A 57,671-nucleotide genomic window follows, 5' to 3' on the forward strand; every position below is an offset into this window, starting at 1 on the left:
TAGGCCAGCTTATCAAAGAAGGCAAGAAGGATAAGGCACTCGCCGCACTCGACTACGCCGAAAAGATGATTCCGTCATACAACGTACCGTACGACTGGGCAAACGGCGCCTTCCAAATGGCAGAATCTTATTACCAACTGGGACAGAACGAGAAAGCTAACAAGATCATCGACGAGCTTGCCAACAAATCGCTCGAATACATGATCTGGTATCTTAGCCTGAACGATAACCAGCTTGCCATCGCCGGCGAAAACTTCGTGTACAACGCCAGCTTGCTTGACGCCGAAGTCCGCTTAATGGAAAAATACAAATCAGAAGAACTCGCGAAACATTACTCCACGCAGCTCGACCAACTTTATAACGAGTACGTGACAAGAATGAAAGGGAAATAAATAGTAAGTATTAAGTATCAGGTATTAAGTATTACCATAGCTTCCGATATGTTTTCCGCATGGATAATATTTAATACTTATTACTTAATACTTGTTTAACACAGACTCTCATGTTTATAGAACAACCACCTTGGCTTTTCCGGGCGTTGTATCCACAAGCTATCTTCCGGATGGATCCGAATGAACGGGCAGTCTATCTGACTTTTGACGACGGTCCCATCCCTGAAGTAACTCCCTGGGTACTGGAAGTATTGGAAAAGCATCATATTAAAGCTACCTTCTTTATGGTAGGCGACAATATACGCAAGCACCCGGATGAATACCGGATGGTGGTAGAACACGGACACCGCATCGGTAACCATACCTTCAACCACATCCGTGGATTTGAATATTCTAATCCGGATTACCTCGCAAACGCCAGAAAGGTAGACGAAATTATTCATTCCGATCTCTTCCGTCCGCCACACGGACACATGGGGTTCCGGCAGTATTATACCTTGCGCTATCATTACCGCATTATCATGTGGGATCTCGTGACTCGTGATTATAGTAAACGGATGCGCCCGGAACAGGTATTGAACAATGTGAAGCGCTATGCACGCAACGGTTCCATCATCACTTTCCATGATTCGCTGAAGTCTTGGAATAATGGTAACCTGCAATATGCACTTCCTCGTGCCATTGAATTCCTGAAAGAGGAAGGGTATGAATTCAAGGTGTTATAGAAAGTCTCCAATGAGCCAAAAAGCTCCCTGATAAGAAGATAAAAATATAAGCCGAGGTCTTGCGCCCCGGCTTTTGTAGTTTAAGGCCTGTTTCGTGCCCGAAATTGGGAGATCGCTCCTCTTTCTTATAAGATGTCAGTATAAGCGCATTTCGCCCGGCAAAGGGAAAAAAGAGGGCAAAATAACCGATATTCAAAAAGTTTCTGATTCACATTACCCTTTCCATCCGTATTTTTTTATACATTTGCAACGGTCTCTTCCGCAGAAAGCCTCCGGGTGGCGAGGGAGAGATGTTTATATTGAGAAGACGTTTACAAGCGTTTGTCATTTATGTTCAAAACTTCGCAAACTTTGACCTATCGGAATGACTAACAGCAACAAAGACGTCCTCCTGATGTGTATTTATATACATCCGTGCCTCACTTTGATAAACAAAGGGAGGCTACGGGTGTTGTACATATCGGCGTGGGCTTTCTGCGTTGTTCGTTCCCGATAATTGGCATTGCGAAGGCCTTGAACATGGAACGGACGAAGGTGAGAGATTCCCACGCCATTTCTATATATTCCTGTCAATAATAGATTGAATTGTCCGCCCAACGGGAGTCCGGGGGACACACATAAGCAGAATAGGCACATGATTCATGCAGGACAACTTATTGAACGCACGCTTCACGAACAGGGACGCACCGTCACCTGGTTCGCTACCCAACTATGCTGCACACGCCCCAATGTTTACAAGATATTCCGGAAAGAGAATATCGACATCCACCTGCTCTGGCGCATCTCCTACATCCTCGGCCACGATTTCTTCCGTGATCTGTCCGACAGCATCAACACCGGAAGCTTCCCCAGTGTATCCAAATAGGATACAATTTCGTATCGTTCTTGGAACTATGTTTTCACCCGGTAGTATACTCCTTTCGCATACCTTTGCAGGCATATTAACATATAATCACAAAAGGACATGAAAACGAAAAAACTATTTCTGATTATTGCTCTGGTTGTCGGTTGTGCCGTCGGAGCCCATGCGCAAAAGACGGTCTTCAAGTTTCGCGACGCACAGGCACGTGCAGGCGATGCAGTTACTGAAGTTTGTGTCAAACCTACAGTTGTCGAGGTGAAAATACTGGAAGATAAGGGACGGATCAAGGATGAATGGACACTAAGCAAAGAGGAAGTGGAAATCGCCATGAAAGGAGAACTTGACAACATCCGTGCATGGGGGACGTATCTGTCCACCATCAAATACAACTGCGATGTCATCATGGGAGCCACTTTTAAAGTGGAAGATAATGAAAAAACAGGGGGATACACAGTTACAGTAGTAGGTTATCCCGGCATCTTCGTCAACTGGCATCCGGCCACAAAAGAGGATTATGAATGGATACATCTGCAAAAGTTATCACCCACAGATGGAAAAAGCCAGATAGCGCCCGTCGTTAAGAATAAGAATTAATCACTAAAATATCAATAACAATGAAAAAAGTACTATCAATGGTTGCCGCACTTTTATTGTGCGTAGGAACTCAAGCGCAAATCGTATCATCCAGAAGCGCAATCGTCAAAACAGAGAAGCAAGCCAGCAGCACACAATGGTTCTTGCGTGCAGGTTTGAATATCATGAATTTCTCCGGTGACGGGGCCGAAGGAGCTGATTCAAACATCGGATATAACGCAACATTTGGTTATCAGAAGCCTTTAGGCAGTACAGGAGGATACTGGGGGATGGAGTTTGGACTTGGCTCCCGTGGTTTCAAAGTGGACGACACGAAATGTATGGCTCACAACATACAATATTCTCCGTTCACATTCGGATGGAAATTTGCTGTGGCGGACAACGTCCGTATCGACCCGCATGTAGGAGTCTTCGCTAGTTACGATTACACAAGCAAAATGAAAGAAGATGGAGAAAGCATCAGTTGGGGTGATTATGCAGATTATATGGAGGTTGACTACAATCATTTTGATGCCGGTATGAATATCGGCGTAGGAGTCTGGTATGACCGTTTCAATCTGGATCTCACCTATCAACGCGGATTTATAGATGCATTCAGCGATGCCGACGGATTCAAAACCAGTAACTTTATGATTCGTCTGGGTATTGCCTTCTAAGGACAACCAAACCTCAATAAACCATATTATTTATTCAGCGTCCACGATCTTTTCTTTTCACAAAAAGGGCCGTGGATGCTGTTTTCTTAAAAAGAACGGAATATGATGACCAAACGACAATTTCTGGTAATCTTGTATCTACTGGTAGGAATTATCCCACTAACAGCACAGACTTTCACCGAACAGAAAAAGAACTATCCTGTCAGTGCAGACGGCAATAAATATGTGGTCAGCGGATTTACCCCTTTCAGCGATATGCAAGACGAAAACATCTACGCTAATGCACTGCTATGGATTGTCAAGAATGTCTGTCCACAGTTACGGGAAGGAATAGCGGAGGTCAACGTACCGGCTAAAAACTTCAGTTGCGATCTGATACTTGCCTCGCAGGCAGACTCAAGCCAAAAGAATACTTACTATTGCAAAGCCCTGTTTCAAGTAAAGGACGGTAAACTGGTTTATTATCTTTCCAATATACGGATAGAGTCATCAGCAGTGATAATGAAAAAAATCACTCCGATGGAGAAGCTACAACCGGACAAGAAAGCATCTCACAAAGGAATCATGGATGATTTCGTACAGGTTGAATCGCAAGTATTGAACAAAATGTTCGACTTCATCATAACGAACCAGCTTTCACCGATTACTCACTGGAATGAAATCAACATCAACAAGCCGGTGAAAGGCATGACGGAAGATGAATGTCTACTGGCTTTCGGCAAACCGCAGACTATTCAAGAATCAAATGGAGAAGTACAATGGATGTATTCCAGCTCGTTCTACCTGTTCTTCAAGGACGGACATGTGGAAACTATTATCAAATAGAGTCTAAAAAACGAATCATCTCAAAATCAAACAATTAAAACAATTTATTATGAAAACAATCTGGAAAGCAACTGTTTGCATAGTTGCAGTATTACTGTCGTTCAGCATTTATTCCTGTGGCGACGACGATGACGACGCTGTCGGTTCACGCGATTTATTGTTAGGAACATGGAATGGAGTGTATTATCTTTCACAAGAATGGGAAGATGGTGAAAAGGTAAGTGACTCTAAAGAAGATTTTGTAAATGGAACCAACCGTTATTCCATAGAGTTCAAGGAAGACGGTACGTATGTAGAAAAAGATGTCTACAACTCCTCCGGAAGTACTAATTATTATCATGGTACATGGAGCTACTCCGGTAATAAGCTGACTCTCATCGACACTGAAGAGGATAATTACACAGAAGTGTGGACAGTGACCACAATGACAGAGAATGAATTAGTCTATGAACTTCGTGAAAAAGAGAAAGAAGACGGAACAACATACGAATATTACGAACAACACGCTTTTACGAGATAATTCAAAGGCGTTATAACATAAAAACTTTCTTTCTTTTTCAGGAAGATAAAATTAAGCAAAGGTTTCTTTGGTGAAAAGAAACCTTTGCTTAATCTATTGGAAAAGCAATTCAACACATCAATATGCCACTGTCAGCGGTGTGCGCAACTTCTGCGCATATTCAGCCATATATTTATTCCAGGCATCCGGAGTCTTGATAGCAGCCTTATCCCAGGCAGAACCCCAGTAATAAGTATATTCAGAACCCGGCTCATATTCGCTGATAGCTAAAACATGACCGTCGGCCCCGCCACGTTCTTTCTTTTCCTTTTCAGAAAAAAGAACCACTTTCGCTTCTTTCACCTGTGCAGGAAATGCAGCACCGACAAATATCTTGCCGTTTGCACCGCTACGATCTGTTGTAGGATCCACGTAAGTGATATAGCCATTGGCAGCATCTGCCACAGTCGCACCGTCCGGTTCACGCAGAACCAGTCCGGTAGTCACCGGCATTGCTTCTTTCAGATTGGTATATGAAACAATCGTTTTGTTGAGATAAGAACCTGCATCCAGTGAGATTACACGTGTCTCCACTACATTAGAGTCTCCACGAACTACCAGCGGATTAAATTCCAGCTTCACCGTGAAACGCAGCGGGCCATTATCAAGAATTTCCTGTGTACGATAGCAGTAAGGATAGATAATAGTGTCACCTGCCATCAGAGCAGCAACACCGGCACCCAACGTAGGTCCTACGGCATAGCAATCCATGCCATATCCATGATCGATATGGTAAGAGATGGCTTTTTGTAGTTCGGAGGCAGCTTTAGGATCTGTCTTTTTCAATTCAGCTATCTTGGCACGCTTTTCAGGATTCAGTTCTTCCGCATAGAGAGATTCCAGAATCGGTTCCGTTGTGTTGTACTTCGTGAAAAGGTCGTAGCCGAAACCACGCTCCCCGCGTGCTTGCAAGGCAGGGCCATACGCACGGAATCCGCCAAGATCATTCTCCCAGGCAACGTCGTCCAGACGTTCGGGATAATATTTACCGCAAGCAACGACATCGAAAGGTGCCGGTGTACCCGGTTGAATAGTGTAAATAGACGTTCCGTTCGCTGCTACCATAGTGGGGAAAACAACCTTTTCGTCATACGTCACCTGGTAAGGCACTTGCTGACCGTCAACATCAAGCACTACAATCTGCGCTGTATCTGCCAGTTTCAACTTGGCAACAACATCGCTCATCGGCACTTCAACCATCTCTCCCACCCGTTCAAGAGCCAACGGATTGGTCACTGTGATTGTCATTGACTGTTTACTGTCGGCACAGGAAGCAAACCCTATCAAGACTACAGCAAACAGAATTAATATCTTTTTCATAATTAGTCTACATTGAATGAATAATATATACTTTGCAAATAGAGGCTATTATATCAGCATCTGTTGGACATATATGCCCAATAAGTCGGTCCTATTGCTCCTGCAAAGGGAATGATAAAAAATAAGGTGACAGATGAAAAGAGGATGCTCTTTGCCATTCTATCACCTTATCGGAATCTCTTCTATCTTACATTATTTCGGCTGTTTTCCGATATAAGCAAGGATACCACCATCTACATAAAGAACGTGGCCGTTGACAGCGTTAGAAGCTTCAGAAGCAAGGAACACAGCAGGACCTGTCAGTTCTTCAGGATCCAACCAACGACCGGCAGGAGTCTTGGCGCAGATGAATGAATCGAATGGGTGGCGGCTTCCGTCTGCTTGTTTCTCACGAAGAGGAGCAGTTTGCGGAGTAGCGATGTAACCCGGGCCGATACCGTTACACTGAATGTTGTATTCACCATATTCAGAGCAGATATTGCGAGTCAGCATCTTCAGACCACCCTTAGCGGCAGCGTAAGCAGATACAGTTTCACGACCCAGTTCGGACATCATAGAGCAGATGTTGATGATCTTACCAGCACGTTTTTCCATCATAGCAGGAAGAACAGCCTTAGCAACGATGAACGGAGCATTCAAGTCGATGTCGATTACACGACGGAAATCAGCAGCATCCATCTCGTGCATAGGAACACGACGGATAATACCTGCATTATTTACAAGGATATCAATTGTACCTACTTCTTTGGCAATCGTAGCAACCATAGCCTGAACAGCCGGTTCGTCTGTCACGTCGCATACATAACCGTGAGCTTTGATACCTTTTGCAGCGTATGCAGCCATTCCTTTGTCTACCAACTCTTGATTGATGTCGTTAAAACAAACTTTAGCGCCTTGTTCTGCGAATGCAGAAGCAATAGCAAAACCGATACCATAAGAAGCACCTGTAACGAGCGCTACTTTACCTTCCAAAGAAAAATTCAAATACTGATTCATAATTCTTTTTATTATTAAATTAGGAAAACTATTGGATTTGTTATTTCAAATCTGTAATCAACGAGAAGTCCTGATCGCCATAGTCGAGGTTCTCACCACCCATTCCCCAGATAAAGGTATAGTTGTGGGTAGCAGCAGCCGAGTGGATAGACCATTCGGGCGAAAGAACAGCCTGATCGCCTTTCATCCATACGTGGCGTGTTTCGCCTACCTCACCCATAAAGTGGCAGATAGCATGATCTTCGGGAATCTCGAAATAGAAGTAAGCTTCCATACGACGGCTGTGTACGTGGGCCGGCATCGTGTTCCATACACTTCCCGGAGCCAGTTCCGTCATACCCATCTGCAACTGGCAGGTGGGCAACACCTGATTCACCAGCATCTTATTGATATTACGGTGGTTGGAGCCTTCCAAAGAACCCATTTCAGCTACTATGGCATCGGCTTTCGTCACCTTACGGTCGGGATAGTTACGATGTGCAGTCAGTGAGTTGAAGTAGAATTTGGCAGGATGAGCAGCGTCTTTGCTTTCGAAAGTCACTATGCGATCGCCCGAACCCAGATAAAGAGCTTCTTTATAATCCAGTTCGAAGGTTGCGTCGCCCGCTTTCACAATACCGGGACCGCCGACATTGTAGATACCCATTTCGCGACGGGTGAGGAAGAACGGAGCTTTCAGCGGATCGATTGCTTCAAGCGTCAGCACCTCTCCTACCGGCAGCGCACCACCTACCACCATACGGTCGTACATGGAATATACCATATTTACTTCATTGGGGACAAATATCTTTTCAATTAAGAAATCTCTGCGGATTCTTGTAGTATCATAACTTTTTGCATCCTCAGGATGCGCAGCATAGCGAATTTCATAGTTCGTTTTCATACCTTATTTATTTATAGTTATTGAATAAGTTCTCTTTCTACGTGCACTTCGTTTACGTACACGATGCAAAAATAGCAAAAGAAAACGGGTTTACCTTGCAATTTTGTTCCAATTATCCACCAAAAATGTCCAGAATCTGTGCAATGTACACTTTTTTAACGAACTATAATACGATTTGGGAGAGATTTCTACCTAATACAGTTTGAACCTTCTATAATAAAATACAAGCTATTCAACGACCAACACGATAAGCATTAAAATAGTCAATATAACGAATAAAATAAGATTAATGAATTTTATATACGCTGATCCCCTATATACTTCAATTTTATAAGGATATACAAAAACGACGACTTCAGAGTCACGAAAGAAAAAGCCCCGAAAGATGTCTCTTTCGGGGCTTTTCTTCGTTGGACTACCAAGATTCGAACTTGGACAAACAGAACCAAAACCTGTTGTGCTACCATTACACCATAGTCCAAACTTATGTGCTTTCTGTTAAAAAGCGGTGCAAAGATAGAGGTTTGCAAGCAAACCTCCAAATATTTCGTTCACTTTTTTATATTCTATCGAATGAATCGTGCATTATTACTTTGCAATCAGCAGATAATAGTTCTTTTTGCCGCGCTGAACAAGCAGATATTTCTCGTCGAGCAGGTCAGCAGTCGTAACTACCTGATCAAAGGCTGCCAGCTTCTCCTTATTCAGCGAAACGCCACCGCCCTGAACCAATTTACGCATTTCACCTTTCGACGCAAATACGGCCGCATTATCAACGAATAGATCAACAGCCTTTACTCCTTCTGCCAATACATCACGGGAAATCTCAAATTGAGGCACTCCTTCGAATACAGCAAGTAGCGTATCTTCATCCAGTTTGCGCAGAGCTTCCGAAGTCGCATTACCAAATAAAATGTTCGATGCGTCTACTGCTGCGTTATAATCATCTTCAGAATGAACCATCACAGTCACTTCCTTAGCCAGACGTTTCTGGAGGAGACGCAAATGCGGAGCTTCCTGATGTTCGGCAATCAATGCTTCAATTTCTTCTTTCTCGATAGAAGTGAAGATTTTAATATAACGTTCGGCATCGGAGTCGCTTACATTCAGCCAGAATTGATAGAACTTGTAAGGTGAAGTATAGCGAGCGTCCAGCCAGATATTTCCGGATTCTGTCTTGCCAAACTTACCGCCGTCAGCTTTTGTAATCAGCGGGCAAGTCAATGCGAATACCTCCCCCCCATTGGTACGGCGAATCAATTCGGCACCGGTAGTGATGTTTCCCCATTGGTCGGAACCACCCATCTGAAGCTTACAACCTTTCGTTTCATACAAATGAAGGAAATCATATCCCTGAAGCAACTGATAAGTGAACTCGGTAAATGACAACCCATCACGCGCTTCACCATTCAGACGACGTTTCACAGAGTCTTTCGCCATCATATAGTTTACAGTGATGTGCTTACCTACTTCGCGAACAAAATCGAGGAAAGTGAAGTCTTTCATCCAGTCGTAATTGTTCACCAGCTCGGCACGGTTAGGTACATCCGACTCGAAGTCGAGGAACTTGGCAAGCTGATTCTTGATACATGCCTGATTGTGACGCAATGTCTCTTCGTCCAGCAGGTTACGTTCTGCCGATTTACCGGAAGGGTCACCAATCATACCTGTAGCGCCACCGATCAGTGCCAACGGCTTATGACCGCAGCGTTGGAAATGACGAAGGATCATCACTCCACAAAGGTGACCAATGTGTAGCGAATCGGCAGTCGGGTCGATACCCAAGTAGGCAGTCACCTGCTCTTTGCTTAACAACTCTTCTGTTCCCGGCATGATGTCCTGCAACATGCCACGCCATCTCAATTCTTCTACAAAATTCATCGTATTACTCTTTAATTATTTGGTTTTTATTGTATTTCAATTCCATGTGCGACAAAAGTACGACTCTTTCTCGGAAGATACAACTCTTACGCCTTAAAAAAGACATTTTGGATATTCCGGCGAATCACCTCACACAACGCTTCCACTTCTACCCCACGCACCCTGGCTGCCTGACACAGGATATCTTCAATATCAAGCAAGCTGTCATCCGTTTCCAAAAATAGGCGTTCATCGGGGACTATCTGCATCGTTTCATCGGGATAATATTCCCCAAAAGAAAGATAAAACCCTTTCTTCAACAACTGTACCGCCTGCTCCGGTTTTCCACGAAAGCCATGCCATATCCAAGGTTGTTGGGGGCGAGATTCTTTTTTCACACCCAGCAGTTCTTCCATTGCTTTCACGCAGTGAATAATCAACGGCAAACCGAGCTTTTCCGACAACTTTACCTGTTCCTTAAACACCGCTAACTGAAGCTCCATCGGAGCTTTTGCCAATTTATCCAGCCCCGCCTCTCCTACAGCTACAAACTGCTTTCTCTGTAGCTGCTGTTGAAGAAAGCTCAATTGCTGACTGACATTACTCTCTCTCACCTCCCAAGGATGAATACCAATAGAATAATAAGATCCTCTACCCACAGCCACTTCTACATTCTCTGCCAGAGGCATATACAATGGAGAGTCTGCCAATAACGGATAATTGATGATGGATTTTCCTTGGGTATCAACTTCCTGTTTATGAGTATGGATATCTAAAATATCAGTCACATTCTTTTTCATTTTCTATTTCTCGTTTCAGTTGTCTCAAGGCACGGGATCATAACCGGAACCACCCCAGGGATGGCATCGCAGAATACGCCGCACAGCAAGATAAAGCCCCTTTATAGGACCATGTTTCTTAATTGCTTCGAGCGCATACGCTGAACAAGTAGGCGTGAACCGACAAGAGGGAGGAGTAAGGGGTGAAATACAAATCCGGTAAAAATAGATGGGAGCAAGCAGGAAGAAGGAAAATACCTTTCTCAAAATTCCCGTAACGAATACCCACGCGGTAGATATCCGGGAGTTATGAGGTTTCATGAGAATAGTTTTTCGGAGATGCGCGCAAGCGCTATTTTCATTTTCTCTTCCAGCTCGGCAGTAGCAACAAGCTCGTCCGACAGATAGATAAAGGCAACGGCTAACCGTTGCTCCCGGCGTTGCAGTTCATCCACCAGAAGAGACTTGTTCTTCCGGTAGGCTTCACGTATCTGGCGTTTCACCCGGTTGCGTTTCACCGCCCGTTTAAAACGACGTTTCGATACACTGATTAATATGGAAGCAGGAGCCTCGCCCTGCTCGACAGGCATATATACAACGCGTATCGGAAAGATGGAAAACGATTTAGAAACACCGCCTTCAAACATCTTTCCGATCAAAATTTTACTATTCAGCCTTTCGGCTTTACACAAAGTATATATACCCACTCTGTTTATTTATTGTTTTCCTTGATAAACATGTCAAGTGCGGCAGTCATTGACGGAGCCTGCACCGTAGGAGCCTCAAGGTCCAGACGGAGACCTGCGTCACGTACAGCCTGTGCGGTAGTAGATCCGAACGTTCCGATCTTAATCTCTTTCTGATTAAAATCCGGGAAGTTCTTCTTCAAAGAAGTCACTCCGGCAGGGCTGAAGAACACTAACATATCATAATCAAACTCCTCGTCCGGTGTAAAGTCGTTGCTCACCGTGCGATACATCACAGCTTCCGTATGCTGAATGCTGTTCTTGTCGAGCAGGTTTTTCACATCGTCATTATGTACGTCTGACATCGGAACGAGATACTTCTCCGTTTTATGCTTCACGATGGAAGGAATCAGGTCTTCAATCTTTCCAGTAGCTCCAAAGAAGATCTTACGCTTACGATATTGCACATATTTTTGAATATACAATGCAACAGCTTCCGTCACACAGAAATACTTCATAGTTTCGGGAATTGTCACGCGCAATTCAGTACACAAAGTGAAAAAATGGTCAATAGCATGGCGCGAAGTGAATATTACGGCAGTGTGGTCGAGAATCGAAATTTTCTGTTGCCGAAATTCTTTCGCCGAAAGACTTTCAACCTTAATAAAGGGCCGGAAATCTATTTTAACGCCATACTTTTCAGCTATGTCGTAATAGGGAGATTTCTCTGACGCAGGCTTAGGCTGCGACACTAGTACTTTTTTAATTTTCAACGTCCTAAAATTTTATTAGCAAAATATTGTTCATTTGAATCATACCCTGATACAGTAAAAGACAAGGTACTATTTCAAGAGCGCAAAAGTACAAAATTAATAGGAAAAGCCCGCTAAATTGATGAAAAAAAAGCTTTATCCACTTATAAAACATCAATATTTTAGTGAAAATTAAAATAATAGACCCAATTATAACCAAATTCGTTAGACTCAAATCAAAATAAACCAGGAAAAGAACGAACGGAAAAAGGGCAAATCCGACATAATATATGAGCGCAGAATACGATTCCAGCCATATATTTGTCTTATTTTTATCAAAAAACGTCCACCCCAGAAACATATAAAGCAACCATTTTAGTAAGAAATAAGCGAGGCAAAAACCAACGTAAATACCCAGCAAAAGGAGGGAGGATACATGGTCCATCAGAGCAGGACATGTATCATGAAAATAATTGAGAAATGTGATGCCCGACAAGACACAGGTCTGCAATACAAGCACAAGGAGATAACGCACATCAGCCGCCGTAGAGCTATCAAAAATACTCGTCCGTTCGCGATGTAACACAAAGTCTTTCACCTGTTGGGAGAGAAATTTCTTTCCGCGTGCCAAGGCAATAGAGGAAAGAAAGAAGCAAGCCAGTAATGTCAGTGCGATAGCATCGTCCGTACGGGGAGAGTAGGAGATAGGGGTTCCTTCAAAGCCAGAATCAACCTCTTGTACAGCATGAAGATCGGCCAACTGCAGGCTATCACTGTCTGCCTTTGCCGGACTAATCTGTTTCTGCTGGAGAAGAGACAAGGTATCCGTGTTCTGGGAACTTAGTGTATCACCTATCATATCGCTGCAAATTTACGAATGGAAATATCCCATACAGGAGTCTCATAAAGCAGCTGAACTGCTTCTTCCGGTGTCTGCGCCACTTTCCATATATCACCGTGTTGGCGTCGCATAAAGTTTTCATCGATTGCTTTTTCAAGCATTTCGAGCAATGGATCGAAAAATCTGTTTGTATTGAGAATTATAATCGGATTGAGATACAACCCCAATTGTTTCCAAGTGATAATTTCCAGCAATTCTTCAAGGGTACCGCATCCACCCGGCAAAGCGATGATACCATCACTCAAATTGGCCATCTTCTGTTTGCGTTCGTGCATGGATTCTACCTCGATCAGCTCTGTCAGTCCAGTATGATGCCAGTTTTGTTCCACCATGAAGCGGGGAATCACTCCGGTCACTTCACCGCCATTTTTCAACACAGCATCTGCCACAGAGCACATCAGGCCGATACTTCCAGCTCCGTTTATCAAACGGATATGGTGTTCGGCAAACAGACGGCCGAGAGTCTCGGCTGCTTGAAAGTAAACAGCATCTATCTTGGTACTGGAAGCGCTATATACGCATACGGAATTTATCTGGTTCATCACTCTTTACGGGGTTTATGGTTGTAACGAGTGCAAAAGTACAAAAAAACATAGAATAACAGACTATAGTTCAAACTAACTAAAATGTAAATTGATAAGAGATAGATGGCAGTGCACCATACAAATACATTTTATGCATGCCAATATCAGAGAAATCATAGTCATCTCTACTCGTATAGATAGTAAACACATTTTTTCTGTTATATACATTCATCACAGAAAGAATCAATCGACCTCTTTTGCCAGTTTTACAAGTCATGGATAAATTCAATTCATGAAAGGCAGGAGCACGATAACCATTTCTTGTAGAATAGATATAGAAAGCTGTACCGTTCACCCGGTAATGAGCAATAGGCAATGTCAGATTCATCCCTGAATTGTACGAGAAGGTAGCTGCAAAAGCACACCTCCGCTTACGTCCGGCCTCATAATTCAGAAATATCTTCAAGCTATGTGGACGATCATAGACAGGCGGATATTCCTTATCTTCGAGAGCAGCAATATAATTTCGGGCATGTGAAAGAGTATAGCTAATCCAGCCGGTTAGCCGCCCTCTGTTTTTAGATACATAGAATTCCGCTCCATAGGCCTTTGAATAACCTGTGTTCAACTGTGTTTCTATCTGATTATTTAAAAAGATATTTGCATTATCTACAAAATCAACGATATGATCCGTCTTTCTATAATAAGTCTCCAGAGAAAATGTATACATTCCTTTTTCCAGACTTTTCTCATACCCTAAAGCCACTTGTTTCATCACTGCAGGTTTCAGTTGTCTATTAGCAGGTACCCACATATCTGAAGGAATACCGACAGAGGAATTAGACAACATATGCAGGTTTTGTGAAGACTGCGTGAAAGCTGCATGCAAACGGTTCCCGGTTCCGGGAGAGTAGGACAACTCAGCTCTCGGTTCAGGCATTATGTAACCCTTTTGCTTGAGTTCTCCCACTTTAGGAGTATAAAAAACGGGGAAACGAATTCCTCCACTCAGCCGCCATACTGATGAAATCTTATAGGTTGCTTCTCCATAGGCTGCCATATCCAACAGGAACCGCCTATCCATTCGATAAGGAACCACATTACTAAAGTCTCCCCAGCTACTAATACTCCCAGGCATTGTGGTAAATACATGCGCAGAGAGACCACTCCTGATATGCAGTACATTGTTAACAGCATAATCTGCATCATATTTCAATTGATAAGATTGGATATTCGATTTCCATAAGAACTTCATTCCATCTGTTATTGATTTATAGCGATAATAATAATTGCTAAAAATAGCACTGAAGTTTCCCGACAACCGATCTGTCCAAACATGATTCCATCGGAATGTAGCAGTAGTATTTCCCCAATTCATACCATAACTGCGTACCAGTTGATTAAAAAAAGTATGATCGCCGCCATTATATACTGAAAAGAAAATCCGGTTCCGGTCATTTAATGTAGAATTAATTTTGGCGTTCACATCATAAAAGCTCATTTTAGTACCACGAAACTGTTTCAGTACGTTAAGTACAGCTCCCGGATAAGCAAACCTACCAGCTACCAGGTAAGATGTTTTCCCTTTCTTTATCGGACCTTCCAACTGGATTTTGGAGGCGACAACTCCAATTGTAGCACTCCGGTGTTTCTCCTGATTGTTTCCTTCGCGCATTTTGACATCAATAACAGACGAAGTTCTTCCACCATACTTCAATGGAAAATAAGATTTATAAAGACTCACTTGCTGTATAGCGTCATTATTGAACACAGAAAAGAAAGACAATGCATGATTCGGGTTATAAACCATTGCCTCATCCAGCAATATCAAGTTACCCCATTGATTACTCCCTCGAACAGATATATTATTGGAACCTTCATTGCCACTAATGACTCCCGGAAGATATTGTAATGACTTCAATACATCAGGTTCACTCCCTAAAGTGGGAAGTGCCTGAATATCTTTCTGGTTCAATGTCAACTGTCCTCCTGCTTTCTGATTTCCCATTACCTCTACATCACTTAGTTGATAGTTATCGGGCATCAAAGCAAAATTATGAACCGAATTTGCAGTCAGAGTCAACGTATCCATTTGGGTTACATAGCCCAGCATCGAACATCTTAAGACACAACGTCCACCTTTAATACGAATGGAATATAGCCCATACGTATTGGCAGCTACTCCTGTTCTCGACATCAGGTCTCCAATGTTAGCATCCGAGAGCACTTCTCCGGTTTTTCTGTCGGTCACACGACCTCTGACAGTAATCGTCTGAGCATTACATATGGTGAAATTTCCACAGCAGGATAATATAAATAATAACAGGTATTTTTCCATCAAATCCTATGTTTCTTATAAAAATAGATTTCAGAGATAGCACTGACACGGAATATTCCATAAGCACCATTATCAATGTTACTTTTTACAGAGGTCGGACGCGGAGAGAAAGTTCCACCATCCGAACGTATTTGCTTAATCATTTGATCAAACACCTGATAGCAATTTTCAGATATGGACTGCATTTTTATCCAAATGGAATCACTTACAGGATAGCTAAACCCCGGACGATTAGGGAGTACAAACTGCTCTCCCTCGCTCACAACATAGTCTATCACATTTTCTGCCAAATATTCATCATCCAAAATAGAATATGGCCAACCGGCACTATTCGTTGTTCCATAATATAGATTATAAACAGATGCGACACGAAGCACTTTTGAAGAACAAAAATCTGTTTTAAGCAAATAATAGTTATGCTCTTCAGGAGGATTATAAAAACTGATACATGGAGTTTCATTAGGTTCACCTTCTCCAGTATCAATACGTTTCATTACTATTTTGTCTATTGGAGTTTTAGGCACCATCCGCTCACATGCTGTATATTCCTTTCCTTTGTATTTGATATGAAGTTCGTAGGTATGATTTTCAACTCCATAAATCTTATTAGTAACATAAAGTCCACCAGGCGTTTCACCAGGAAGCCATTTCATATAAACAGTAACATCTTTATCTCTATAGTGATCATAAAATCGAAAATCCTGATAACCAGTCAATTTGGCATTCTGTAATGTATCTCTTATACCTGTTGTCAAATCAACAATAACAATTTCTGCATCATTAATCCTATCAAAACTACGATTTTCAGGGTATTTCAGTTTAGTTGACGGTTTACTTAATACAAAATAATAGGGTGGGGGTTCATCGGTTATCACTCCATCAAATACTATGGCATCTTCCGGGATCGGCATACCTACATCAAACGGCTCCTCACAAGCAATACAAAGATATAAAGCCTGCATTAGAAACAGATAAGTTATCTTATTCAGATTAAAGTAAAGTCTCATCTTTTATCTTTTGTGTTATAGTTCATACTCCAATAGTCTGGACAATTCTTCATAGCTGTTTGTGACGTACACCAAACGATCATTAATTATGATGGTAGGAGTAGCCATCAGCCCCCTTTCTACTAACTGATTGATGACCTTATCCATCTCCTTATATTTGTCAGAAGAATGTAAGTAGGCATCAAATTCTGTCATATTCAATCTTTTAGACTTTGCTAAGTTATATATAAAAGCGGAATCTGCTACTCCTGAATAGTTAAATATAGTATCATGAAAAGTCCAGAATTGTTTTTGCTCACCAGCAGCCTCACATGCCAAAGCTGCTAACGAAGGAGCATCTGCAAAATGCACAAAACCAAATTTAACCCGCTCTTTATAATTATCATAGAGCTTGGACAATGTCTTTTCAAATTGTACACAGCGCTCACAATTATAATCAGAGGCAACAATAAAAGAAACAGGAGAGTCTAAATTCCCCCTATAATATACACACAAATCCCTCACAACACATTCCGGCTGTTTTGGAGGATATAAAAATCTTTTAATATCCGCCTTTTGATATAAAGAATCAACCAATGCCTGAACAATCCGACTCCGAAGTTTCTGTTGATAAGATAGTTTCTCCTCCAAAGAACCTTTCACTAACGGGATTAATTCACCTTTTACATAAAAGCTTTGTGTATTAAATCCATATCGTTTTTTCAAACTATCCTGCCCTACACATATTTTCTGCTGAACAAACCAATCGATAAACTCTTCCAAAGACATGTTTTCTTTTTTGGCTGCATCTTCTAACAGTTTCTGTTTGATCAGACCTGCAAGTACCCGACTTTTGATTTCATACGCTGTATTCAATATATCAAAAATCTCTTGTTTACTTTGAGACGCCAATTCTGAAAGAAGAATCTGTTCTCCATTCACTTCTGCAACAACATCATTCTTATTTATAACAGGAGTATTGCAAGCAATAAAAAGAAAAGAGAAGAGAAAGAAATACAATATTTTCATGTCTATGTGCTAATTAAATCAATTCTTATTGGTAAGTTTTACCAATAAGAATTGATTATAAACAAATTAATAATTAGATAGCTGATCGCACCAATTTTGTGAAATTGGTTTTATCCGTATTAAGGCATACGTGATATCTTGTATTTCGATCCAGCTGGACTCCATAATATGTACCATGCGGTTCATATTGGTTTTGGGGTCCTAACCAAACTTGTGCCCAATTCTTATTATTATGATCTTCATCATCAAAATACAAATTACCTGAAGCCATTTCAGCAGGAGCAATGACCCCATAATTAATACCTGCAGGTCCCACTGGAATATCGCCCCATTTAGTCATATTCCTATTTATATTCCATGCCAATGTAGCATTAGAATCTAATTTAGACATTCCAGAAATATGCATTACATCATAATAATTAGGATCATCAGACCACACGCCATTATGACCACCATCTTCCGTATCATGATAACGGACCAATGTCATGGTCTCTAAAGGTACATCCTCAAACAAAAAGACTCCCCCCGGATAACGAAATCCCGCATCCACCATACAAAATTCGAGACGCATATTATCTCCACCATCAACATACGTATCTCCAACATTACCACTTACGCTAGTTTTACTATTTCCGTTTTCACAATCAATTTTTATTGATAAATACTTGTAATTACCACAAGAACCAACCCTGAAAACTCCGACCCTAGGCGATGTTGCACCATAAGCCGTACGCATTACCTTCTCTTTAGCAACTTCCATACGTCCCATAATTTCCGCGATATAATTGTCCTTCAAAACCTGAATGGAATCTTCATCACCCGAAGTTTCGCATTTTAGACCATTATCACCCGCTTCTAACGTACCTAGCTCATACTCATTGTTCAAGCCATTTAATTCGGATTCTGTATCCAGTAATACAGAACTTCCTGCACAAGAGCAACATAAAGCTACCATTGTTCCCAAAACCAATAGTTTTTCTTTCATCTTGGTTAAATTTAAATTTGTTTTTATTTAAGAGAAAATCTCTGAAAGGTATTCTTCATCCAAATACATTATGGCAATATCTATTTAACAGGATAAATTATTTATTCATCCCATTCCATATTTTTAGAATAGCCATAGTAGATTAAAATAGATGTCGATTAAACAACATCTACGAACTCCCCAAAAAGTTATTAGGAAAAACAAAAATTGAATGCGAACGCATTTGAGTAACATCCTTCAAAGCTACCCAACCTCTCTTAATTTGTTCCATCGCATAAATACTTATACTTGATTGGAATAAGATAGCTGATAATAAAAAGAATAGAAGTTTCATTTCCATGATGTCTGTGTGTTAGGTTCTGTGTGCCAAAAGTACGTAAGCATAATGAAAGAAACGAATTTCACTTGGTAACATAAGTAACAGTAGCGCATAAAATAGGAAACAAGAGGTTACACACACAAATTATCTAACAGATAATCCTAATAATATATTCAAATAGCTTAGCAGTCATCCCATTTACCTCATCATACCCCATCAAAAAAAATCTTGGACTTCTTATTCAGAAGTCCAAGAGCTTTTCTCACAGAGAATACATCTATCACAGATTTCTCATCTACTAACAGGTGTATCACATTGTTGCTGAATGAACTTCATTATCCGAACTATAAAATCGTTCGAACACCCTACCAGTAGTATTTCAGCACACAATTAAAAAAAGTGATTTTAATTTTACGTTTCAATATACCTTAATGGGCCTTTCACAAGGCTTATTAAGCCCACGAATAAAAGTTAACCGATTCTTTCCCCTTTCGGTCATCTAAATCGTCATTTCAGCAATGCGCCATATATTTCAACAGCGGGGCTTCATCAGTTAATGATTTAGGTATATCATCATTATGTTAGTTGCAAATAATATATATTTCAAAGATTTATTCTAATTCAAAATCTCCAGTAAAAGCCTCCTTTGGAAGTTGTATCTCCAAAGTATATTTACCTTTCTCCTCACCTGTAAGATCAATATAAACCTTATCTACATTTAAATCAGTAGATGTATAAACAACTTCATCTGTTTCTGCATTCTTTATAATTACAGTTACAGTAGGAACAGTAGAAAGAAGGTCAATAGACAACAATGAGTTTTCAATACAAGCATCAGGAGTAACAGGGATAGACCGATGTTGTACCTCAGTTTTATTTTTTAGTCTGATTCGACGCGCAGATGTCATTTCATTCGCAAAAGAGAACATACTTACTTGAAGTAAAATAGCCAACAATAAAAGAGGTAAAAATTTAGCTTTCATAATAAATGGGTTTAAAATTTAGCTCCAAAAATACACAGATGCAGCAAAAGAAACGATTTTTACGTGGTAACAATGGTAACAAGACCCTATTTAAAAAAAAGATAAGCAGAGATTAAGCATTACATATCACTGATTATCAGCTCCAAATACACGTTCGAAAAGTTGAGCATCGACTTTATTCTTTATGCGATTTTTACGTGTTTTAAGAGCATCTGAAGTTGCATCCATCAACTCCATCATGACAGTTTTTGAACAATAAAGCAATGAAAGGACACAATAAAAGACATCATCACCAGTCAATGTTGGGTAGCGCTCTTTCAAATTTACCATCACATCAACAAATGCATTAGAAATAGTAGAACGTATATCCTTCCTTAAACTACGCATCGCCAACAACTGTTTAGGAGTTGCCTTTTCCAATGTCTCTAATTGATCGTAGCAATCGGTAGTTTTCAGTACCGATACACACAATTGGATTTGTTGTTCTGTCAACTCTGACCTTTTCTTATCTATATGCTCTTTATTAGATTCTGAAACCTCTTCGTCTTTCAACAGCATAGTATCGACTCTCTTTTGAGTTAATTCATGTTGCAAAGCTATATAATACTTCTTTCTTTTTCTATCATTCCACATAAAACAAAAGACACATATAATCATCAAAAAGAAAAATACAGCAACTAAAGTAAAAACCAACGTTTTAGCATGTTCTGACAATAACCTTTTATGCTCTTCTAATTGATGTTTATCCATAAGCCGATTAAGTTCCTCATTATCGGTCATTATCTGAATTGAATCATAAAGAACTTTGTATATATCCATATTCTCTGTTGCAACTTTCCACTCCCCTTTTTTCTTTGCTATTTGATACATTCCATCATAACAAACGGCTTTTCCATAAATATCAAGTTGGCTCATATTCTTATTATAAAAATAGCTGGCAGAATCAAGCTGATTCAAGTTCAACATAATTTGGGCTTTTGACAAACAAGCATTAACAGCACCCTCCCCTTGTATCATAATTGCCTTCGATACATATTGATTTGCCAGAATATAATCTTTTTTTTCATTATAAACCATAGCAAAATCATGATAAAGAGCCCCTATCAAGCTAGAGTCTTTATCCGCCAATGCACAATCAAGCGCTTGCTGATAATAAAACAATGCGCTATCCTTCCTATTTTGCAACAAAAACATACGCGCAATACCTCGCATTGGATATATTTGTCCACTTTTTCCTTTTAATATCTGATAAGCAGCGCGATAAGCTTCCATTGCTACATTATCTAATTCATCTTTTTCATAACAGTCCGCAAGATTATCATAAATCATTGCTAAGAATTCATCCCTAACAGGCATCAACCGAATTGCCGTCAGATACTCGTCTACAGCAAATGAAGTATACCCCTTCTCACCATAAGTAGCTCCCCAATAATAATGAGCTTTTGCAGCACGTACACTTTTCTTCTTATCACCATAGTATTCAACAGCCGTTTTTATCAGCGAGTCATCTCCTAAAGCAATATAATTTTTATGCCTTGCTTGCGTAAGCAATAGCGCATAAAGTGCTCTGTCAGCACGTGGTAATTTCTGTGGGGAGGAAATTGATTCCAAAATGGATAATGCACTATCAGGATATATTTCCATCAATGAGTCAGCAGATAGTAGCAATGGACTCTTCACCGAAGAAGAGCAGGAAGATAGAGAGACAGACATCAGAATGCTACCTACGCTGACAAGTAAACTAAAGAACAACAATAAATAGCGTTTAGGATAACAACATCTTGTTTTCATTAGGCAGTCCGTTTATTTACAGGCCAAAAGTAGCAAATTCCGGCAAAAGAAGTTTAATATCCAAAAGATATTTATTTAAATATAACTTATTTAAAATCAAGAGCCACAACCTCATATCCTACTAGAAGGAGTTGAGATTGTGGCTCTTATCGAATGAGCTAAGCTCGCTTTCAGACTGTTTTACAGACCAAAAGCAGCTTTAATTTTATCTACGTAGTCGAGTTTCTCCCATGTAAAGAGTTCCACTTCCACTGTTTTATCTCCTTCGTAACGAGAAGAAAACTTCTTCGTTATCACTTGCGGTTCACGTCCCATGTGACCATAAGCGGCTGTTTCCTGATAAATAGGATTACGAAGTTTCAGACGTTCTTCGATTGCTTTCGGGCGAAGATCGAACAACTGATCGATAACGCGGGCAATCTCACCATCCGTCATGTTAACGTGGGAACGGCCATAAGTATCTACAAAAATATTGATCGGACGAGCCACACCGATAGCATAGCTCACCTGTACAAGCATTTCATCTGCTACACCTGCCGCAACCATATTCTTTGCGATATGGCGTGCTGCATAAGCTGCACTACGGTCTACCTTGCTAGGATCTTTTCCGGAGAAAGCACCACCACCGTGAGCACCTTTACCACCATAAGTATCAACGATAATCTTACGACCTGTCAAACCGGTATCTCCGTGAGGACCACCAATTACGAACTTGCCCGTAGGATTCACATGATAAATGATTTTATCATTAAACAGTGCCAACACTTTATCGTGATGGATAGAAGCAATGACACGAGGCATCAGAATTTCAATCACATCACGGCGGATGATAGACAGCATTTCTTCGTCAGCTTTCAGCTGGGCAGCTTGAGAATCATCTTCCGGTTGGATAAAGTCATCATGTTGCGTAGAAACAACGATTGTATCGATGCGAACAGGAGCTCCGTTGTCATCATATTCGATAGTAACCTGGCTTTTGGCATCGGGGCGGAGATAAGTCATCACCTTTCCTTCACGACGAATGTCCGCCAGCACTTGCAGAATGCGGTGTGCCAGATCAAGAGAAAGCGGCATGTAATTTTCCGTTTCATTGGTAGCATAACCAAACATCATACCCTGGTCGCCTGCACCCTGTTCCATCGGGTCCTGACGCTCTACACCACGGTTGATATCGGGGCTTTGCTCATGAATAGCAGAAAGCACACCACAAGAGTTACTTTCGAACATGTACTCTCCTTTGGTATAACCGATTTTCTTAATCACTTCACGTGCGATGAGTTGGAGATCAACGTACGCTTTTGTTTTCACTTCACCCGCTAGCACCACTTGTCCGGTAGTCACTAGTGTTTCGCAAGCTACTTTCGAACTGGGGTCGTAAGCCAACAGTTTATCAAGCACAGCATCCGATATTTGATCGGCTACCTTGTCGGGGTGTCCTTCTGACACCGATTCGGATGTAAATAAGTATCCCATCTTTTTAAATTAAGAATTAAGAATTAAGAATTGAAAATTAAAAAATGAGAGAGAGTAGGAGAGGCGAGTGCTGCAAAGGATAAACCGAAAGGCGTCAATCAGACGTGTTTTAGCATTTTTTTCCGTGGTTGCAAGCTACTCAAATCTGTCCACACTTTCATTTCGGTTGCAAAGATAAAGAGATTTCGGAGATAATGAGTATCTTTGCCACGTATTTAACACATAAATAGATTTATAATGATTCTAAATAAGAAATTAAAAACGCTTTTGGTGCTGGCTCTTTATATAGGCTTCACGATTGCCATCTATGCCATTGTCTGCCATTTCATCGATAAGCCGTTTCAGGAGATTCATTTGCTGTATGCAGTATTGATAGGATGCATTGCCTATTTACCGGTATTTATTGCGGAGAAAAAGAAGAAGTAAGCTCCTTCATCGTTTTTCCAAGTACCGGATGCACTAATCCGGGAGCAATTTCCGCCAGTGGTTTCATGACGAAGTCACGTTCTGCCATCAACGGATGGGGGAGGATCAACTTTGCTCCTGAAGGAGAAGTGGTGGAAAGTATCAAATCACCATAAAGCAACAGATCAATATCAATCAGGCGGTCGCTATATATGCCGTTGACGGATTTCTTCGTACGTCCCAATTCCTGTTCAATCGCCTGCGTTCTCTGTAAAACGTCTATGGGAGCCAATTCGGTATCTACACAAACCGCCGCATTCAGGAAACTGTTATCGGAAGAAAATCCCCAAGGAGCAGTAACGTAAAAAGCAGACAGGGAAACTATTTTCCCTACCTGCTCTTCTATTTTTTGCACGGCATCCCGAAGATTTTGTTCTTTATCCCCAAGATTAGTGCCGAGTCCCAGATAAACTTTTGCCATTATTTGTCCAAAATCAGCATTGCATCTCCATACGTGCCGAAACGGTAACCTTCTTTCAATGCTACATGATAAGCATCCATCACCTGGTCATAACCACCAAAAGCAGCTACAATCATCAGTAAGGTAGAAAGCGGCATGTGGAAATTGGAAATCATTGAATTGGCTACGGTAAATTCATACGGAGGGAAGATAAACTTGTTCGTCCATCCTTCAAATTCCTTGAGATGTCCGTCAGTGCTGACTGCGCTTTCAATAGCACGCATCACTGTCGTACCTACCGCACATACATTTCTACCGTTATCTTTGGCACGATTCACGGTTTTCACCGCCATTTCGTTTACAAACATCTGTTCCGAATCCATCTTATGCTTCGTCAAGTCCTCTACGTCGATGTCGCGGAAGTTACCCAGACCAGCGTGCAAAGTGATATATGCGAAGTCTACACCTTTGATTTCCAGACGTTTCATCAACTCACGGCTGAAGTGTAAGCTAGCAGTCGGAGCAGTCACCGCACCTTCGTTCTTTGCAAAAATAGACTGGAAGCGTTCAGCATCTTCCGGTTCTACGGGACGGTTGATAATGGAGTGGGGGAGTGGAGTTTCACCCAGAGAATACAGTGCCTTTTTGAACTCGTCATGAGGTCCGTCGTAAAGGAAACGGAGCGTACGTCCGCGAGAAGTGGTATTATCAATCACTTCAGCCACCATTGAATCGTCCGGACCGAAATATAGCTTGTTACCGATACGTATCTTACGTGCCGGATCAACCAATACGTCCCACAAACGAAGTTCTTCATTCAACTCACGCAACAAGAATACCTCGATACGAGCACCTGTCTTCTCCTTGTTACCATACAAGCGGGCAGGAAACACTTTCGTATCATTGAATATAAACACATCTTTATCATCAAAGTAGTCCAACACATCTTTGAACATCTTGTGCTCAATCTTACCTGTATTACGATGCAATACCATCAAACGCGACTCATCTCTATATTTCATAGGATGTAGAGCGATCTTATCCTCGGGTAACTTAAATTTGAATTGTGATAATTTCATATCTATTCCTTATTACGTTAATTATTCTCTTCCTCATTTTCTATCTCCTGTCCGTCGATCCACTCTTTAAAGTGTTCGGGGTTCAGGCAGTCTTCCAACCGGACATCACCTACACGGGTGCGGATCAATCCTGTCAGGTGAGCTCCGCTATGGAGTGCTTCGCCGATGTCGCGGGCCAGGGCACGGATATAGGTTCCTTTGCTGCATACGACACGGATTTGAATCATCGGTTCCGGATCATCCAGTCGACATTCCAGCAATTCAATCTCGTCGATAACAAGCTGTTTTGCTTTTAGTTCGACTTCCTCTCCTTTCCGGGCCAGTTCGTAAGCACGCTTACCGTCTACCATACAGGCAGAGAAGGCAGGAGGTACCTGATCGATGGCACCGATAAAGTGCGTCAGTACTTCTTCCACCAGTTCCCTCGTGATATGTTCGGTAGGGTAGGTGGCATCTATTTCATGTTCCAAATCGTATGACGGAGTAGTAGCACCCAAACGCAACGTTGCGACGTACTCCTTCGTATGATATTGAAACTCTTCTATTCGTTTGGTTGCCTTGCCTGTGCATACAATCATCACCCCCGTTGCAAGAGGATCCAACGTTCCGGCATGACCGACTTTTAGTTTTTTCACTCCAATCCGACGGCAAATATGATAGCGGGCGTGCCCTACTACCTTAAATGAAGTCCAGCCAAGAGGTTTATTGAAAAACAGTACTTCTCCTTTTTTAAAATTCATCAGCCAATTTCTAAGTTGTATCCAAGCAACAGCATTACCAAAATGGTTCCGCCAACAATAATTCTGTACCAGCCAAATGCCTTAAAGCCATATTTCGTAACGAAGCTAATAAAGAACTTGATAGCCAGCAAAGCGACAATAAAAGCTACTACATTACCTATAATAAGTGCCGGCATATTGTTGAGAAGAATCTCCGTACCACCATCTAAGAATAGTTTCAACACCTTGTAACCGGTTGCCGCAAACATGGTTGGCACGGCAAGGAAGAATGAAAACTCGGCAGCATCTTTGCGAGTCAGCTTCTGGGCCATACCTCCAACGATGGTAGCCATCGAACGGGATACTCCCGGTATCATGGCAATGCACTGAAACAAACCGATATTGAATGCCTTTCTTTCTGTCAGCACTGTATCTTCGCTTCCTTTCGAAAAGATCTTATCGCAGAACAACATGAATATACCGCCGATCACCAACATCACTGCCACTATTGCTACACTCTCCAGCATCTCGTCTATCTTATCGCTGAACAGGAATCCCAAAATGGCGGCAGGAATAAAAGCTACCAGCAGTTTCCAGTAAAAATCGAATTTATGCAGAAAACACTTCAAAGCGGAAGCACCCGCAGGAGCCGGTGTATGGTTCAACCGGAAAAAACGTTTCCAATAAAGACAAACCACTGAAAGAATCGCGCCAAACTGGATAATAACAGTAAACGCTTTTACAAATTCAGTACTTTCTACTCCTAAAATGTTTTGCGTAATAATCATGTGTCCCGTAGAAGAAACCGGAAGAAACTCTGTCAATCCTTCTACAATAGCAATAATAATCGTCTCAAATGTCGTTAAATCCCCCATCTTTATTCTTCTGTTTTTTGTGTTTTAGGTTTGCGTAATACAGCGTAAATCATAGACAAGAAGCCAAACAGGCAAACGACTGGCGCTACCTTGATTCTGCGTACACTGAAAATATCGGGTTCAAAAGAGGTTTCGGACGATGTAGGTCCCGTCATCAATAGAAAGCCGATAATAACAATCGCCATCCCTATCGCGAGCAAGATAAAGTTCACTTTATCAAAGGCAAATTTCTGCTTGTCAGACATAGTTTATTTAATTACAAATTACTAATTTCAATCATTCCCTTAATCTATCAGTCGGTTGTTACGGATGCTAATCACACGCAAACACAGGTTTGCCGTCAGCCATTCGCCATCCGCTAAATATAGTACAGGCTGTTTGCTTTCATTCTCAAGTATTTATTCATGGAGAAATAGGCGCATAGCCACGTTATTACAATTCCAAACGCCAATACGCTTGCACAGACTATCAACATGACTTCAGGCGTGATGACCTGAAGCAATTCCTGTTCGTACGTCACGGCCCAATAAGCGGTCCCCATCAATATGGAATCGGCAACGATGGCTGCCAATATCCCGCTCCATACATTCTTTCGAAGGAATGGCCCCCGGATGAATCCCCAACTCGCTCCTACCAACTTCATGGTGTGAATGAGGAAGCGTTTGGAGTAAATAGCCAGTCTTATGGTATTGTTTATCAGGGCAAAAGAGATAAAAGTAAGCACTACCGCCAGAGCGAGTAGCACCAGGCTGATATTTCGTATATTATCATTCACAGCGTCAATCAGTTCCTTTCGATAGAGCACGTCTTGAATATTGGTGTTCTTTTTAATCATTTTCTCTATCCTCGCGATGCTGTCGGAGTTGGCATAGTCGGAATGGAGCTTGATTTCGATAGAAGCGGTAAAGGGGTTATAGCCCAGGAATTCTTCCGGGTCGGTTCCCATTGCCTCCGTCTGCTCTTTCAATGCTTGTTTTTTAGAGATGTATTCGGATTGTTTCACGAAAGGTTCCTGATTCAGTTTTTTCTGAAGTTTCAGTATATCCGCTTCTTTCATATCGTCACTGATAAGAACGGAGAAACTGATATTCTCGCGGACGTATACGGAAAGATTGTGCGCCGTCAATACGAAAAAGACAACCAGTCCTAACAACAGCAACACCAGTGTCGTACTGATACTCGACGTGATGAACTGCATGTCGAAGATTGAACCTGACTTATATTTGTTTTGATCTCCCATGCGTTATCTCTTTTTTCGGAATACATAAATCATGGAACTACTACGTTCTTTCCGTCCTAAAGCATTAAACCATGCTAACGTTCCGGCAAACATCCCTTTCAGGAAACTGCACGAACTGCCACGATGTTTTTCGCTCAACATGGATACGTAGAACGCATCGAACGGCATCGGATGACGCGCCGCCATAATAAAGCCATGACGGGAAGCCAATTGTTGTATAGTGCCCGGAGTAAAATGCCAGAGATGACGGGGAACGTCGTATGCCGCCCAATACTCGCCATAACGTTGAGCATCATAAGAAGAGCAGTTGGGTACAGCTACAATCAAGACTCCTTTTTCTGTCAGCAACTCATGAAGTCGCTGCCACACCTCATCAAGGTGTTCCAAATGTTCCATCACATGCCAAAGAGTGATAACATCAAAGCTGCCGGGAGCAAACTCTTTCAAAGCCGATTCGGGCTTTACGTCCAGATCGAAATGCAACTTCGCAAACTCACGTGCCTGCGGACTTTTCTCCACCGCCTCCACTTTCCATCCCCGGCGAACCATCGCATCAGAAAAGTAACCGGTTCCCGTACCTATATCGAGCAAACGCCCTGTTTTACGATGCGCTTCCTTAGCTACCAGGCGCGCTTTGCGGCCCAGCATATAGGAACGTACATAATGGTAGATATTATTCATCGCGCCTTTGCGCGTATCAGTGTGAGAGATATAGTCGGGAGTCTCATAATACTTGCCTATCTCTGCTTCCACGGGGACTCCTTGTGTGAATGTAAATCCACAGTCCTCACACGAATACAGTTCAAACTGTTCGCCCGAAGCATAAAAATCCGTACAAGTCATGACGCGTTTCAAGTGCGCACCGCCACACACCGGACAAGCATTTATACTGAGTTTCTCCATTAACTATCTAAGCAAAATTAAGTGCTGCCTCGAATGACAAGACAACACTATACCCGAATTTGGTGCAAAGAAACAAATAAAAAGTGATGGATTGGGGTTTTGTTAAGGACTTTTAATAGAAGAGTTGTCCCGGTATGAGGTGGGAGTAGTTTTTACAGCTCATATCGGGACAAGATATCTTTTTGAAGAAAGATCAAAAAGTCAGGTTAACGGAAAAAAACATGTTTCTGTAACTAGGTTGACGGAAAATGTTAACACCTTGATACTAGATTCCGGTGCTTGCCGTAGATTCCAGATCAAACGGAGCTTTATTATACATCATAAACAAGTTTCGTCCCACTAATGCCACCTGTACATCTTGTATCCACTTCACCCTTCAGCTATTATGTGTATTGTTCGGAATGTTGTTCCTTTGGCATCATAATAGAGAATACAAAATACCCTGATATAAATTGATTTTAGTCGATTCATATCAGGGTAGCAGCTAGACTAAGGATCCTATTCTTTTTTCTCCTTAGGTAGTTTTAATGCATTTATAAATGGAAATCTTTTAAGATATATAACATCAACTGTATCACCTAAATGAAATAATGAATCATTAGGTTGAATACCCGAGTTACCCCTATACAGTTTATCTCTAATATAAAAAGTATAATAAAAGTCAGGTTCATTATAATAATACCTACCAGCCCATATTCCGGGTCCTCTTATCTCGGTTAAAGCAGCTTTAGACTTTTCACCAAATATTGGCAAAATCATATTACGAATAATTCCTACATATAGCCAAAAAGGAGAAGACACAATTACAAAAAAGATTATTAAAGCAATACGACCTTGCTTCTTTTCTCTTTCTTTTTTCAGAATCCGTTTGTTTTTAGGCGGCTTTCCTAGTTTTCTATGATTCTCTTTATTTCTCATTTTCTTTTTTTATTATCTTTAAACCGAATTTTGTCACATTTTCCGGGACTTTCTGCAACGTATTACTTACTGTTTTGCTGGCCTCAACCAATCCATTTTCAGATGTTGCGATTGCACGTGCTGCTTTTGTATTAGAAACTCCGGGCAATTTCTTAGCTAAATCTGTGGCTTTATTATTACTAAGAATTAATTTATTGGCCTTTTGCGAAATAGCTTTATCAATTCCTGGTGCAACCGATTTGATGCCTTTTCCTACTATATTTCCAGCTTTTCCTATTATTCTATCAGAAACAACTTCTGTTATTGAACTTTTAGCAACATCCAATATGTCGTTAGTATTATTAAGTTTACCATCCATTATTGCTTTGGTAGTATTTCCTGCAAGAGCAACAGAAGCCTTCACAGCTAAAGTTCTTCCAGCACTTAATCCAGAAGTTAATCCTCCTTCTAAAGCGGATGCCCCAACACTAACCCAATTGATATCCTCAAAAGCAGTCTTCCCCTGTATTAGATTGCTCGCGACTTGAACTCCGAGATCCGCAGCTCCGCCAATAACAGCTCCAATAATATTATTGATAAACTTCCCTTCTTCATCCCTATGACAAATTGGATTTCCTCCACAGTAACTGTATGGACTGAACTGATAGTAGCTATCCCCCGACACAAGTTGAACATATTTGGTCAATTCGTATCAGGGTAAGACATTTACCTGATTCACGTTTCTTTGAAATCTCTCATCTGCATCATCTGATAACCTCTGCTTATCAGCATTATTCATAGCACCCCATTTATCAGACCAAAATCTGAATCTCGACATTTCCCCATACTTCTTATCATATATACCATGGTTTAATATCTGAAATTGAATACTAGGAGACGTCATAGAAACATTAAATCCATAATTATCAATATCATGAAACATCACTTTTGTTTGAGATTTTTTTCCATTTACATTTATAAAGCTGTATGTTGATCTGCAAAATAGATTATAGAAATATTCCCAGGGATCTTCTTTCAACGTAAGATTTCTAAAGAACTCATCTTGACGAGGCAGACTTTTATATTCTAAAATTTTTTTTTCATTCGGTCCCAAAATAATGGGCAAAGAATCACTAAGTGACAAATAAAGGCTATCCTGACCATCTACAACAGCATAATGTTTTTTAGTACTTGATGACAGGTAAACAACGGAATCTGTATTGTTTTTCAGATACATTTGTCCATATACGTTCTTTATCATTGTAGTATTCTGGTTCTCATTCCAAAGCAAATTCCGTTTTATACTATCCACATTACAACTTAAATAGGAATCGCTCAACTCAACATCATGAGACATAACCCCCATCTGTACTGGGCATCCTTTCACATATCCCGAAAAATATGGCCACAATTCGGTAATATTAAAATATGTGCCCCATCCCCTAAGCAATGAAGTATCTATTAATATTTTCTTCTCTCCAAGTTTGGAAACAACCAAAAGCCAACTCTTTCCCCCGTCTCCTTCTACCACAAGATTGCCCGAATAACTAGACGCCTCTATCATTTCCTTTGCAGACATCGGTGCCTCATCCAATTCTATAAAACAGAGATACTTATCCTTGTACTTAATGATCTTTGAAGGATATTCAAATTTTAAATCTGCCGGACAATCAGCTGCTTGAATACTGTATATATGGTTGGAATCATTAATAGCCAACTCATATAATACTACATATTCATTAGCAATCAAGCCACTATCCACAAGCAATTTGGCTTGCGCTTCCACCGCTTGCTGAACTTTGTTTATAGTAGGCTGTTTACAGCCTACTATAACAAATAATAATATCAAATTTAGAAACGTAGTTCTCATTACTTCATAAATTTATCATTCAACTTATCTAACAACGTTTTACTCGTATCTATTTTATATTCATTATTCCCAATACGTGAATTTTCACTATTGTAGAAAAATAATACTTTACTATCCCTGTGATAGACAGTACCTGTCTTTATTTTCAAATTTTTCATATCTTGGTCAGAAGCTTGGGCATTATATGGATGTGAATGCATATCTATCACTTTATCTCCTTTTACATTCAATTCACTCTGTTTATCAGCAAACACACTATCTTCTCTACCCGAAGTTCCGATAATAGCCGTTTTATCTCCCTTATCATTATATATATCCAATTTCCATTCAACAGAAGTGTTGTCAGCTCCAAATTTGAAAACTGCGGCTGCATCCTCAAGGCTTGATGTTGAATTATAAGTTTCAAGACCTCCTGATTTACCATCTTGCATATTATACATTCCAGAAAGTATTTTTTTATCATTCACAGTTATCGACTCAACACCTGATCTAATGCTCATCAATCTATCATTAGTAGAACCCTCTACAACAGTTTTGAAAAGCCTACCTGCACTGTTTACTGTATAATCATCTTTTCCATCAACATCTACTCTCAACACTGGATTATTCTTACAGTAGCTATATGGGCTCCAATTGTAATGCTTCTCACTTGATGGATCCACCGCATTCCACCTTCCAATCGCTACGTCATACTGCCTTGCACCATAATCATACCAATTCAATCCATTCTTTGTATCAAGCTCCTTACCATTATACTTATAAGGCTGAATACTCTTCTCCGCTGAAGCAAACGTGCCACCAAAGGGATAGTAATGGTTTACCTCTTCCTTTTGCCCCGTCTGATCTACAACTACGCGATTGTTTCCCTGATGATCCTGCAAGTAGTAGTGATACTTCTTATCGGACAACGTAACATGTCCGGCATCAGTGAGCAACAATTTCTGTACACCATTTTCATAGATCACATTTCCGCAATAATCCGTTGTACTGGTAGTGTTGCCTATCGTATGCACCGTGCGCAGCTTCGTGCCATTCACTGCATACGTATAAGTAATGGTACTGCCGTCCTGGAACGTGACTTTACTTGGCGAATTTAAACAATTATATTGAATATCAGTAATATTCTTGTTTAAATCTTTGGTCATGTTGCCATTCTTGTCATAGGTGTATTCATTGTCCTGTTTCACAGCATCCTTGAATTCGAATCCGTCGTTGTAAGCCGACGCTGTAGCGGCATCATCCACACGTGTCAGCCAGTTGCCATCAAGGGTGAGTGTCAGGTCATCAATCAAACCGTAGGATGAAGCGCCTGTGCGTCCGTTACGACGGAGTGAAGTGAGGTTGCTCTGCCTGTTATACGTGTAGGAGGTGTCATAGTTTGCACTGGGAGATCCGTTCCACAAATACCCTGCAGCAGTCAACCGTGACATTTCGTCGTAGCTGAAGCGGTATCCATGCACTCCTGTGTCGCCTGCGGCTTTCCAGCTCATGGCAGATATGTTACCATTGTAGCAAACTCTGCTTCCGCCGTATGAGTCGTTGTAATGCAAGGTCTGGTTGAACAGCGTATCGGTAGTCAGTGTCTTTATCCATGAGCGGACATTATAGGTATAGTCTGTTGTAAGAGCAGAGTTGCCATGGCGTTTACTGCTCTTGATTCGACCCAAGTCATCATAGGTGTTTTCAACGAGAGTCACTTCCTCATTCGTATTCAGCTTATGCTTTGTCGTTAAAAGACGTCCTGCGTGGTCATACTCGTACGTACATACTTCCGTTTGTGTGCTCTTTCCTGTGGCGATATGGACATGTTGCCGCTTCAGGGGTTCTCCCGTAAAGCTGTAAGCTACGTATTCTTCCTATCCCGTTGGAATATTTAAATCTGGTTGTCTTCATAAAACAAAAACCCTGATATATATTGTTTTTTTAATCAATATATATCAGGGTAAGGCACAAAGTTTATAACTTACACCCGAACAAAACCTTTTTACTCGTCAGGCAAATAGTTGTTCCTTTCTTCCGGATGATCTTTAAGATAGTCTTTTATAACTTCAGGCAACCATTGGTACGGGGTAAGAGCATCATATAATTCTTCCTGAATGAACTTCTGAAGCTCTTCATGATCGCCTTTCATCAAGACATCATTTAGTAGAACTCGCCGACCATAGTTTCCAATGCAAACTTTTATATCAGGCCTCTTTTCACCATTGATTGGCTTTAGTCTCACTAGCGAACTCACTCTCAGATCATAATTTGATTTAGGGTTAATCGGTTTTGAACGATTAATTACAGATACAAAACGTTCGATAATTCTTCTATCACGCATAATCGTATCATGACTCTCTTGCATAAATACAACATCTTCACAATTTTCGAGAGCATGATTCGTATCTATATCTCCAACGAACCAAAAGTGGACATACTCCACCTCGTTGCTGTCAATCAAGAATTGATTGGTTTTACATGATGTCATAAAAAACAGCAACAAAAACAATAGCCCGCAATAACAATGTTTCTTATGGTTCCGAAGTCCATACAGGTTTCTTTCTTTTCTCATATTCCTTTGTTTTTTGTATATCAATTACATTTGAAGTAACTCCTTTTGTTACTACAGTTCTTCCTTTGTGATTTCTCCTTGTCATTTGTCCCGGACGCGTTTCTCCATTAGCTCGTGCAGTTCTCTGTTCAGGGCCGGTTATCACCCTTCTTTCTTCTTTAGAATCGTATTGCGAATCGTTGCCTCGTACCCTGTTTACTTCATACTCTTGAGCATTTGTTTTATGTTCTAAAGCATGGGCTGCTTCATGGTCGAAATCAGTAGCGGGAGAAGTTACTGTTCCATTTTCATTTTGCAATCCCCAGTCACTTTTCCAATAGATACATCCGGCTCCACGGGCGGCATATGGATTATACGTAACTTCCAATGGAGTTTCCATTACATTCACTTTTATATCAGCATTCTCCACAATTTTCACTGTGGAAGCTCCGCCACCATTACCTACTTTAACACCATTCGCTTTATTATATTGGTACGCTGTAATAACAGACTGTACAAAAGGGTTGGGATGGGCTACATTACCACCACTATATGAATATGATACAGTCTGTCCACTATCATTCTTATACCAGATAACAACGGTCTGTCCACTTGGATCAATATATTTTATAGGATTACTCATGCAATAACTATAGGGACTCCAATTATAGTATTTTTCTGCCATCGGATCCACCGCATTCCACCTTCCAATCGCTACATCATACTGTCTTGCCCCATAATCGTACCAATTCAATCCATTCTTTGTATCAAGCTCTTTACCATTATACTTATAAGGCTGAATACTATTATCTGCTGAAGCAAACGTGCCTCCGAACGGATAGTAATGGTTTACCTCTTCCTTTTGCCCCGTCTGATCTACAACTACGCGATTGTTTCCCTGATGATCCTGCAAGTAGTAGTGATACTTCTTATCGGACAACGTAACATGTCCGGCATCAGTGAGCAACAATTTCTGTACACCATTTTCATAGATCACATTTCCGCAATAATCCGTTGTACTGGTAGTGTTGCCTATCGTGTGCACAGTGCGCAGCTTCGTGCCGTTCACTGCATACGTATAAGTAATGGTACTGCCGTCCTTGAACGTGACTTTACTTGGCGAATTTAAACAATTATATTGAATATCAATAATATTCTTGTTTAAATCTTTGGTCATGTTGCCATTCTTGTCATAGGTGTATTCATTGTCCTGCTTCACAGCATCCTTGAATTCGAACCCGTTGTTGTAAGCCGACGCTGTAGCGGCATCATCCACACGTGTCAGCCAGTTGCCATCAAGGGTGAGCGTCAGGTCGTCAATCAAGCCGTAGGATGAAGCGCCTATGCGTCCGTTACGACGGAGTGAAGTGAGGTTGCTTTGCCTGTTATACGTGTAGGAGGTGTCATAGTTTGCATTGGGGGATCCGTTCCATGAATACCCCGCAGCGGTCAACCGTGACATTTCGTCGTAGCTGAAGCGGTATCCATGCACTCCTGTGTCGCCTGCGGCTTTCCAGCTCATGGCAGATATGTTACCATTGTAGCAAACTCTGCTTCCGCCGTATGAGTCGTTGTAATGCAAGGTCTGGTTGAACAGCGTATCGGTAGTCAGTGTCTTTATCCATGAGCGGACATTATAGGTATAGTCTGTTGTAAGAGCAGAGTTGCCATGGCGTTTACTGCTCTTGATTCGACCCAAGTCATCATAGGTGTTTTCAACGAGAGTCACTTCCTCATTCGTATTCAGCTTATGCTTTGTCGTTAAAAGACGTCCTGCGTGGTCATACTCGTACGTACATACTTCCGTTTGTGTGCTCTTTCCTGTGGCGGTATGGACATGTTGCCGCTTCAGGGGTTCTCCCGTAAAGCTGTAAGCTACGTATTCTTCCTCTATGCCTCCCATGTGGTTCGTCGCCCGGCTTTGGATGATGCGTCCGCGTTCGTCGTAATAGAAAGCGGCATAATCATATCCGGTCACACCGGTAGCATCCAGACGGGCTGTAACTGTTCCTGTCAACAATCCTTTGCTGCTTTCCGTATAGCAGATACCATAACCCGATGGAGGTGTGACATAGTTAAGAGACGTGGGTACTCCGTGCTTGCCGATGAAAGAGTAGTCATCATAGTAATTCACTGTATACACTACAGGATTCGTCATCGGGATATTTTCGAGAATATAGCCATGAAAGGCAGTGCCTGTATCATCCCGTCGCGCTTTCACATCGATTTCACACAAAGGGAAGTCATCGTAATAATAAGAATTGTGGCAAATGCCCGTGAGTACCGGACGATTCAATTCATCGCTAAGAGAGAAAGCCCATTCTCCACGAACACGTTGCTCGCCATCCTGCGAAAGCACCTGGTGGTCGCCATGATCGTAAATGTAATAGATGGCGTCACGCTCCGGAAGTTTCTTGTAAACACAGCGGTGCAGGAAGTCATAGTGGTAGGAATAACTACTCTGTGTAGCATAAGGTCCTTCGGGCTCATTCATTTGGTAGTAAGTTACAAAGGGCGGATAAACATTCACCAAATCATCGTGGTTGTCATATTCATAATAAGCGAAACAAGGATCAGAACCGTCCATGCGTCCCGCCAGAATTGTACGTCCGAATCCATCTTTAAACTCATAAGCCTGATTCCCGTCTTCATCGGTAGTACAGACTCCCAAGAAATTGCCGGAGGGAGTCATATAATAAGACGAGGGAAAGGATCGGGGATTACGTGTGATATATTGGTAGCTTACAGGGTGCTCTGCCCATGTCTCGCCCGCCCCATGCTGCGCAACCGGCCTGTTCAAGGGAGAGGCTTCATACGTGGTCTGTAGGTACGGACGTGCATCACCGCCTGCTAATGAGCTTGCACCACTTTGTAAGGAAGAGAGGGTCATGTAATTGCCATTTCCCGCCGACTTGGCAGGAAGCCAGGTGCGTAACTTGCGTCCCTGATCATCATACTCTTGTAATGAGACAAGATCTTTCCCGTCGGGCGTAATGCCGCAATCTACCGTTTGTGAGGGACGGCCCAGACCGTCAAAGTATACCACCTGTTCACGGCAACCGCTATGGTCGGGCGAGGTGTAAGTACGTGTGCTGATATAGTTCTGTGAAGTGCTCACCTGCGACATGCATAAAAGAGAGCACAATAAGAGCGAAAGAAGTAAATATATTCGTTTCATAAGTTTGTACATATTTTGTTTATTGGTTACGGTAATGATAATCATATTCCTGCACGACACGTTTCTTGCTTTCATCCACGACGTTGCCTTCGTAATAGTAATTCGCCTTCAGGCGTCCCAGTCCGTCGTAGTCGTAATACGAAGTCTTCCCTGTAGGATCGGAGATCGAGGTAACACCTACCAACGGAAGATGGGTAAAAGTGGTAACATGTGCTTCCGAGAGAGACGTATGGTTGCGCAATGCCTTTAACTTGGCGACATCAGGAGTAGTGCTCTTTGCCAATGCGGAAGATGTCATGCCAAAGACGGAGGACATGGCGGTTTCCACCTGCTCTAGAGTGGCATTCTTGATTTCGGCAATAAGATAGCGATCACCATATCCCCATAAATAGACCATATGTAACTTATCCTTAGAAACTACTTCGCGGGGATTTCCGTTGGAAGAGTAAGCAAGAACTTCGCTGTAGTGCGAACTCGAATCGTAAATTGTCTGATAAAATCGGGCAGGCAATATCAGCATATCCCCACTTTCTGTAGGAAACTCTCCGAATTCACGTCTATTGCCTTCATAATTATAAGAGTTTTGATTCTGTATCTCTTTCAACACGGGGTTAAGTATGTGCTTTTCCACCATTTTGCGAACAATAGCCGGGGTTGTACCAGTTCGCGCGATAGCCGGATATTCCCAATTGGTCTCCCGATGCAGGCCTCCTGCATTCCGTTCTTTCCATTGCATCCGGTTGCCGGAGAGATAGGTGTAGTGTTCTGTATCTGTAATACCAGTTTCCGATTCGTCATAAGTGGTTACTTTACGTTCGTATAGAAGTGAGTGTCCAAGCATCTGACAGGTAGAAGTATAGAAATTACCAAGAACAGCGGTTGCAGGGACGAATGATGGGGTTCCGTATGAATTGAAATATTCCCAATCTATCACCGACGAGCCACCGTAACGCCAAATCAGTGATTCGCGCCGCTTCAGTTTATATTCACGCCCGTTGCTCATGTAGTCAGTCTGTTCTTTTAATAGATTATAACGATATTTCTCTCCTTCATACCAGAGCACATTGCCATAGTACTGCGGTTTCTCGAAAAAGGCGGTGTCATTCTGCATTGCTTCATAGATGTCATATTGATAGACAGTCTTTCCATTGCAATTTTCAGGACTAAATTGGGTTGCACCATCCTTTAAATAATAGACTGTAACTTCGGGATAGACCACTGCGGGACGGCCGTTCAGAAGCCGCTGGAAGTTGAATGCACTGAACGTACATTCCCACTCCCAGGTGTAAACAGGATATCCTCCTGACGGACTATAACTCATGAAGGGATTGGATTTGAAGGATCGATATTGTCCATTCGGATCAAGTCCCAGAACCATGTTCAGTACCGACATTGGAAGGTCGGTCGATTGATAGTTCATATAAGTCTGAATGGTAGGATCGAGGGTCGGTTCGCCTGCGCCTGTATGGTAGTAGCGTCCGATTTCCCAGCCGTTTTCTTCGTATTCGGTTTTCCCGTAACAGTAGTGTTTGGAATCGCTTCGTACACCTTCTGCCGTATAGTTGACGATTTCACGAATCCTGAAACCTGTAGCCTCGGTCTTCACGCGCTTTTTTTTATCGTGAATATAGTCTCCATCATCATCTGTGAATGAGAAGAACTTGTGGTTCTCAAAGTCAAACTCTGTGTAGCCTCCTGTCGGATAGGTCAATTTGCGGAGTACACAATGGCTTTCAGGGCCGGCAGGTTTACGTGTGTTGTAGGGCACATTAGAGAGTCTCACTTTATCCAAAGGAGACAAATCATTTTCGTCTTTTGGTACGTCTGTTACAAAAGAGCTACTGGCTCTGGACACATCAAAGCCCACGAACAGATTCATATAGGCCACGTCATAATTGTTGCTGCGAAAATTCAGGTTACCCCAATGGTCTGTTCCACCAAAGTTGGCATACGAAGATGTATATCCACACCGATAAGTCTCGGATGATGCATCATTACCACCAAGCAGAGTGACGCAGTCAAGCATGCTGAAAGGCGACTTTGATAAACTGCTAGATTGCAAAGTGCCCTGATGCTGTTCCAGGTTGATGGTCCGCACAAGTCTGTCTCCGTCTTTTATACTGATACTTTGGGCATAATTATAATATTCACTGTTTGTACCATCCTTATAATTGATGCGGATGGTGGTGGTACCATAAGTGACGGAAGTCAGAAGCTTCATCTGATATGCATGCTGCCGTGTATAAGTATGTACAGTGACGTCAAATACGTCCGGACTACACCCTAACTCATAAAAATGATGGAAACGTAGTGCCGGTTCTGCCTGCTGATACCCAAAGTTAGAATGAATACTCTTGTCATAATCAAAAGTAATAAGTTCCGAAGAATGGGGCAGACGGATAGAGGTTAGTTGCCAGGACACATAAGTGGTGTTGTAGGGAGTAATCGTACACCCCGTTCCTCTAAAGGTGGTATCGGCACCAGTGAAAGCATACTCAACACCCTGTTCGTCCACCACTTTAAAAGATATAATCTTTCTATCCATAGTAGCATGGGTTATCTTCACATCACGTCCACCTGAAACTACATATTCGATTTTGCCGTCATAGTTTTTTCTGATAACGAATTCGAAGGAACTACCATCAGGAAGGATAGCGGTAAATAGGTCGGACTTTAGTTCCAACGTGTTCAGGTATTCTTCCGATAAGTTCCGATATGACTTTCCAAACTTGTCGATATCCAGTTTAAAGTCTGTAAGTTCATCGGGCATGCATTCTATGCTTCGCGAGATGCAACTGCTGATAGATAATGCCCAGCCACGACCGAACACGTCATAGTTGTAGCCGGGATGGAACGGAGCCGGATTGTATTTTAAGCTCAAAGGCAACCGATAGCCGTGATGATCGATGTCGAACAAGGGAATAGATATGTCGGGCACTCCCATGGCAGGATTCACGGCCACATCTCCATACATCTTGAAGGCTGCCGCCTGCGGAGAAGTGGGGACAGAAAGGGGAACGTATGGAGCTGTAGAAGCTGCATGTGCCGTAAAAGGAAAGAGTGCAGCGAAAAATGATAGTATAAAAATTAATCGTTTCATATTTTGTTTTTGTTATATAAATGGTTGAAAAACTGAGGAAATAGCATTTTGTTTGAGTCTTAATCTACGTTGAAATATTGGTTTGAAATTCTGCAGATTCCAGACTCCGGAATCTGCAGAATTATAAAATGATAGAACTATTGAGAAATTTACAAATTCATCGCATTAGCGCCCAAAACGCCAGCCAAAGCCGAAGCCACTGCGATAACCACCTTCAGGATCATATCCCATACTGATTTCTTCATTGCCATAATTTACCTCCTTTCTGTTTTTTAATGTGTTGTGTTACTCTGTGTTCGTCCGTGTTTTCTGTTTTGATAGCAAACTCCTCAAGTTCCTTGAATTCCTTTGCCACCTCAAAACACGGGCACTGTTTAATCCACTCTTCCGGCTCTATCTCACCGTTTCCATTAAGATCCGGCGAAAGATCCCGATGTCCGCATACCCGGCAGCCGGAGAATTTCTCTTGCAGTTGCCCAACGAGTTGCCGAAGTGTGGCTCGCTGTGCCGGAGTCCGGGTATCTGCCGGGCGTCCCCGGCAGTCCAGACCACCTTCATAGCAGATACCTATTGAGTGAGCGTTGAAACCTTTTGCATGTGCTCCGATACGTTCGATGGGGCGGGTGAGGTGCACTGTTCCATCCTTGCAGATGTAGTAGTGATAGCCTGTTCCGTTGAATCCGCGGCGCCGGTGCAACCTGTCCAAATCTTCCGGAGAGAGTGTACAATCCCCTCGCGTGGCACTACAGTGCACCACGATTAAGTTAATAATTCGCATGTTAGTGGATAATTAGTTTAGTTTACTAGCCTAGTTAAAAAGCTCCGTTTAGTCGTTTAGTCAGCCATTCGTGTTTGTGTTGCGACCTACGTGCAGACTATGCTGCCGGATCCGGTGCTTCTCCACCGCCGTCGCCGGAACCACCACCATCAGGTTTACCACTATCTCCGCCACCGGAAGCCGAAGTATCGGCAAGGTCGAAACGGACACACTTGGCACCCGTCACCAAAGAACGGGTGGCGGTGGTACGGTCGGGATTCTTGGTGTAGTTGGGCAGGAAGCGGACGGTAAGGGAAGCCTGGGCAGCCGATACTTTCTCCGGCAGTTCCACACCTTTACCGTTGGACTTCATCACCATGCGGAAAGTCCCGAAGCCGTCGAGCGTTACACTTTCCGATGCTTGCAGATGCTGTGCAGCCACTGTCACCAGGTTATCAAGCGTGTTCTTTACGTCACCCGTGGAGAGAGACGAGTAAGCGGCTATCTCTTTGGCGAGTTGGGTGGTTGACACATTGGCCGTGTAGATCACACGGGGATGAAATAATTTCTTTTTGTTTTTGTCTTCCAGAACGGACTGGAAGGGTTTGTACAATACTGGCATAATTGTAATAGTTTTTACGTGTTAATAAATTAGTTTAGTTTTGTCCTTAAGCTTAATGACACTGTAAAGATACGGGTATTATTCAGACTGACCCAATCATTTTTTCAAAGTGCGTTCATCAATTAATTAATTACGCTCAAAAGATAATGTCCCGGCAATTTGATTTTCCCATTGCTCCCGCGGATGCTACTGAATCCCTTCCACACCGGGTGTCCGATAGCTCCGAAGTTGCTTTTCAGGATAATGGCGTATTGCTCGGAAGGCGGAATCTTGTAAGAGTGAAGGTTCTCCAGCAGTCCCTCGAAGTTACGCTGCATGCCGTCGGGCGGTGGTTGCAGATTGTCGATGTCTTCCTGTGTCATTACCTTCCTGCTTTTCAAAATTTTTCCTCCTCCGTTCTCTCCTTGAGGAGAGTCAGAGAGGTGGTTTAATTTGTTTTGGTTTGTTTTAATTTGTTTTTCTTTGTTTTGTGTACCCAATGTCGACATTTCGGCTTCCGATGTTGCAGAATCGGTGGTTGATGTTACAGTATCAGCAGTTGGTGTTACATCACAGCCTGTTTTGTTATCAGCATCCTCCGCACTGTTTTTGCTGTTTGGAGAAGTGTGGTACGATGCAAGCTCTTCCGCTTCCAACAGGCAGTAGGCGGGGTCTATCAACGAGCTGCTGCGCCGCTTGGTAATAAAAAGATACTGCCGTTGGATATCGGCGGAAGTCAGGATGCCGTATTGCCGGAAAAGTCCGGCATCAAACAGTCCACACTCCACGGACGGAGCGATAATACGTTTCACGTCATCAAGATCCGTATTGTAAAGGCTGTCCGTCAGTTCGTCGTAAAACTCATCACTGGCAGGGATATAATACCCTTTTCCGGCATAGATGTACGACAGCGTTTCTACCAATGTGGCAAAAGCGGCATCACCTTCCCGTTTCATGACACGACGCACTATACGGTCGTGCATGAAACTGGTGCTCATGGGGAAATAATCCAACCCCTGTTTTATTCTTCCCATAGTGCGCGTAGTTTTTCCTTTTCCTGCTTCCGGCGGATACTGTCCGACACCACTTGCCGGGCATGGCGGATAAGGAACATTCGCAAAGCGTAGTCCTTCACCTCGGTTATCACCGGATAGGAAACAGATTTGTTTTCAAATAATGTACTTTTATCCTGATTGCGATGTCTGCGTGCGTTTGCCTTACGACATTCTTTGCAGTAGCTATCCGTAGTGTGGGTACGCTGGTTCATATAAAAGGCTTCCTGTGGAAGCTCCCGCTTGCAACATCCGCAGATGCATAGAGATTTGTTCATAATGGTTTCCATATTGCTTTTCCGTTTTTATAGTTTTCATATTTAAATATTTGTTTGTATATTGAAGATATATCGCTGGCGCGCAGGACATATAGTTGCTGTATATTGGAGATATATCGGCTGCACATTGGGTATATAGATGCTACACGCAGGATATATAGATCTTATATGCAAGATATATAGACGCTGCAAGCAGGCTTACTATTACTTTCGCGCGTCCGGCACGGTTTCCTTAAAAAGGCGGTGAATGAGGTATTTTGCAACCTTTCGTAAACTTTTTGCTGTTTCTCATGGTTTTTCTATTTAATATTTATATTTTTGAAACATATTTATGATTTCGTTGCTACAAATATAAAACAGTTTTCACAAAGAAAACAAAAGATTTTGGAAATTAACTTTCAAAAAGTAGATAACAGATTATCAATGAGCAATTAACGAGTTTATGAATTTTTACATCAAAAATAAACGATCATAGAATGGATACATTTTTAGATGTCACAGGAATCGTGAAGCGTGCCAAACAGGTGCTAAACTTCAAGAACGACAGCGAACTAGCTGAATATTTAGGCGTCTCACGTGCTACAGTTTCCAATTGGGGCGCACGAAACAGTATTGATTTCCGTCTGTTACTTGACAAGTTTGGGGACAAGGTAGACTACAACTGGCTATTATTGGGAAAAGGAAATCCGAAACATCAGCCGAGACATTGCGAAAGCGAACTGGTGCAGGGAGAAGTCGAGATTATACACAATCCGAAAATACCCGAACCAATAGACGACCGTAGCGTGACATTATACGACATTACGGCAGCTGCGAACCTGAAAACATTGTTCACCAATAAAAAGCAGTATGCACTGGGGAAGATATTGATTCCCAATATATCCGTCTGCGACGGGGCGGTCTACGTCAACGGAGACAGCATGTACCCAATATTGAAATCGGGAGACATTATCGGATATAAAGAAATCAGCAGTTTCGACAATGTCATTTACGGGGAAATATACCTGGTGTCGTTTATGATTGACGGAGACGAGTATCTGGCAGTAAAATACGTGAACCGTTCGGAGCAAGAAGGTCATCTCAAACTGGTGAGTTACAACACACACCATGAACCGATGGATATTCCATTCGCGTCCATCAATGCAATGGCAATTGTGAAGTTCTCCATCAGGAGACACATGATGATGTAAGTTTCACCACCGAGGACGCAGAGGACACAGAGGAACACTGATTTTTTATATTAATCCTCAAAGCCTCCACAGGATGTGTTGTATAAGCGCAGTTGCCACATACCGTACAGGCAGTCACAACTACAAGACAGCCACGACTATGAGAATAAGACCTCTGTGTCCTCTGCGTCCTCTGTGGTGAAATCAGATTTCTTCCCCTTTCAGCGTAGCCGAACTAGCCTCTGTGACACGCACATTGACGAAATCACCGACACGATGCGTACCCCTGTCGAACACCACCACACGGTTTTGTTCCGTACGGCCGAACAGTTGATCGCGCGAACGCTTGGAAACACCTTCCACAAGCACTTCATACGTCTTTCCGATGCAACGCTGGTTGGATTCGGCAGACAGACGGTTCTGTAAAGCGATAATCTCATTCAGGCGGCGGACTTTCACCTCTTCGGGCACATTATCTTCAAGATGTTTCGATGCATACGTTCCCGGACGCTCGGAATATTTAAACATAAAAGCAGCATCGTACCCACACGCTTCCATCAGCGAAAGCGACATGGCATGATCTTTTTCCGTTTCAGAATGAAAACCGGAGAAAATATCGGTAGTCAGTCCGCAATCGGGGATGATGCGTTTGATAGCTGCCACCCGGTCCAGATACCATTCACGGGTATACTTACGGTTCATCAGTTTCAGGATGCGGGAACTACCGCTCTGCACAGGCAGATGAATATGTTTACATACATTCGGCACTTGTGCAATCACCTCCAACGTTTCGTCACTCATATCCTTCGGATGGGAAGTCGTGAAACGAATACGTACCCCCGGAGCGGCTTCGGCCACTGTTCGGAGCAACATCGGGAAGGTAACCACTTCCCCTGTCGGTCTCTCAAAACGGTATGAGTTGACATTTTGCCCCAACAGGGTGACTTCTTTATAACCTTTTGCCACCAAGTCCGCCACTTCATTGAGGATGCTTTCCACGTCACGGCTACGCTCACGTCCGCGAGTATAGGGAACGATGCAATAAGTGCAGAAATTGTTGCAACCACGCATAATGGACACAAAGCCGGAAATATGATTGCCACAGATACGCGACGGAATCACATCCCGATAAGTTTCGGTAGTAGAAAGCTCCACATTGATTGCTTTCTCGCCAGTCTCTACGGCAGCAATCAAATCGGGCAACGTCAGGTAAGCATCCGGACCGACTACTAGGTCGACATGATGATTCGTTATCAAATCATCCTTTACCCGTTCGGCCATACAGCCCAGTACACCCACAATCAGGCGCTTTTTCTTTTTCTTCAGCGAGTGGAAAAACTCCAGGCGGTTCAGGATCTTCTGCTCCGCATTGTCGCGGATAGAACAAGTGTTCATAAACACAGCGTCAGCCTCTTCCAGCGTTTCAGCTACGGAATATCCCGCCATTTGCATCACCGATGCAATCACCTCACTGTCGGCTACGTTCATCTGGCAGCCGTATGTTTCGATAAACAACTTCTTGTTGTCATCAGTCATTTCAGTTGCGGATTTAAAGTCCGCTCCCGTTAATTCGTTCATACTCAAATCTTAGTTTAAAAATTCGGATACAAAGATACGGCTTCACTTTCAATAAGTAGTTAATTGACACAGAAATAACGCAAAAATTGATGATTTGGCAAGCAAATTTGTAATTTATGTTAAGAGGATAAACATTTTCCATCCATATACTTGGCAAATTTAAATTTATTTTTCACATTTGTGCAATGAAAGAAACATTAGATTTTTTCATAGTTAAGGTTTAGGTTAAAAAAATTAAGGGGAGCTGTGAAGCTGCCCTTTTTTCATGCCCAAATGTTAGTTCAAACCAGATAAAATGCCTACCTTTGGCGGATAACTATTTAGATGTGAAGCACAATGGAAGATTTTTTGAAATTTCTCTTGATAGCAGGCGTCATTCTTGTGGGAATATTCAAAGAGGTGAATAAAAACAGCAAGGCGAAAAAGGCTAAAGCCAAGCACCCCGTTCCCCCAATGCCATCTCCGGTTGAAGTAAACCCCGATGCCGTTCCCATACCCGAAGCATGGGGCAGCCCCAAATCCCTGGACGAACTGCTCCGGCCGATTCTTCGCGAGCAACCGGTCGCCAAACAACCTTCCAAACAGCAAACTTCGAAACAGAAAAAGAAAAAAGAAGAAGTATCCGTGGCTGCATCCCTCGCGAACAGTGTCGCACAGGATGAACAAAACAGTCGGCAAGGTGCTCACTATAATACTCCTCACGACTCACCCGACAATAAAGAAGACTTTACGATTCATTCGGCAGAAGAAGCACGCCGAGCCATTATCTGGGGAGAAATACTTCAACGGAAATATTGAGGGAAATTGAAATTATAAAGACATATCAAGCACGGATTACGCTGTCTCTCTATGCAATCCAACTTTTCCGGAAACCATGAAACCCGTGTAACCCGCGCCTGATATCTTATCCGAAAAGCGAATAGAATTATTAACTTATTAAATATCAACTGTATTTTAACACGAAATTTACTATTTATGTCACTCAATCGTATTTCGGCAGCGGAAGCTGCAAGCCTGATTAAACATGGCTACAACATCGGCCTAAGCGGATTTACTCCCGCCGGAACGGCCAAGGCTGTAACAGCCGAACTCGCAAAAATTGCTGAAGCAGAACATGCGAAAGGAAACCCGTTTCAAGTAGGAATTTTCACAGGTGCATCAACAGGAGAGTCCTGCGACGGCGTACTGTCACGTGCCAAAGCCATCCGCTACCGCGCCCCTTATACTACCAACGCTGATTTCCGCAAAGCTGTGAACAACGGAGAGATTGCCTACAACGACATACACCTCTCACAAATGGCACAGGAAGTGCGCTACGGATTCATGGGCAAAGTGAACGTAGCCATCATCGAAGCCTGCGAAGTGACTCCCGACGGAAAAATTTATCTGACTGCCGCCGGTGGTATTTCCCCGACGATCTGCCGTCTGGCCGACCAGATCATCGTGGAGTTGAACAGCGCACACAGCAAATCCGGCATGGGTATGCACGACGTATACGAACCGCTCGATCCTCCTTACCGCCGCGAGATTCCTATCTATAAACCGAGTGACCGTATCGGGCTCCCTTACGTTCAGGTAGACCCGAAAAAGATTATTGGCGTAGTAGAAACCAACTGGCCGGACGAAGCCCGTTCTTTCGCCGCTGCCGATCCGTTGACCGACAAAATCGGACAGAATGTTGCCGACTTCCTCGCTGCCGACATGAAACGCGGTATCATTCCGTCTACTTTCTTACCCCTGCAATCGGGTGTAGGAAACATCGCCAACGCCGTACTTGGTGCATTGGGACGTGATAAAACGATTCCTCCATTCGAAATGTACACAGAGGTAATACAGAACTCCGTGATCGGACTGATTCGCGAAGGACGTATCAAATTTGGTAGCGCCTGCTCACTGACAGTTACAAACGACTGTCTGGAAGGCATTTACAACGATATGGATTTCTTCCGCGATAAATTGGTTCTCCGTCCGTCGGAAATCTCAAACAGCCCGGAAATAGTACGCCGTCTCGGTATCATTTCTATCAATACAGCCATCGAAGTCGACCTGTACGGCAACGTAAACTCTACCCATATCGGCGGAACAAAAATGATGAACGGTATCGGTGGTTCGGGAGACTTTACCCGCAACGCTTACATTTCTATCTTCACTTGTCCGTCTGTGGCTAAGGAAGGTAAGATCAGTGCCATCGTACCGATGGTATCCCACCACGACCACACGGAGCACGATGTCAACATCGTTATCACCGAGCAAGGTGTTGCCGATCTTCGTGGCAAGAGTCCGAAAGAACGCGCACAAGCCATCATCGAAAACTGTGCTCATCCTGACTACAAAGAGCTTCTTTGGGATTACCTCAAACTGGCCGGCAACCGCGCGCAGACTCCACACGCTATTCAGGCTGCACTTGGTATGCACGCAGAGTTGGCTAAGAGCGGCGATATGAAGAATACCAATTGGGCTGAATACGCCAAGTAAATAGAATATAGGATTTACAATATTCGATTCTAAACAAGTATAATTGTATTCTCTGGTAAACAAAATCCAACGATTTTTGCTTATTAGAGAATACAATTATCTTTTTATAGAAAAATCAATAAGTTATAGAAGAATCAATAAGCCCTCCATAAAGAGTAGAAACTTAACCTATGACAACATAGAAATCGGATTCAACAACGAAATTCCACTTGGGTTGTTTTTGGGGGTGTCAAAACACTTTTCTTTAGGAAAGTGCTTCTGCTGCACAGAGCTTTAGCAGGGGTAAGCCTTTCAATTTGAGTATTATGACACCATCTATTTCCCAATAATCACCTCACACACCTTATCCTGAAATGCCCGTGCCTTAGCTGCCGAAAGCACATTCTGGTTCATAATGGCAAAAGCTACTTCATGTCCGTTTTTCATCTTCAGATAGCCCGCAAGCGCATTTATTGCCGTAAACGAGCCTGTTTTGGCATGAACATTCCGGAAGGCAGGAGTACCTTTCATCCGGAATTTCAATGTTCCGTCCACTCCGCCAATGGGAAGAGATTTATATAACATCTGAAACACCTCTGTTTGCGAGTACGCATATTTCAGAAAATCCACCAGCAGGGCAGGAGAGAGGTAATTATAATTGGACAGTCCGCAACCGTCGGCAATCTTATAGTCTTTCGGGTCATGCCCCAGGCGACGGATCAATTTCATAATCTCGACAATACCATCTTCGGCAGCCACTTGCTTCTTTCCCGTAGCCTGGGCTCCTAAGCGACAGAGCAATGCTTCCGCATTGAGATTATCACTCTCTTTCATCAACTGGTTCAGCACTTTCTGCACGGAAGTATTCCAGCAAGCCATCCGTTCTACATTCACACTATCACGAGGCAATTCAGCAAAGCCATACGACTGGGGAGTCGTGATTCCTTTCCCACGAAGACGCTCCAGGAAAGTATGCATAAAAAAACGGGGAGAATCGTAGATGTTTACATCGTCCTTTCTGATCGAAGTGACATTGCCCGAAACGAGGAGATTATTGCCATTCGTCAGCCAGTCTCTCGTGAAAGAGAATTTTCCGGCAGAAGAGGTACGTGTTTTCGTCTGATTCGTCACTGTATAATAGGAGGATACAGGTTGACAGGAAACACTCGCGGTATCTCCCTGCACCGTAGAAGGAACGACAGAAACCTGCACAGTCCCCTTGCAAAACATCAGTGGAGACAAATAGGGTTGATAGCCCGCAGGGGTATCGTCCCATGCCCATCCACTACCCCAATAAAGAGAGTCTTTCATCGAAACATCGCCGTACACCTGTCCGTTAATCACCGAAAAAGGGAAAGTGATTACCTCTTCTATCAATGAATCCATCGACTGGCTGTTAAATTCAGGATCGAATCCGCCTACCACATACAGGTTGCCTTGCAAAGTATCATGTTCTATCACGCCATCGTGCCATACTTCCGTGCGGAAAGGTTCGGCTGCTTCGGGGCGGGAGAGTGCGGTAATAGCCGTCAGCAGCTTCATGGTAGAGGCAGGACGGGAAAGTTTCTCCGCACGATAGTTATAAAGTGATTTCTTAGCCGTCAGATCGTAGACGGATATACCGACCTCGGATGCTTCGGGGAGCATCTTCTTGATAAGCGAATCTATCCGGGAGAAATTTTGTTGTCCCCAAAGTGGCAACAAACAAACTGAAAGGGCGACCAACAAAAGACTTTTTTTCATACAATACAGTTTATGACATCAACAAATGTACAATGACACATCACCATACAAACTATTGCCAATAAGGCCGGAGTGATTATATATTTTCTCATCATATATTTGATTTTATCAGTAAGATACCCGCATCAATGAACGATCGCAGATATCGGAATCCGTTTATAACACTTCCCGGAAAATCTCTCCTACCGTAGGATGCGGGAAAACAATCTTTTTCCATTGCGCCGCCGTCAATCCGAGCTCAATGGCAGTGCCCGCAAGAGTGATAATCTCCGAAGCCGGATTGCCCAATACATGAGCACCAATCACCCGTTGTTGTTCGTTCAGCAGTACTTTACAGACTCCGTTCACGCCCTCATTCTCCGCCACAAAACGACCGGAGTAAGCCATCGGAAGTTTGATAACCTGATAATTGATTCCTTTCGTTGAGGCCGATTCCTCCGTTTCACCCACTCCGGCAATCTCCGGATTGGTATAGACTACGCCCGGAATAGCCCGATAACTCATGGCATCTTCCTTTCCCAAGATGGAATGTACGGCAACTTCCGCTTCACGAACAGCCGTATGGGCGAGCAAAGAGAATCCTGTCAGGTCACCACAAACATACACGCCCGGCACAGAAGTCTGCATCTTTTCATTAATTCTGATAGCGCCACGCTCTGTCTTCTCCAAATTCAAGTTTTCGAGCCCGAAACCTTTCGCCACCGGGCGACGGCCGACACTCATCAACAGCTTTTCTGCAATGACACTGCCGTTTCCCTCCGCGTTCTCATAAGAAACAACAGCCCCTTCTTCCGTTTGCGACAAGCCGACCACTTTCGTACTAAGCAGGAATTTAATACCTCGTTTTGTATATTCTGCACGGAGCAAAGCGGAAAGCTCCTTATCCATTCCACCCAGGATTTCGTCCATCATCTCAACCACCGTCACTTGTACTCCCAAACTATTGAAGAACGACGCAAACTCCATACCGATTACCCCGCCACCAACAATAGCCAGAGAAGCCGGCAATTCTTTACTGTCCAAAGCATCCCTGTGCGTCCAGTAGTTCACCGCGTCCACTCCCGGAATAGGGGGAATGAAAGTTTCCGAACCCGTACATAATATCAGATTCTCTCCTTCGTAAGTCTCTTCCCCGCAGCGAACCGTATTTTTATCAATGATCTGCGCTTCTCCTGATACAATTGTAACATTGTTGGCAGTCAGCTTCGCTTTCACTCCCAGCACCAGTTTACGCACTACCTTACTTTTACGCGCTATTATCTTAGGCAAATCGAAAGAGACTTCCGGAATATTGACTGCATACTTTGATGCATGTTTTGCACTGTCATAAGTCTTTGCCGAATACAACAATGTTTTCGTAGGAATACAGCCTTCATTCAGACAGACGCCACCCAGACTATTCTTTTCGATAAGCAATACGCTCAAACCGCCTTTACCGGCAGTTTCGGCAGCCGTATATCCCGCAGGACCGCCACCGATGATAATTACTTGATATTTCATAGTATATAATCAGTTAATCTTTTCATTATTATCAAAACATGCTACGATTCATCCGCTTGAGAGTCTACCGGGTCTATTGCCTCCGTGGCCTTTATTTTCTTTGCGAACATTCTCTTTTCGAGTAGTTCTGCAAATTCCTGTTCCTTGACAGGCATCACCGAAACAAACTTCCCTTTTCCGTATTCTATTAAGATATAATCCGTCACCGAGAAACGGCCGAACTTCATGGAATGGTATTTCCTGACTGTGGTAATTTCGGAAAGCGGGATGATCTTCTTACGAATAAAACGGCCACGTGAGACTTCCAGATCACCGTTTGTTGTCAATGTATAAGTAGTGTGTATAATTTGTTCGATCACTACAATCAGCATCAGCATAAACAGTACCGCCACTAAGATATATTTACACCACAATGCGCCGACGGCATTCACAGTAAGCACCACCAACAGGAAATATTGGTACCAAGCGATACGGGCATGAAAAATTCGATTCATTTTGTCAGATTTTTGCCTGCAAGGTAGCAATTTTATGAATTAGTGACAACGAAAAGTACAACGAAGTAACTTATTTTGTAGCTTTGCGGAGAGAAATAACAAGATTATGGTAAGAAAATTCGATTTCCTCGTTATCGGTTCCGGAATTGCCGGTATGAGTTTTGCGCTGAAAGTGGCGCACAAAGGTAAAGTTGCTCTTATCTGTAAAAGTGGGCTGGAAGAAGCCAATACGTACTTCGCCCAGGGAGGTGTAGCCTCCGTCACCAACCTTCTGGTGGATAATTTCGACAAGCACATTGAAGACACAATGATTGCCGGCGACTGGATCAGCAGCCGTGACGCAGTAGAAAAGGTAGTGCGCGAAGCTCCCGCACAAATTGAAGAACTGATTAAATGGGGAGTGGACTTTGACAAGAACGAGAAAGGCGAATTTGACTTGCACCGCGAAGGCGGACACTCGGAGTTCCGTATTCTTCACCATAAAGATAATACGGGAGCGGAAATTCAGGACAGCCTGATTAAAGCCGTACAACGCCATCCGAATATCACGGTCATCGAAAACCAGTTTGCCATTGAAATCCTGACACAGCATCACCTGGGAGTGACTGTAACCCGCCAGACACCGGACATCAAATGTTATGGTGCTTATATCCTCGATCCGAAAACGGGAAAAGTAGATACCTATCTTGCTAAAGTGACGCTAATGGCTACCGGTGGAGTAGGAGCCGTTTATAAAACAACCACTAACCCACTAGTCGCTACCGGAGACGGTATCGCCATGGTTTACCGTGCCAAAGGTACGGTGAAGGATATGGAGTTTGTACAATTCCACCCTACCGCCCTGTATCATCCGGGAGACCGCCCTTCTTTCCTGATAACGGAAGCAATGCGTGGTTACGGAGGTGTACTGCGCACAATGGATGGCAAAGAGTTCATGCAGAAATACGATCCCCGTCTTTCGCTCGCTCCCCGTGACATCGTGGCACGCGCCATCGACAACGAGATGAAGAACCGTGGAGACGACCATGTATATCTGGACGTTACCCACAAAGATCCCGAAGAAACAAAGAAACATTTCCCCAATATCTACGAAAAATGTCTTAGCCTGGGCATCGACATCACGAAAGATTATATCCCGGTAGCCCCGGCCGCCCACTATCTCTGCGGAGGTATCCTTGTTGACCTGGACGGACAATCTTCCATCGAACGCCTTTATGCCGTGGGAGAATGTTCGTGCACCGGATTGCATGGTGGAAACCGTCTGGCTTCCAACTCATTGATAGAAGCAGTGGTATATGCCGACGCTGCCGCCAAGCACAGTCTGCAAGCGGTTGATCAGTATTCTTATAATGAAGATATTCCCGAATGGAATGACGAAGGAACCCGCTCTCCGGAAGAAATGGTGCTCATTACGCAAAGTATGAAGGAAGTGAATCAAATTATGAGTACATACGTAGGCATCGTCCGCAGTGACCTCCGTCTGAAACGTGCCTGGGACAGACTCGATATTATCTACGAAGAGACTGAAAGCCTGTTCAAACGTAGCGTAGCGTCCAGAGAAATCTGCGAATTGCGTAATATGGTGAATGTGGGTTATCTGATTATGCGCCAAGCAATGGAGCGTAAGGAAAGCCGCGGATTACATTATACGATAGATTATCCACACGTGAAGAAATGATTATGAAAACATTGATTCGGACCTTTATTCTTTTCTTCTGCATAACGGGACTAGCTTCCTGCTATGCAGGTATTCCACTGAAAAGCGGAAAATCAGAAAATAACCAGACTTATGAAGTCAGTTATCTGTTCGAGCACGACGGAGTGAAAGTATACCGTTTTCTCGATCTGGGAAACTATGTGTATTTCACGACCCGGGGAGATGTAACCAGTATCAAGAATGATTCAACAAGAAAAAGGACAATTACTATTTATAAAGACAGTATACCAAACCGATAACGAAAAGAGGCTGTCTAACAATTTTTTTTTAACGGCTTCACCTCTATCAAACAAACTCTGACAGATTATATACGATAGATTATCCATACGTGAAGAAATAGGATTTACAGTATCATTTTTATTAAAAAGAAAAAACAAGAGGCTTCCTCAAATTATATTTTTGAGTTTGGCCTCTTATTTTTTTATCTTTATATGTTTCTTTTGCACTCCTCAAAGAAACTATACTATACACTTATGAGAATATAATACACTTCAACGAAGTGCACATCCATCTATAAATCAAGCTTTTAAATAGTACAGCATATAAATACGAATATCCCTGCCTCTTCTAAAATCATTCCCCAATATCATCCTCTTAAAAACATGTTCTTGAGCATGTGTACACTTCTTTGAGAATATAGTAAACGCTTTCCTGTCTCTCATCTCATACTTTTGTTCACAGAAATAATCACTAATCGAAATATTATGGATATAGCTAAAAGATGTGAGCAGAACCCCCTACTGGCTCCAAAAGATTTAAAAGCGGGAATCAACGGAATGGAAATTACATGTTTGTTAAATCCCGGAGTTTTCAAATATCAAGGCAAAATTTGGTTACTTTTGCGCGTCGCAGAAAGACCTATACAGAAAGAAGGAATTATCAGTTTTCCTATATATAATGAAAAAGGAAAAATAGAAGTGGTTTCGTTTCTAAAGAATGATCCCGATTTGGATGCTTCAGACCCACGCGTTATCGGTTACAAAGGAAAGAATTATCTGACCACGATGTCTTACTTACGATTGGTTTCAAGTACCGACGGTATTCACTTCAAAGATGAACCGGAATTTCCACCTATTTTCGGAAAAGGAGAGCTGGAAGCATTCGGTATTGAGGATTGCCGTGTTGCAACAACCGAAGATGGTTTTTACCTTACTTTCACAGAAGTATCGTCGGTAGCTGTAGGGGTTGGACTGATTCACACCAATGATTGGAAAAACTATACACGGCATGGAATGATATTCCCACCGCATAATAAAGATTGTGCATTATTCGAACAGAAGATAGGCGACAAGTATTTCGCTCTTCATCGCCCGAGCAGTCCCGAACTTGGCGGCAATTATATATGGTTGGCAGAATCGCCCGACCGCTTGCATTGGGGAAACCACAAATGTGTGGCAACCACTCGTGACGGAATGTGGGATTGCGCACGTGTAGGGGCAGGGGCAGCTCCAATAAAGACAGAAGAAGGCTGGCTGGAGATTTATCATGGAGCCGATTTTAATCACCGTTATTGCTTGGGGGCTTTATTACTCGATTTAAATGACCCGTCGAAAGTCATTGCAAGAAGCGAAGAACCTATCATGGAACCTATCGCCGCTTATGAGCAAACAGGTTTCTTCGGAAATGTAGTTTTCAATAATGGGCATTTGGTGGACGGCGATACGATAACCATGTATTATGGAGCAAGCGATGAAGTGATTTGTAAGGCAGAGCTTTCCATTTCAGAGATATTAAACGTATTAAAACAGACACAAGAGAAGTAATGAATAAACTGAAAAAAGAATATCTGTTCTTTAAGCAACAGGAACCTAACATGAGAACACTGTTGGTTACCAATATGCTTTATGCATTGGTACTACCGATAGTAGAAATCTTTGTGGGAGCCTATATCATGAGAAACACGAGTGACCCCGTGATGGTTGCTTTTTATCAGCTGGCAATGTATATAGGCATCATTACTACCTCTCTTGTTAACGGTTATCTGCTAAAAAAATACAGTGTGAAGACGCTTTATTCGGTAGGAATCCTGATAAGTGGCATTTCCATGTTCGGTATGATGACTATCAAGTCACTTGGCTTCGTCGAACTTGGTCTGGCCGGCTTTTTAATGGGAGCAGCTTCTGGTTTCTTCTGGACCAACCGATACCTGCTGGCTCTCTATAATACCAACGACAACAGCCGTAACTATTTCTTCGGACTAGAGTCTTTCTTCTTTTCTATTACCTCCATCGGTGTTCCTTTAATTATAGGCGCATTTATCAGCCAGATAGATGGAAAAGAAGTTTTCGGATTCCTCTTCAATATCAATACCTCTTATTGTGTAGTTACGATGGCAGCAGTAGTCATTACCGTTATCGCCTGTATGACACTGTGGAAAGGTAAATTCGAGAACCCCAAAGAAACGAACTTCCTCTATTTCCGCTTCAACATACTTTGGAAAAAGATGCTGTGGCTAGCCGGATTGAAAGGAATGGTTCAAGGTTTTTTAGTAACGGCACCGGCTATATTAGTATTGAAGCTGGTAGGAGATGAAGGAGCGTTAGGATTGATTCAGGGAGTTAGCGGAGCATTGACCGCTGTCCTGGTGTATGTATTAGGACGTATGGCCCGCCCGCAAGACCGTTTGAAAATATTTGTAGGAGGACTAATCGTATTCTTTGCCGGTACACTATTCAACGGTATTCTCTTCTCTGCTACGGGAGTGATCCTTTTCGTCCTTTGCAAAGTGATATTCCAGCCTTTGTTCGACCTGGCTTACTTCCCCATTATGATGAGAACAATTGATGCAGTTGCAAAGATTGAGAATAGAAACGAATATGCATATATCCTAAGTCATGAGTTCGGCCTTTTCCTTGGAAGAGCTTTCGGTTTACTACTGTTTATCTTCCTTGCTTATTGTGTATCGCAGGATTTTGCATTGAAATATGCGCTGGTGATTGTTGCCGGATTACAATTAGCGGCATATCCTTTAGCTAAGAATATTACTAATCAAACTGATACTATTGAACATGAAAATGACAAGTAAAGGTGTTTTTGTACTTATGACCGTTTGTTTCCTGGCATCTTGCTCGGGCAACGGAAATAACTTTGGTGAAAAGGTAAAACAGGTTTCCATCCATAGGGTAGACTCTATGCCTGATATGCCTGAAACTTATAAAATGCTGGACTGGAAGCAAAAAGCCCAAAAGTATGACCAGTTTATCTTTGACTGGAATAATAAAAGCGAAGTCGGACCATTAATCTGGTTAGATGACACCCGCAGAAATATGGACCAGACTACATTTGGCTTATATACTGCCATTAAAGATATTCGTCAGGGAAAGAATGCCAATAATGGAGAGTTCCATGAAAGTCTGAACTCATTGGCAGCTATTCTTGGTGCCGGCCTTGTAGGGATTGACAAGACGAATCAAGACGGATATAACTATGTAAAAATGGTGCAGAATTATTTCAATTCTGATAACGGCTGGAATATAGTCATGAACAATACGACTCCGTCAGTAGCCCTTTTAGGAGGAGGCTATGCCCGCGACTGGTGGTATGATGTATTACCCAATGCCTTATATTATGCTATTTGCGATGTTTTCCCCAATGTAGACGGGGCAGAGAAGATACAAAAAAGCATTGCGGAGCAGTTTGTTAAAGCAGATTCCGTATTGAATGGAAATTACGACTATTCTTATTTTGACTATGCACAAATGAAAGGAATGGTTAATCATATTCCATTGCAACAAGACGCCGCCGGTGGCCATGCTTATGTATTACTATGTGCTTATCATAAGTTTGGCGATCCACGTTATCTGCAACATAGTAAAAGTGCTATCGAAGCCCTGCTTGCCCAGAAAGAAAGC

The 57,671-nt window shown here is 42.6% G+C and carries 56 protein-coding genes and 1 tRNA gene (2 of these 57 only partly in view); 16 read left to right on the top strand and 41 right to left on the bottom strand.

The window, feature by feature from the left end; all coding sequences use genetic code 11:
* The 7 genes from BSAG_RS07405 to BSAG_RS0223325 form a co-directional block, all read left to right on the top strand.
* A protein-coding gene (locus BSAG_RS07405) for a DUF2723 domain-containing protein (RefSeq protein WP_008997643.1) crosses the window boundary here: on the top strand, positions 1-392 show its 3' end. 3,022 nt of this gene lie to the left of the window's left edge; 392 of the gene's 3,414 nt are visible here — the last part of the coding sequence; its start codon lies beyond the left edge, outside the window; its stop codon occupies positions 390-392.
* A 110-nt stretch (positions 393-502) separates the two neighbouring features.
* A complete protein-coding gene (locus BSAG_RS07400) occupies positions 503-1,117 on the top strand; it encodes a polysaccharide deacetylase family protein (RefSeq protein ID WP_004313712.1) in 615 nt (204 codons plus the stop codon).
* A gap of 634 nt (positions 1,118-1,751) precedes the next feature.
* Entirely contained in the window at positions 1,752-1,982 is a 231-nt protein-coding gene (locus tag BSAG_RS0223320) for a hypothetical protein (RefSeq protein WP_004313711.1), read from the top strand.
* Between the two features lie 99 nt (positions 1,983-2,081).
* Positions 2,082-2,573 carry a hypothetical protein gene (locus BSAG_RS25320; RefSeq protein ID WP_004313710.1) on the top strand — a complete coding sequence of 164 codons (492 nt, stop codon included), beginning with the start codon at positions 2,082-2,084 and terminating at the stop codon, positions 2,571-2,573.
* A 20-nt stretch (positions 2,574-2,593) separates the two neighbouring features.
* Positions 2,594-3,229 carry an outer membrane beta-barrel protein gene (locus BSAG_RS07390; protein WP_008641585.1) on the top strand — a complete coding sequence of 212 codons (636 nt, stop codon included), beginning with the start codon at positions 2,594-2,596 and terminating at the stop codon, positions 3,227-3,229.
* Between the two features lie 105 nt (positions 3,230-3,334).
* Positions 3,335-4,054, top strand: coding sequence for a hypothetical protein (locus tag BSAG_RS07385; RefSeq protein ID WP_008020021.1), 720 nt, complete (start codon positions 3,335-3,337; stop codon positions 4,052-4,054).
* Positions 4,055-4,103: 49 nt separating this feature from the next.
* Positions 4,104-4,574, top strand: coding sequence for a lipocalin family protein (locus BSAG_RS0223325; protein WP_004307810.1), 471 nt, complete (start codon positions 4,104-4,106; stop codon positions 4,572-4,574).
* Between the two features lie 117 nt (positions 4,575-4,691).
* On the opposite strand, the gene BSAG_RS07380 is transcribed toward BSAG_RS0223325, so the two are convergent.
* From BSAG_RS07380 to metK, 18 genes are all read right to left on the bottom strand, one after another.
* A complete protein-coding gene (locus BSAG_RS07380) occupies positions 4,692-5,933 on the bottom strand; it encodes a DUF4861 domain-containing protein (RefSeq protein ID WP_004313704.1) in 1,242 nt (413 codons plus the stop codon).
* 192 nt (positions 5,934-6,125) lie between these two features.
* Positions 6,126-6,929 (bottom strand): gluconate 5-dehydrogenase, encoded by an 804-nt coding sequence (locus BSAG_RS07375; protein WP_004313702.1) that lies wholly within the window; start codon positions 6,927-6,929, stop codon positions 6,126-6,128.
* Positions 6,930-6,969: 40 nt separating this feature from the next.
* Positions 6,970-7,812, bottom strand: coding sequence for a 5-dehydro-4-deoxy-D-glucuronate isomerase (gene kduI, locus BSAG_RS07370; RefSeq protein ID WP_004313700.1), 843 nt, complete (start codon positions 7,810-7,812; stop codon positions 6,970-6,972).
* Positions 7,813-8,222: 410 nt separating this feature from the next.
* Positions 8,223-8,293: transfer RNA gene (locus BSAG_RS07365), tRNA-Gln, on the bottom strand.
* 107 nt (positions 8,294-8,400) lie between these two features.
* The gene (gene tyrS, locus BSAG_RS07360) at positions 8,401-9,693 is read right to left on the bottom strand and encodes a tyrosine--tRNA ligase (RefSeq protein WP_004313698.1); all 1,293 of its coding nucleotides are present in this window, start codon (positions 9,691-9,693) and stop codon (positions 8,401-8,403) included.
* Between the two features lie 86 nt (positions 9,694-9,779).
* Positions 9,780-10,472 (bottom strand): TatD family hydrolase, encoded by a 693-nt coding sequence (locus BSAG_RS07355; protein WP_004313695.1) that lies wholly within the window; start codon positions 10,470-10,472, stop codon positions 9,780-9,782.
* 24 nt (positions 10,473-10,496) lie between these two features.
* Positions 10,497-10,772, bottom strand: a complete 276-nt coding sequence (gene yidD / locus BSAG_RS07350; protein ID WP_008770482.1) for a membrane protein insertion efficiency factor YidD — start codon at positions 10,770-10,772, stop codon at positions 10,497-10,499.
* Positions 10,769-11,158 (bottom strand): ribonuclease P protein component, encoded by a 390-nt coding sequence (gene rnpA, locus BSAG_RS07345; RefSeq protein WP_004298908.1) that lies wholly within the window; start codon positions 11,156-11,158, stop codon positions 10,769-10,771. Before rnpA ends, yidD begins: the two co-directional genes overlap by 4 nt.
* 5 nt (positions 11,159-11,163) lie before the next feature.
* Complete coding sequence (locus tag BSAG_RS07340) at positions 11,164-11,910, bottom strand: uroporphyrinogen-III synthase (RefSeq protein WP_004307801.1); 747 nt, start codon at positions 11,908-11,910, stop codon at positions 11,164-11,166.
* 4 nt (positions 11,911-11,914) lie between these two features.
* Positions 11,915-12,748 carry a DUF4271 domain-containing protein gene (locus BSAG_RS07335; RefSeq protein WP_004298903.1) on the bottom strand — a complete coding sequence of 278 codons (834 nt, stop codon included), beginning with the start codon at positions 12,746-12,748 and terminating at the stop codon, positions 11,915-11,917.
* A complete protein-coding gene (locus BSAG_RS07330; RefSeq protein ID WP_004313693.1) occupies positions 12,745-13,332 on the bottom strand; it encodes a TIGR00730 family Rossman fold protein in 588 nt (195 codons plus the stop codon). Before BSAG_RS07330 ends, BSAG_RS07335 begins: the two co-directional genes overlap by 4 nt.
* Before the next feature lie 79 nt (positions 13,333-13,411).
* Positions 13,412-15,652, bottom strand: a complete 2,241-nt coding sequence (locus tag BSAG_RS07325; protein ID WP_004313692.1) for a carboxypeptidase-like regulatory domain-containing protein — start codon at positions 15,650-15,652, stop codon at positions 13,412-13,414.
* Entirely contained in the window at positions 15,652-16,659 is a 1,008-nt protein-coding gene (locus BSAG_RS07320) for a DUF4249 family protein (protein WP_004313691.1), read from the bottom strand. The genes BSAG_RS07325 and BSAG_RS07320 overlap by 1 nt, the downstream gene beginning before the upstream one ends.
* A 15-nt stretch (positions 16,660-16,674) precedes the next feature.
* Positions 16,675-17,667 carry a thioredoxin domain-containing protein gene (locus BSAG_RS07315; protein WP_004313690.1) on the bottom strand — a complete coding sequence of 331 codons (993 nt, stop codon included), beginning with the start codon at positions 17,665-17,667 and terminating at the stop codon, positions 16,675-16,677.
* A gap of 73 nt (positions 17,668-17,740) precedes the next feature.
* Positions 17,741-18,652, bottom strand: coding sequence for a hypothetical protein (locus tag BSAG_RS07310; RefSeq protein WP_004302907.1), 912 nt, complete (start codon positions 18,650-18,652; stop codon positions 17,741-17,743).
* A gap of 930 nt (positions 18,653-19,582) precedes the next feature.
* The gene (locus BSAG_RS07305; RefSeq protein ID WP_004313687.1) at positions 19,583-19,954 is read right to left on the bottom strand and encodes a DUF3244 domain-containing protein; all 372 of its coding nucleotides are present in this window, start codon (positions 19,952-19,954) and stop codon (positions 19,583-19,585) included.
* A 126-nt stretch (positions 19,955-20,080) separates the two neighbouring features.
* Complete coding sequence (locus tag BSAG_RS07300; protein WP_008997644.1) at positions 20,081-21,745, bottom strand: tetratricopeptide repeat protein; 1,665 nt, start codon at positions 21,743-21,745, stop codon at positions 20,081-20,083.
* A gap of 180 nt (positions 21,746-21,925) precedes the next feature.
* Positions 21,926-23,218 (bottom strand): methionine adenosyltransferase, encoded by a 1,293-nt coding sequence (gene metK, locus BSAG_RS07295; RefSeq protein ID WP_004307795.1) that lies wholly within the window; start codon positions 23,216-23,218, stop codon positions 21,926-21,928.
* A 237-nt stretch (positions 23,219-23,455) separates the two neighbouring features.
* On the opposite strand from metK, the gene BSAG_RS07290 reads away from it, so the two are divergent.
* Positions 23,456-23,644, top strand: a complete 189-nt coding sequence (locus BSAG_RS07290) for a hypothetical protein (RefSeq protein WP_004302899.1) — start codon at positions 23,456-23,458, stop codon at positions 23,642-23,644.
* On the opposite strand, the gene folK is transcribed toward BSAG_RS07290, so the two are convergent.
* The 19 genes from folK to BSAG_RS07205 form a co-directional block, all read right to left on the bottom strand.
* Positions 23,619-24,104, bottom strand: a complete 486-nt coding sequence (gene folK, locus BSAG_RS07285) for a 2-amino-4-hydroxy-6-hydroxymethyldihydropteridine diphosphokinase (RefSeq protein WP_004307794.1) — start codon at positions 24,102-24,104, stop codon at positions 23,619-23,621. The genes BSAG_RS07290 and folK overlap by 26 nt on opposite strands.
* Positions 24,104-25,162 carry a tRNA preQ1(34) S-adenosylmethionine ribosyltransferase-isomerase QueA gene (queA, locus tag BSAG_RS07280; protein ID WP_004298889.1) on the bottom strand — a complete coding sequence of 353 codons (1,059 nt, stop codon included), beginning with the start codon at positions 25,160-25,162 and terminating at the stop codon, positions 24,104-24,106. Before queA ends, folK begins: the two co-directional genes overlap by 1 nt.
* Before the next feature lie 17 nt (positions 25,163-25,179).
* Complete coding sequence (gene truB / locus BSAG_RS07275) at positions 25,180-25,902, bottom strand: tRNA pseudouridine(55) synthase TruB (RefSeq protein ID WP_004307793.1); 723 nt, start codon at positions 25,900-25,902, stop codon at positions 25,180-25,182.
* Positions 25,902-26,756, bottom strand: a complete 855-nt coding sequence (locus tag BSAG_RS07270) for an undecaprenyl-diphosphate phosphatase (RefSeq protein WP_004313684.1) — start codon at positions 26,754-26,756, stop codon at positions 25,902-25,904. The genes truB and BSAG_RS07270 overlap by 1 nt, the downstream gene beginning before the upstream one ends.
* Positions 26,757-26,758: 2 nt before the next feature.
* Positions 26,759-27,001, bottom strand: a complete 243-nt coding sequence (locus BSAG_RS07265; RefSeq protein ID WP_004298881.1) for a DUF3098 domain-containing protein — start codon at positions 26,999-27,001, stop codon at positions 26,759-26,761.
* A 113-nt stretch (positions 27,002-27,114) separates the two neighbouring features.
* On the bottom strand, positions 27,115-27,996 hold the full coding sequence (locus BSAG_RS07260; protein WP_004313683.1) for a cell division protein FtsX: 882 nt from the start codon (positions 27,994-27,996) through the stop codon (positions 27,115-27,117).
* Between the two features lie 3 nt (positions 27,997-27,999).
* Entirely contained in the window at positions 28,000-28,899 is a 900-nt protein-coding gene (locus BSAG_RS07255; protein WP_004313682.1) for a methyltransferase domain-containing protein, read from the bottom strand.
* Positions 28,900-29,397: 498 nt separating this feature from the next.
* The gene (locus BSAG_RS07250; RefSeq protein ID WP_004313681.1) at positions 29,398-29,817 is read right to left on the bottom strand and encodes a hypothetical protein; all 420 of its coding nucleotides are present in this window, start codon (positions 29,815-29,817) and stop codon (positions 29,398-29,400) included.
* Positions 29,807-30,481, bottom strand: coding sequence for a hypothetical protein (locus BSAG_RS25725; RefSeq protein WP_008997646.1), 675 nt, complete (start codon positions 30,479-30,481; stop codon positions 29,807-29,809). The genes BSAG_RS07250 and BSAG_RS25725 overlap by 11 nt, the downstream gene beginning before the upstream one ends.
* A gap of 27 nt (positions 30,482-30,508) precedes the next feature.
* The gene (locus BSAG_RS07245; RefSeq protein ID WP_008019835.1) at positions 30,509-31,666 is read right to left on the bottom strand and encodes an Imm65 family immunity protein; all 1,158 of its coding nucleotides are present in this window, start codon (positions 31,664-31,666) and stop codon (positions 30,509-30,511) included.
* Positions 31,666-33,363, bottom strand: a complete 1,698-nt coding sequence (locus BSAG_RS07240) for an RHS repeat-associated core domain-containing protein (RefSeq protein WP_008997647.1) — start codon at positions 33,361-33,363, stop codon at positions 31,666-31,668. The genes BSAG_RS07245 and BSAG_RS07240 overlap by 1 nt, the downstream gene beginning before the upstream one ends.
* 287 nt (positions 33,364-33,650) lie before the next feature.
* Entirely contained in the window at positions 33,651-34,220 is a 570-nt protein-coding gene (locus BSAG_RS07235) for a hypothetical protein (RefSeq protein ID WP_004314603.1), read from the bottom strand.
* The gene (locus BSAG_RS07230) at positions 34,180-37,389 is read right to left on the bottom strand and encodes a DUF6443 domain-containing protein (RefSeq protein WP_008997648.1); all 3,210 of its coding nucleotides are present in this window, start codon (positions 37,387-37,389) and stop codon (positions 34,180-34,182) included. The genes BSAG_RS07235 and BSAG_RS07230 overlap by 41 nt, the downstream gene beginning before the upstream one ends.
* Positions 37,390-37,396: 7 nt before the next feature.
* Entirely contained in the window at positions 37,397-40,477 is a 3,081-nt protein-coding gene (locus BSAG_RS07225; protein ID WP_008770488.1) for a hypothetical protein, read from the bottom strand.
* A gap of 149 nt (positions 40,478-40,626) precedes the next feature.
* Complete coding sequence (locus tag BSAG_RS25015; RefSeq protein ID WP_005681936.1) at positions 40,627-40,722, bottom strand: smalltalk protein; 96 nt, start codon at positions 40,720-40,722, stop codon at positions 40,627-40,629.
* On the bottom strand, positions 40,719-41,255 hold the full coding sequence (locus BSAG_RS07220; RefSeq protein ID WP_004312843.1) for an N-acetylmuramoyl-L-alanine amidase: 537 nt from the start codon (positions 41,253-41,255) through the stop codon (positions 40,719-40,721). The genes BSAG_RS25015 and BSAG_RS07220 overlap by 4 nt, the downstream gene beginning before the upstream one ends.
* Before the next feature lie 97 nt (positions 41,256-41,352).
* Positions 41,353-41,856 (bottom strand): HU family DNA-binding protein, encoded by a 504-nt coding sequence (locus tag BSAG_RS07215; RefSeq protein ID WP_004312844.1) that lies wholly within the window; start codon positions 41,854-41,856, stop codon positions 41,353-41,355.
* A 122-nt stretch (positions 41,857-41,978) separates the two neighbouring features.
* Positions 41,979-42,869: a DUF4373 domain-containing protein gene (locus tag BSAG_RS07210; RefSeq protein ID WP_004312845.1), complete on the bottom strand. Its 891-nt coding sequence runs from the start codon at positions 42,867-42,869 to the stop codon at positions 41,979-41,981.
* Entirely contained in the window at positions 42,857-43,177 is a 321-nt protein-coding gene (locus tag BSAG_RS07205; protein WP_008770490.1) for a hypothetical protein, read from the bottom strand. The genes BSAG_RS07210 and BSAG_RS07205 overlap by 13 nt, the downstream gene beginning before the upstream one ends.
* A gap of 464 nt (positions 43,178-43,641) precedes the next feature.
* On the opposite strand from BSAG_RS07205, the gene BSAG_RS07200 reads away from it, so the two are divergent.
* Entirely contained in the window at positions 43,642-44,355 is a 714-nt protein-coding gene (locus tag BSAG_RS07200) for a S24 family peptidase (protein ID WP_004312847.1), read from the top strand.
* 183 nt (positions 44,356-44,538) lie between these two features.
* Here BSAG_RS07200 and miaB read toward each other — a convergent pair whose 3' ends face one another.
* A complete protein-coding gene (miaB, locus tag BSAG_RS07195) occupies positions 44,539-45,912 on the bottom strand; it encodes a tRNA (N6-isopentenyl adenosine(37)-C2)-methylthiotransferase MiaB (protein ID WP_008020202.1) in 1,374 nt (457 codons plus the stop codon).
* A 336-nt stretch (positions 45,913-46,248) separates the two neighbouring features.
* Here miaB and BSAG_RS07190 point away from each other — a divergent pair, with 336 nt between their 5' ends.
* Together BSAG_RS07190 and BSAG_RS07185 are read left to right on the top strand one after the other, a co-directional pair.
* Positions 46,249-46,710: a hypothetical protein gene (locus tag BSAG_RS07190; protein WP_004312850.1), complete on the top strand. Its 462-nt coding sequence runs from the start codon at positions 46,249-46,251 to the stop codon at positions 46,708-46,710.
* Between the two features lie 177 nt (positions 46,711-46,887).
* A complete protein-coding gene (locus tag BSAG_RS07185) occupies positions 46,888-48,387 on the top strand; it encodes an acetyl-CoA hydrolase/transferase family protein (RefSeq protein ID WP_004312851.1) in 1,500 nt (499 codons plus the stop codon).
* Positions 48,388-48,702: 315 nt separating this feature from the next.
* Here the strand turns inward: BSAG_RS07185 and dacB are convergent, their stop codons facing one another.
* The 3 genes from dacB to BSAG_RS07170 all read right to left on the bottom strand — a co-directional run bounded on the left by dacB (position 48,703) and on the right by BSAG_RS07170 (position 52,103).
* Positions 48,703-50,109: a D-alanyl-D-alanine carboxypeptidase/D-alanyl-D-alanine-endopeptidase gene (dacB, locus tag BSAG_RS07180; RefSeq protein WP_004312852.1), complete on the bottom strand. Its 1,407-nt coding sequence runs from the start codon at positions 50,107-50,109 to the stop codon at positions 48,703-48,705.
* 156 nt (positions 50,110-50,265) lie between these two features.
* Positions 50,266-51,609, bottom strand: coding sequence for a dihydrolipoyl dehydrogenase (gene lpdA, locus BSAG_RS07175; RefSeq protein WP_004312853.1), 1,344 nt, complete (start codon positions 51,607-51,609; stop codon positions 50,266-50,268).
* Between the two features lie 41 nt (positions 51,610-51,650).
* Positions 51,651-52,103: a PH domain-containing protein gene (locus BSAG_RS07170; protein WP_004312854.1), complete on the bottom strand. Its 453-nt coding sequence runs from the start codon at positions 52,101-52,103 to the stop codon at positions 51,651-51,653.
* 106 nt (positions 52,104-52,209) lie between these two features.
* Here BSAG_RS07170 and nadB point away from each other — a divergent pair, with 106 nt between their 5' ends.
* The 5 genes from nadB to BSAG_RS07145 all read left to right on the top strand — a co-directional run.
* Entirely contained in the window at positions 52,210-53,781 is a 1,572-nt protein-coding gene (nadB, locus tag BSAG_RS07165; RefSeq protein ID WP_004312855.1) for an L-aspartate oxidase, read from the top strand.
* A 2-nt stretch (positions 53,782-53,783) separates the two neighbouring features.
* Complete coding sequence (locus BSAG_RS07160; RefSeq protein WP_004312856.1) at positions 53,784-54,059, top strand: DUF4884 domain-containing protein; 276 nt, start codon at positions 53,784-53,786, stop codon at positions 54,057-54,059.
* Between the two features lie 465 nt (positions 54,060-54,524).
* The gene (locus BSAG_RS07155; RefSeq protein ID WP_004312857.1) at positions 54,525-55,583 is read left to right on the top strand and encodes a glycoside hydrolase family 130 protein; all 1,059 of its coding nucleotides are present in this window, start codon (positions 54,525-54,527) and stop codon (positions 55,581-55,583) included.
* The gene (locus BSAG_RS07150) at positions 55,583-56,845 is read left to right on the top strand and encodes an MFS transporter (RefSeq protein ID WP_004312858.1); all 1,263 of its coding nucleotides are present in this window, start codon (positions 55,583-55,585) and stop codon (positions 56,843-56,845) included. The genes BSAG_RS07155 and BSAG_RS07150 overlap by 1 nt, the downstream gene beginning before the upstream one ends.
* Positions 56,829-57,671 carry the 5' end (the start) of a hypothetical protein gene (locus BSAG_RS07145; RefSeq protein WP_008770493.1) on the top strand. The gene runs 891 nt beyond the window's last position, so only the first 843 of its 1,734 coding nucleotides appear in the window; its start codon is at positions 56,829-56,831; its stop codon lies beyond the right edge, outside the window. The genes BSAG_RS07150 and BSAG_RS07145 overlap by 17 nt, the downstream gene beginning before the upstream one ends.

It is taken from the genome of Bacteroides sp. D1 (assembly GCF_000157095.2).
GTDB lineage: Bacteria > Bacteroidota > Bacteroidia > Bacteroidales > Bacteroidaceae > Bacteroides > Bacteroides xylanisolvens.

Bases quoted from the DNA above. Each gene is read 5' to 3' on its own strand.
- BSAG_RS07400 (WP_004313712.1), top strand. From the start codon at position 503: ATGTTTATAGAACAACCACCTTGGCTTTTCCGGGCGTTGTATCCACAA.
- BSAG_RS0223320 (WP_004313711.1), top strand. From the start codon at position 1,752: ATGATTCATGCAGGACAACTTATTGAACGCACGCTTCACGAACAGGGA.
- BSAG_RS25320 (WP_004313710.1), top strand. From the start codon at position 2,082: ATGAAAACGAAAAAACTATTTCTGATTATTGCTCTGGTTGTCGGTTGT.
- BSAG_RS07390 (WP_008641585.1), top strand. From the start codon at position 2,594: ATGAAAAAAGTACTATCAATGGTTGCCGCACTTTTATTGTGCGTAGGA.
- BSAG_RS07385 (WP_008020021.1), top strand. From the start codon at position 3,335: ATGACCAAACGACAATTTCTGGTAATCTTGTATCTACTGGTAGGAATT.
- BSAG_RS0223325 (WP_004307810.1), top strand. From the start codon at position 4,104: ATGAAAACAATCTGGAAAGCAACTGTTTGCATAGTTGCAGTATTACTG.
- BSAG_RS07380 (WP_004313704.1), bottom strand. From the start codon at position 5,933: ATGAAAAAGATATTAATTCTGTTTGCTGTAGTCTTGATAGGGTTTGCT.
- BSAG_RS07375 (WP_004313702.1), bottom strand. From the start codon at position 6,929: ATGAATCAGTATTTGAATTTTTCTTTGGAAGGTAAAGTAGCGCTCGTT.
- kduI (WP_004313700.1), bottom strand. From the start codon at position 7,812: ATGAAAACGAACTATGAAATTCGCTATGCTGCGCATCCTGAGGATGCA.
- tyrS (WP_004313698.1), bottom strand. From the start codon at position 9,693: ATGAATTTTGTAGAAGAATTGAGATGGCGTGGCATGTTGCAGGACATC.
- BSAG_RS07355 (WP_004313695.1), bottom strand. From the start codon at position 10,472: ATGAAAAAGAATGTGACTGATATTTTAGATATCCATACTCATAAACAG.
- yidD (WP_008770482.1), bottom strand. From the start codon at position 10,772: ATGAAACCTCATAACTCCCGGATATCTACCGCGTGGGTATTCGTTACG.
- BSAG_RS07335 (WP_004298903.1), bottom strand. From the start codon at position 12,748: ATGATAGGTGATACACTAAGTTCCCAGAACACGGATACCTTGTCTCTT.
- BSAG_RS07330 (WP_004313693.1), bottom strand. From the start codon at position 13,332: ATGAACCAGATAAATTCCGTATGCGTATATAGCGCTTCCAGTACCAAG.
- BSAG_RS07325 (WP_004313692.1), bottom strand. From the start codon at position 15,652: ATGGAAAAATACCTGTTATTATTTATATTATCCTGCTGTGGAAATTTC.
- BSAG_RS07320 (WP_004313691.1), bottom strand. From the start codon at position 16,659: ATGAGACTTTACTTTAATCTGAATAAGATAACTTATCTGTTTCTAATG.
- BSAG_RS07315 (WP_004313690.1), bottom strand. From the start codon at position 17,667: ATGAAAATATTGTATTTCTTTCTCTTCTCTTTTCTTTTTATTGCTTGC.
- BSAG_RS07310 (WP_004302907.1), bottom strand. From the start codon at position 18,652: ATGAAAGAAAAACTATTGGTTTTGGGAACAATGGTAGCTTTATGTTGC.
- BSAG_RS07305 (WP_004313687.1), bottom strand. From the start codon at position 19,954: ATGAAAGCTAAATTTTTACCTCTTTTATTGTTGGCTATTTTACTTCAA.
- BSAG_RS07300 (WP_008997644.1), bottom strand. From the start codon at position 21,745: ATGAAAACAAGATGTTGTTATCCTAAACGCTATTTATTGTTGTTCTTT.
- metK (WP_004307795.1), bottom strand. From the start codon at position 23,218: ATGGGATACTTATTTACATCCGAATCGGTGTCAGAAGGACACCCCGAC.
- BSAG_RS07290 (WP_004302899.1), top strand. From the start codon at position 23,456: ATGATTCTAAATAAGAAATTAAAAACGCTTTTGGTGCTGGCTCTTTAT.
- folK (WP_004307794.1), bottom strand. From the start codon at position 24,104: ATGGCAAAAGTTTATCTGGGACTCGGCACTAATCTTGGGGATAAAGAA.
- queA (WP_004298889.1), bottom strand. From the start codon at position 25,162: ATGAAATTATCACAATTCAAATTTAAGTTACCCGAGGATAAGATCGCT.
- truB (WP_004307793.1), bottom strand. From the start codon at position 25,902: ATGAATTTTAAAAAAGGAGAAGTACTGTTTTTCAATAAACCTCTTGGC.
- BSAG_RS07270 (WP_004313684.1), bottom strand. From the start codon at position 26,756: ATGGGGGATTTAACGACATTTGAGACGATTATTATTGCTATTGTAGAA.
- BSAG_RS07265 (WP_004298881.1), bottom strand. From the start codon at position 27,001: ATGTCTGACAAGCAGAAATTTGCCTTTGATAAAGTGAACTTTATCTTG.
- BSAG_RS07260 (WP_004313683.1), bottom strand. From the start codon at position 27,996: ATGGGAGATCAAAACAAATATAAGTCAGGTTCAATCTTCGACATGCAG.
- BSAG_RS07255 (WP_004313682.1), bottom strand. From the start codon at position 28,899: ATGGAGAAACTCAGTATAAATGCTTGTCCGGTGTGTGGCGGTGCGCAC.
- BSAG_RS07250 (WP_004313681.1), bottom strand. From the start codon at position 29,817: ATGAGAAATAAAGAGAATCATAGAAAACTAGGAAAGCCGCCTAAAAAC.
- BSAG_RS07245 (WP_008019835.1), bottom strand. From the start codon at position 31,666: ATGAGAACTACGTTTCTAAATTTGATATTATTATTTGTTATAGTAGGC.
- BSAG_RS07235 (WP_004314603.1), bottom strand. From the start codon at position 34,220: ATGAGAAAAGAAAGAAACCTGTATGGACTTCGGAACCATAAGAAACAT.
- BSAG_RS07230 (WP_008997648.1), bottom strand. From the start codon at position 37,389: ATGTACAAACTTATGAAACGAATATATTTACTTCTTTCGCTCTTATTG.
- BSAG_RS07225 (WP_008770488.1), bottom strand. From the start codon at position 40,477: ATGAAACGATTAATTTTTATACTATCATTTTTCGCTGCACTCTTTCCT.
- BSAG_RS25015 (WP_005681936.1), bottom strand. From the start codon at position 40,722: ATGAAGAAATCAGTATGGGATATGATCCTGAAGGTGGTTATCGCAGTG.
- BSAG_RS07220 (WP_004312843.1), bottom strand. From the start codon at position 41,255: ATGCGAATTATTAACTTAATCGTGGTGCACTGTAGTGCCACGCGAGGG.
- BSAG_RS07215 (WP_004312844.1), bottom strand. From the start codon at position 41,856: ATGCCAGTATTGTACAAACCCTTCCAGTCCGTTCTGGAAGACAAAAAC.
- BSAG_RS07210 (WP_004312845.1), bottom strand. From the start codon at position 42,869: ATGGGAAGAATAAAACAGGGGTTGGATTATTTCCCCATGAGCACCAGT.
- BSAG_RS07205 (WP_008770490.1), bottom strand. From the start codon at position 43,177: ATGGAAACCATTATGAACAAATCTCTATGCATCTGCGGATGTTGCAAG.
- BSAG_RS07200 (WP_004312847.1), top strand. From the start codon at position 43,642: ATGGATACATTTTTAGATGTCACAGGAATCGTGAAGCGTGCCAAACAG.
- miaB (WP_008020202.1), bottom strand. From the start codon at position 45,912: ATGAACGAATTAACGGGAGCGGACTTTAAATCCGCAACTGAAATGACT.
- BSAG_RS07190 (WP_004312850.1), top strand. From the start codon at position 46,249: ATGGAAGATTTTTTGAAATTTCTCTTGATAGCAGGCGTCATTCTTGTG.
- BSAG_RS07185 (WP_004312851.1), top strand. From the start codon at position 46,888: ATGTCACTCAATCGTATTTCGGCAGCGGAAGCTGCAAGCCTGATTAAA.
- dacB (WP_004312852.1), bottom strand. From the start codon at position 50,109: ATGAAAAAAAGTCTTTTGTTGGTCGCCCTTTCAGTTTGTTTGTTGCCA.
- lpdA (WP_004312853.1), bottom strand. From the start codon at position 51,609: ATGAAATATCAAGTAATTATCATCGGTGGCGGTCCTGCGGGATATACG.
- BSAG_RS07170 (WP_004312854.1), bottom strand. From the start codon at position 52,103: ATGAATCGAATTTTTCATGCCCGTATCGCTTGGTACCAATATTTCCTG.
- nadB (WP_004312855.1), top strand. From the start codon at position 52,210: ATGGTAAGAAAATTCGATTTCCTCGTTATCGGTTCCGGAATTGCCGGT.
- BSAG_RS07160 (WP_004312856.1), top strand. From the start codon at position 53,784: ATGAAAACATTGATTCGGACCTTTATTCTTTTCTTCTGCATAACGGGA.
- BSAG_RS07155 (WP_004312857.1), top strand. From the start codon at position 54,525: ATGGATATAGCTAAAAGATGTGAGCAGAACCCCCTACTGGCTCCAAAA.
- BSAG_RS07150 (WP_004312858.1), top strand. From the start codon at position 55,583: ATGAATAAACTGAAAAAAGAATATCTGTTCTTTAAGCAACAGGAACCT.